Source organism: Streptomyces erythrochromogenes (assembly GCF_040684695.1).
Taxonomy (GTDB): Bacteria; Actinomycetota; Actinomycetes; order Streptomycetales; family Streptomycetaceae; genus Streptomyces; species Streptomyces erythrochromogenes_C.
The window spans coordinates 1-40,823 of record NZ_JBFBGM010000043.1; the positions used below are offsets into that span (position 1 = coordinate 1).

General features: G+C 72.6%; 36 protein-coding genes and 1 riboswitch. Of the genes, 12 read left to right on the forward strand and 24 right to left on the reverse strand.

The window, feature by feature from the left end; genetic code table 11:
• Positions 1–507 precede the first annotated feature (507 nt).
• The 16 genes from AB0O53_RS36645 to rsmH form a co-directional block, all read right to left on the reverse strand.
• Positions 508–1,704, reverse strand: coding sequence for a DivIVA domain-containing protein (locus AB0O53_RS36645; RefSeq protein ID WP_350996355.1), 1,197 nt, complete (start codon positions 1,702–1,704; stop codon positions 508–510).
• Positions 1,705–1,786: 82 nt separating this feature from the next.
• A complete protein-coding gene (locus AB0O53_RS36650) occupies positions 1,787–2,083 on the reverse strand; it encodes a YggT family protein (protein ID WP_030664053.1) in 297 nt (98 codons plus the stop codon).
• Between the two features lie 60 nt (positions 2,084–2,143).
• Complete coding sequence (locus tag AB0O53_RS36655; protein WP_350996358.1) at positions 2,144–2,761, reverse strand: cell division protein SepF; 618 nt, start codon at positions 2,759–2,761, stop codon at positions 2,144–2,146.
• A 149-nt stretch (positions 2,762–2,910) separates the two neighbouring features.
• Positions 2,911–3,630 carry a YggS family pyridoxal phosphate-dependent enzyme gene (locus AB0O53_RS36660; protein ID WP_350996361.1) on the reverse strand — a complete coding sequence of 240 codons (720 nt, stop codon included), beginning with the start codon at positions 3,628–3,630 and terminating at the stop codon, positions 2,911–2,913.
• Complete coding sequence (pgeF, locus tag AB0O53_RS36665; RefSeq protein ID WP_350996364.1) at positions 3,617–4,381, reverse strand: peptidoglycan editing factor PgeF; 765 nt, start codon at positions 4,379–4,381, stop codon at positions 3,617–3,619. Before pgeF ends, AB0O53_RS36660 begins: the two co-directional genes overlap by 14 nt.
• Before the next feature lie 17 nt (positions 4,382–4,398).
• Positions 4,399–5,604: a cell division protein FtsZ gene (gene ftsZ, locus AB0O53_RS36670; RefSeq protein ID WP_031149457.1), complete on the reverse strand. Its 1,206-nt coding sequence runs from the start codon at positions 5,602–5,604 to the stop codon at positions 4,399–4,401.
• A 279-nt stretch (positions 5,605–5,883) separates the two neighbouring features.
• Positions 5,884–6,738: a cell division protein FtsQ/DivIB gene (locus AB0O53_RS36675; RefSeq protein ID WP_403142609.1), complete on the reverse strand. Its 855-nt coding sequence runs from the start codon at positions 6,736–6,738 to the stop codon at positions 5,884–5,886.
• 30 nt (positions 6,739–6,768) lie between these two features.
• Positions 6,769–7,863 (reverse strand): undecaprenyldiphospho-muramoylpentapeptide beta-N-acetylglucosaminyltransferase, encoded by a 1,095-nt coding sequence (murG, locus tag AB0O53_RS36680; RefSeq protein ID WP_046775255.1) that lies wholly within the window; start codon positions 7,861–7,863, stop codon positions 6,769–6,771.
• 6 nt (positions 7,864–7,869) lie between these two features.
• Entirely contained in the window at positions 7,870–9,240 is a 1,371-nt protein-coding gene (gene ftsW / locus AB0O53_RS36685) for a putative lipid II flippase FtsW (RefSeq protein WP_350996369.1), read from the reverse strand.
• A 70-nt stretch (positions 9,241–9,310) separates the two neighbouring features.
• Positions 9,311–10,891, reverse strand: coding sequence for a UDP-N-acetylmuramoyl-L-alanine--D-glutamate ligase (gene murD / locus AB0O53_RS36690; protein WP_365201431.1), 1,581 nt, complete (start codon positions 10,889–10,891; stop codon positions 9,311–9,313).
• On the reverse strand, positions 10,873–11,943 hold the full coding sequence (mraY, locus tag AB0O53_RS36695; protein WP_350996374.1) for a phospho-N-acetylmuramoyl-pentapeptide-transferase: 1,071 nt from the start codon (positions 11,941–11,943) through the stop codon (positions 10,873–10,875). The genes murD and mraY overlap by 19 nt, the downstream gene beginning before the upstream one ends.
• Entirely contained in the window at positions 11,940–13,370 is a 1,431-nt protein-coding gene (locus tag AB0O53_RS36700) for a UDP-N-acetylmuramoyl-tripeptide--D-alanyl-D-alanine ligase (RefSeq protein WP_350996377.1), read from the reverse strand. Before AB0O53_RS36700 ends, mraY begins: the two co-directional genes overlap by 4 nt.
• Positions 13,367–15,076 carry a UDP-N-acetylmuramoyl-L-alanyl-D-glutamate--2,6-diaminopimelate ligase gene (locus AB0O53_RS36705; RefSeq protein WP_350996380.1) on the reverse strand — a complete coding sequence of 570 codons (1,710 nt, stop codon included), beginning with the start codon at positions 15,074–15,076 and terminating at the stop codon, positions 13,367–13,369. Before AB0O53_RS36705 ends, AB0O53_RS36700 begins: the two co-directional genes overlap by 4 nt.
• A gap of 45 nt (positions 15,077–15,121) precedes the next feature.
• Positions 15,122–17,143: a peptidoglycan D,D-transpeptidase FtsI family protein gene (locus tag AB0O53_RS36710; protein WP_365201434.1), complete on the reverse strand. Its 2,022-nt coding sequence runs from the start codon at positions 17,141–17,143 to the stop codon at positions 15,122–15,124.
• Between the two features lie 63 nt (positions 17,144–17,206).
• On the reverse strand, positions 17,207–17,740 hold the full coding sequence (ftsL, locus tag AB0O53_RS36715) for a cell division protein FtsL (protein WP_403142614.1): 534 nt from the start codon (positions 17,738–17,740) through the stop codon (positions 17,207–17,209).
• Entirely contained in the window at positions 17,737–18,696 is a 960-nt protein-coding gene (gene rsmH, locus AB0O53_RS36720) for a 16S rRNA (cytosine(1402)-N(4))-methyltransferase RsmH (protein WP_078959213.1), read from the reverse strand. Before rsmH ends, ftsL begins: the two co-directional genes overlap by 4 nt.
• Positions 18,697–19,057: 361 nt before the next feature.
• On the opposite strand from rsmH, the gene AB0O53_RS36725 reads away from it, so the two are divergent.
• The 4 genes from AB0O53_RS36725 (at position 19,058) to AB0O53_RS36740 (ending at position 24,526) form a co-directional block, all read left to right on the forward strand.
• Positions 19,058–19,609 carry a beta-class carbonic anhydrase gene (locus tag AB0O53_RS36725; RefSeq protein ID WP_350996384.1) on the forward strand — a complete coding sequence of 184 codons (552 nt, stop codon included), beginning with the start codon at positions 19,058–19,060 and terminating at the stop codon, positions 19,607–19,609.
• Positions 19,610–19,746: 137 nt separating this feature from the next.
• A complete protein-coding gene (locus AB0O53_RS36730) occupies positions 19,747–20,757 on the forward strand; it encodes an AAA family ATPase (RefSeq protein WP_350996385.1) in 1,011 nt (336 codons plus the stop codon).
• On the forward strand, positions 20,757–22,124 hold the full coding sequence (locus AB0O53_RS36735; RefSeq protein ID WP_365201438.1) for a DUF58 domain-containing protein: 1,368 nt from the start codon (positions 20,757–20,759) through the stop codon (positions 22,122–22,124). The genes AB0O53_RS36730 and AB0O53_RS36735 overlap by 1 nt, the downstream gene beginning before the upstream one ends.
• On the forward strand, positions 22,121–24,526 hold the full coding sequence (locus tag AB0O53_RS36740; RefSeq protein ID WP_350996388.1) for a transglutaminaseTgpA domain-containing protein: 2,406 nt from the start codon (positions 22,121–22,123) through the stop codon (positions 24,524–24,526). Before AB0O53_RS36735 ends, AB0O53_RS36740 begins: the two co-directional genes overlap by 4 nt.
• 430 nt (positions 24,527–24,956) lie before the next feature.
• On the opposite strand, the gene AB0O53_RS36745 is transcribed toward AB0O53_RS36740, so the two are convergent.
• Genes AB0O53_RS36745 through AB0O53_RS36755 form a run of 3 tightly spaced genes read right to left on the reverse strand, consistent with a single transcriptional unit; the run spans position 24,957 to position 28,694 of the window.
• Positions 24,957–25,589 carry a TetR/AcrR family transcriptional regulator gene (locus AB0O53_RS36745; RefSeq protein ID WP_031149491.1) on the reverse strand — a complete coding sequence of 211 codons (633 nt, stop codon included), beginning with the start codon at positions 25,587–25,589 and terminating at the stop codon, positions 24,957–24,959.
• Positions 25,590–25,618: 29 nt separating this feature from the next.
• Positions 25,619–27,712: a YhgE/Pip family protein gene (locus AB0O53_RS36750; RefSeq protein ID WP_350996390.1), complete on the reverse strand. Its 2,094-nt coding sequence runs from the start codon at positions 27,710–27,712 to the stop codon at positions 25,619–25,621.
• The gene (locus AB0O53_RS36755) at positions 27,684–28,694 is read right to left on the reverse strand and encodes an ATP-binding cassette domain-containing protein (protein ID WP_365201440.1); all 1,011 of its coding nucleotides are present in this window, start codon (positions 28,692–28,694) and stop codon (positions 27,684–27,686) included. Before AB0O53_RS36755 ends, AB0O53_RS36750 begins: the two co-directional genes overlap by 29 nt.
• Positions 28,695–28,872: 178 nt before the next feature.
• Between AB0O53_RS36755 and AB0O53_RS36760 the strand changes: the two genes are divergently transcribed.
• From AB0O53_RS36760 to AB0O53_RS36780, 5 genes are all read left to right on the forward strand, one after another.
• Positions 28,873–29,379 carry an SAV_6107 family HEPN domain-containing protein gene (locus AB0O53_RS36760; RefSeq protein ID WP_350996395.1) on the forward strand — a complete coding sequence of 169 codons (507 nt, stop codon included), beginning with the start codon at positions 28,873–28,875 and terminating at the stop codon, positions 29,377–29,379.
• A gap of 73 nt (positions 29,380–29,452) precedes the next feature.
• A complete protein-coding gene (locus AB0O53_RS36765) occupies positions 29,453–30,211 on the forward strand; it encodes a methyltransferase (protein WP_350996398.1) in 759 nt (252 codons plus the stop codon).
• A gap of 295 nt (positions 30,212–30,506) precedes the next feature.
• Entirely contained in the window at positions 30,507–30,908 is a 402-nt protein-coding gene (locus tag AB0O53_RS36770) for an SCO2097 family morphological protein (protein ID WP_030663992.1), read from the forward strand.
• A 124-nt stretch (positions 30,909–31,032) separates the two neighbouring features.
• Positions 31,033–31,659 carry a DUF4126 domain-containing protein gene (locus tag AB0O53_RS36775; protein WP_350996401.1) on the forward strand — a complete coding sequence of 209 codons (627 nt, stop codon included), beginning with the start codon at positions 31,033–31,035 and terminating at the stop codon, positions 31,657–31,659.
• Between the two features lie 36 nt (positions 31,660–31,695).
• The gene (locus AB0O53_RS36780; RefSeq protein WP_365201445.1) at positions 31,696–33,114 is read left to right on the forward strand and encodes a phytoene desaturase family protein; all 1,419 of its coding nucleotides are present in this window, start codon (positions 31,696–31,698) and stop codon (positions 33,112–33,114) included.
• A gap of 46 nt (positions 33,115–33,160) precedes the next feature.
• On the opposite strand, the gene AB0O53_RS36785 is transcribed toward AB0O53_RS36780, so the two are convergent.
• The 5 genes from AB0O53_RS36785 to AB0O53_RS36805 all read right to left on the reverse strand — a co-directional run bounded on the left by AB0O53_RS36785 (position 33,161) and on the right by AB0O53_RS36805 (position 37,542).
• Positions 33,161–34,021 carry a hypothetical protein gene (locus tag AB0O53_RS36785; RefSeq protein ID WP_350996407.1) on the reverse strand — a complete coding sequence of 287 codons (861 nt, stop codon included), beginning with the start codon at positions 34,019–34,021 and terminating at the stop codon, positions 33,161–33,163.
• Between the two features lie 42 nt (positions 34,022–34,063).
• The gene (metF, locus tag AB0O53_RS36790) at positions 34,064–34,978 is read right to left on the reverse strand and encodes a methylenetetrahydrofolate reductase [NAD(P)H] (protein ID WP_350996410.1); all 915 of its coding nucleotides are present in this window, start codon (positions 34,976–34,978) and stop codon (positions 34,064–34,066) included.
• 169 nt (positions 34,979–35,147) lie between these two features.
• Positions 35,148–35,783, reverse strand: coding sequence for a thiamine phosphate synthase (thiE, locus tag AB0O53_RS36795; protein ID WP_350996413.1), 636 nt, complete (start codon positions 35,781–35,783; stop codon positions 35,148–35,150).
• A 76-nt stretch (positions 35,784–35,859) separates the two neighbouring features.
• Positions 35,860–36,225: an Rv2175c family DNA-binding protein gene (locus tag AB0O53_RS36800; RefSeq protein WP_350996415.1), complete on the reverse strand. Its 366-nt coding sequence runs from the start codon at positions 36,223–36,225 to the stop codon at positions 35,860–35,862.
• Between the two features lie 96 nt (positions 36,226–36,321).
• Complete coding sequence (locus AB0O53_RS36805; RefSeq protein WP_365201450.1) at positions 36,322–37,542, reverse strand: NAD(P)/FAD-dependent oxidoreductase; 1,221 nt, start codon at positions 37,540–37,542, stop codon at positions 36,322–36,324.
• 81 nt (positions 37,543–37,623) lie between these two features.
• A riboswitch (TPP riboswitch) is annotated at positions 37,624–37,735 on the forward strand.
• Between AB0O53_RS36805 and thiO the strand changes: the two genes are divergently transcribed.
• The 3 genes from thiO (at position 37,733) to AB0O53_RS36820 (ending at position 39,923) form a co-directional block, all read left to right on the forward strand.
• Positions 37,733–38,926: a glycine oxidase ThiO gene (thiO, locus tag AB0O53_RS36810; protein ID WP_350996419.1), complete on the forward strand. Its 1,194-nt coding sequence runs from the start codon at positions 37,733–37,735 to the stop codon at positions 38,924–38,926. (Overlaps the previous riboswitch by 3 nt.)
• Positions 38,923–39,123, forward strand: coding sequence for a sulfur carrier protein ThiS (gene thiS, locus AB0O53_RS36815; RefSeq protein WP_053613156.1), 201 nt, complete (start codon positions 38,923–38,925; stop codon positions 39,121–39,123). The genes thiO and thiS overlap by 4 nt, the downstream gene beginning before the upstream one ends.
• A gap of 5 nt (positions 39,124–39,128) precedes the next feature.
• Positions 39,129–39,923 carry a thiazole synthase gene (locus tag AB0O53_RS36820; RefSeq protein WP_350996421.1) on the forward strand — a complete coding sequence of 265 codons (795 nt, stop codon included), beginning with the start codon at positions 39,129–39,131 and terminating at the stop codon, positions 39,921–39,923.
• Positions 39,924–40,823 lie beyond the last annotated feature (900 nt).

A 40,823-nucleotide genomic window follows, 5' to 3' on the forward strand; every position in this document is an offset into this window, starting at 1 on the left:
TCGCGGTGGTCGCCGACCATCTGGTGCCGGCCGAGGTGGAGGCCCTGGTCCGGCGCGGGGCCGCCGGGGGGTGTCTCCTCGGCTCGGCGCGTGCGGGCACATCACGGGCCAGACGGGCCGGTCGCGCGCTCGTCCTGCGGGGACACCCCCCACCGTCCCCACACCCCCACCCGGGCGGTGTCCACCCGCCTGGTTACCCCGGGGCCGTGGGGCGGGGACACTCCGGGGGCTCCCCGCAGGACGAGCGCGCGACCGGCCCGTCTGGCCCGTGACACGGCAGCACGCGCCGAGCCGAGGAGAGCCCCCGGAGGGGCACCGCCCCACCCGAAGCCAGACCCAGCCCCGCCAGGGGGCACCTCCCAGCGGTAACTGGGGGAGCTTGAGGCGCGGCCACCGGCCCGCAGCCGGAGAACAGGGGCGCCCGGGTACGGGAACGGGCCGGGCCCGGTGCCCCCGTGGGGGAACCGGGCCCGGCCCGAACTGCTGACGCGCCGCGAGGCGTACCGCTTAGTTGTCGTCCTCGTCGATCAGGAAGCCCCGCATCGGCGACGGCGCCTGCATCGGCTGCGGCGCAGCCGGCCGGACCGGAGCCATCGGCTGGGTCATCGCCGGGGACATCTGCTGCTGGCCGCCGTAGGACGGACCGGCACCCATCGGGGAGGGACCGCCCATGGAGGGGCCGCCCATGGAGTGGCCCATCGCACCGGCCGGAGCCATCGAGGGCGACGGCGACGGGGGCAGCGCGGGACCGGCCGGGTTGCGCGGCGGGGCCAGGGAGTCGTCCGCCTGGGTCTCCAGCTGGCGCAGCTGCGACTCCAGGTAGGACTTCAGACGCGTACGGTACTCACGCTCGAAGCCCCGCAGGTCCTCGACCTTGCGCTCCAGCGTGGCGCGGGCGGACTCCAGGGAGCCCATCGCGACGCGGTGCTTCTCCTGCGCGTCCCGCTCCAGGGCGTCGGCCTTGGCGCGGGCGTCCCGCTCCAGGCCCTCGGCGCGCGACCGGGCCTCGCCGACGATCTTGTTGGCCTCGGAACGGGCCTCCGCGATCGCCTGGTCGGCGGTCTGCTGCGCCAGGGACAGGACGCGGGCGGCGCTGTCGCCGCCGGGGCCCTGCTGCGGGAGCTGCGGCGGCTGCTGCATCTGCTGCATGGGCTGACCCATGGGCTGCATCTGCTGGCCCATCGGCTGCATCTGCTGGCCCATGGGCTGCATCTGCTGGCCGAGCGGGTTCTGGCCGCCCATCGACTGCTGCTGGCCCATGGGCTGCTGGCCCATGCCCTGCGGTCCGCCCATGGGGTGCTGCTGCATGGGGCCGCCCATGGGGCCGCCCATCGGGCCGGGGCCCTGCTGGCCCTGGCCGCCGGGGCCCGGCGGGAGCTGCGGGGCGCCACCCGGCAGCTGGGGCGGGCCCATCTGCGGGTTCTGCTGCTGCGGCGGGCCGGATATGGCCGCGGGCACGGGGGCGCCGGGGCCGCGCTGGTCCTGGGGCTCGGGCTTGCGCATGCCCTGCTGCTGCTGGTTCTGCGCGGCGGCGCGCGTGGCGGCGGCCAGCTTGGCGCGCAGGTCCTCGTTCTCGCGCAGCAGGCGCGTCAGTTCGGACTCGACCTCGTCGAGGAAGGCATCGACCTCGTCCTCGTCATAGCCTTCTCGGAGGCGGACGGTCGTGAACTGCTTGTTCCGCACGTCCTCGGGAGTCAGCGGCATGTCTTCTTCACCTCTACGTAGTCGTCGGCAGTCGGCAAGACCGTATCGGGACCGTCCCCGCGCGTGCGGGGAAGCTCATCGTTCACACGCTTCTCGCAGCGGTGCTCACGAAGCTGATGAGGATGTAAACGATGATCATCAGAACGAAGAAGGACAGGTCGAGTGCCACGCCGCCGAGACGCAACGGCGGGATGAACCGCCGAAGGAGCTTGAGCGGTGGATCGGTGACAGTGTAGGTGGCCTCCAGAACGACCACCATCGCCTTGCCGGGTGTCCATGAACGTGCGAACTGGAACACATAGTCCATGACCAGTCGGAAGATCAGCACGATCAGGAAGCACATCAGCACGACGTAGACCACCTGCAGCGCGATGCCCATCCCGTGCTTCCCTCTCCCCGTTTCCCGATCTGTTCCCGGTCCCGTATCTGACGGATCGGTCTAGCTTTGGTTGAAGAACCCGCCCTCCGCGATGCGGGCCTTGTCCTCCGCCGTGACATCGACGTTAGCAGGCGACAGCAGGAACACCTTCTGTGTCACGCGTTCAATGCTGCCGTGCAGACCGAACACGAGTCCGGCGGCGAAGTCCACGAGACGCTTCGCGTCCGTGTCGTCCATCTCCGTGAGATTCATGATCACCGGAGTGCCCTCACGGAAGTGTTCCCCGATGGTACGGGCCTCGTTGTAGGTCCGGGGGTGCAGTGTCGTGATGCGGTACGGCTCCCGCTCGGAGACGACCTTGGGCATGATCACGGGGGCGTTCTTCTCCAGGTTCGTGCGATCAGGTGTGATGGATGCCACGGGGGCAATTCGCGCAGGACGTCCGTTTTCCACCGGAATTGGGATGGGTTCCCGCTGCGCCGGAGGCTGTGCGACTCGTACCGGTTCGTCCGATACGGGCGACTGGTGCACGGGCTGCTGTCGGCGATCCCGCTCCCGAGCCCGCTCCATCTCCGGCTCGGGCTCGAACTCGTCGTCGGGGTCGTACCCCGGGTTGTCGTACCGGTCGTCCTCCACGAGGCCGAGGTAGACCGCCATCTTGCGCATCGCGCCGGCCATTCTCCGAGTCCTCCGCTCTGTGGTGGATCGCCCTGTCGCAGGTGCCGCCGTGTCACGAATGTCACCAACTGCCCGCGATCCACGTGGTCTGCCCGCTCATCGACGGGAATGACCATATTTTCTGCTGTGGTCCGACTTTCTTCGCGACGTTACCCGAGCCGGGGTCTCGCGCCGAGTACCGCAGTGCCGACGCGTACATGTGTCGCACCGGCCGCCACGGCCTGTTCCAGGTCTGCGCTCATCCCGGCCGACACCATCGTGGCAGTCGGATGGTCCGCGCGCAGGCGGGATGACAATTCCACCAACCGCTCGAAGGCGGCCTGTTCGCGTCCCGCGTAGTGGCCGGACAGCGGTGCGACGGTCATCAGTCCGTCGATCCTCAGTCCGGGCGCCCCGGCGACGAGGTCCGCCAACTCCGCGAGCTGCTCCGGTGCGGCACCGCCCCGGGTCCCCCGCTCGCCCGACTCGGCGTCGAGGGCGATCTGGACGAGGCAGCCGATCTCGCGGCCGGCGCCGGTGGCGGCCGCCGAGAGTGCGGTCACCAGCCGGGGCCGGTCGACCGACTGCACCACGTGCGCGTATCCCGCCACGGAACGGACTTTGTTGGTCTGCAACTGACCGACGAAGTGCCAGCTGAGCGGCAGGTCCGCGCAGGCCGCGGCCTTGGGGGCGGCGTCCTGGTCGCGATTCTCGGCAACATGACGGACGCCCAGCTCCGCCAGGAGTCGTACGTCGCTCGCGGGGTAGGTCTTGGTGACCACGATGAGGGTCACCTCCTCCCGCCCGCGGCCCGCCGCCGCGCACGCGGTCGAGATGCGTTCCTCCACCCGCGCCAGGTTCTCGGCGAGCTCCGACTTACGATCCGTCATTCTTCTTTTCCCCCGGGGATCCGGGGCTCTCCCCCCGGGAAAGCTCCGTCAACCAGACATATCCGGCAAGCCGTCCGGTCACCCGGTCGCGGCGGTACGAGAAATGGTCCCGCGACTCCAGTGTGCAGACCGGGGAGCGGCGGGTGTCCACCACCCCCGCCTCCGCGAGCTGGGCGTGCACCCCCGCGACCACGTCGACCGCCGGTGTCCCCCAGCTGGTCTCGGCCCGGGCGGCGGGCACCGTTTCGGCCACCGCCTCCCGCATCTGCGCCGGCACCTCGTAGCAGTGCCCGCAGACCGCGGGTCCGGTACGGGCGACGATCCGCCCCGGCTCGGCGCCGAGGGAGACCATCGCCTCCACCGCCGCCGGCACCACCCCGGCGACCAGCCCGGGCCGTCCGGCGTGGGCGGCCCCGACGACCCCGGCGACGGGGTCCGCCAGCAGGACCGGGGTGCAGTCGGCGGTGAGCACGGCGAGGGCGAGACCCCGACGGGCGGTCACCACCGCGTCCACGGCCGGGATCTCCGCGTCCCCCCAGGGGGCGTCGACCACGGCCACGTCCCGGCCGTGCACCTGGTTCATCCAGACCACCAGGTCCGGGTCGAGTCCCAGGGACCGCGCGGCCAGGGCCCGGTTCGCGAGAACGGCGGCCGGGTCGTCTCCGACCGCGCCGCCGAGGTTGAGCTCTTCGTACGGAACGGCGCTCACTCCGCCCCACCGGTCGGTGAAGGCGAAGTGGGCGCCGCCCACGTGATGCTGCTCCGGTGTCACTTCAAGAAGTCCGGGACATCCAGTTCCTCGGCCGGGCTGTCCTGGTACGGCCGGGCCGTGGGGACCTGCGGCGCGGGGGCCTGGACCTCGACCGGGGCCGCCTCGACGGGGGCCGGGGGCTCCTCGCGCGGGGGGACCGTGCCGAGTCCGCCGAAGGCCGGGCGGACCGGCTCGGCGGCGCGGACCGGAGCCGGGGCGGGCTCCTCGCGCTTCGTGGACGCGGCGCCGATGACGTTGTCCCGGCGGGCCGGGGGCTGTCCGCCGTCGAACCCGGCCGCGATGACGGTGACCCGTACCTCGTCGCCGAGCGCGTCGTCGATGACGGCGCCGAAGATGATGTTCGCCTCGGGGTGCGCCGCCTCGCTCACCAGCTGCGCGGCCTCGTTGATCTCGAAGAGACCGAGGTCGGAGCCGCCGGAGATGGAGAGCAGCACGCCGCGGGCGCCGTCGATGGACGCCTCCAGCAGCGGCGAGGAGATCGCCATCTCCGCCGCGGCCACGGCGCGGTCGTCGCCGCGGGCCGAGCCGATGCCCATCAGGGCCGAGCCCGCCTCGGACATCACGGACTTGACGTCGGCGAAGTCGAGGTTGATCAGACCCGGGGTGGTGATGAGGTCGGTGATGCCCTGGACGCCCGAGAGCAGGACCTGGTCCGCCGACTTGAAGGCGTCCAGGACGCTGACCTGGCGGTCCGAGATGGACAGCAGGCGGTCGTTGGGGATGACGATGAGGGTGTCGACCTCTTCGCGGAGCTCGGCGATGCCGTCCTCCGCCTGGTTCGCGCGACGCCGGCCCTCGAAGGTGAACGGCCGGGTGACCACACCGATCGTCAGGGCGCCCAGCGAGCGCGCGATGTTGGCGACGACGGGTGCGCCGCCGGTGCCGGTGCCGCCGCCCTCACCGGCGGTGACGAAGACCATGTCGGCCCCCTTGAGGACCTCCTCGATCTCCTCGCGGTGGTCCTCTGCCGCCTTGCGACCGACGGCCGGGTTGGCGCCGGCGCCGAGGCCACGGGTGAGTTCCCGGCCGACGTCGAGCTTGACGTCGGCGTCGCTCATCAACAGCGCCTGGGCGTCCGTGTTGATGGCGATGAACTCGACGCCCTTGAGACCGACCTCGATCATTCGGTTGATGGCATTGACACCACCGCCGCCGACACCGATGACCTTGATGACTGCGAGGTAGTTCTGCGGTGCTGCCACGTCGAAGGCCTCTCGCCTCGAGTTACGTGTCGCCGCCTCGCGGGCCTGCGTTGCGACGACTGATGCCGAAATAGGGACGGTCCGAACGCGCCGACCCGAACCCTCACCCTGAAGTTTAGGGTTAGGGGTGTGTCTGTTCCTTGGACTCTTCCGAACAGGACACTAAGTCGACAAGTAGCGCGTGTTCAACGAACACGCCGAACCTCCCGTTTTTCTTTTCACCCTATGTGATCACCCGTATCGCTGGCCAACCAGGGTGCGCCGCTGTTCGACCTGACGTCAACTCCCGGCCGCCGCAGGGGCGGTGGGAACGCTCACGTCGAAGTGACCGGCCTTCGGAGCGGCTTTCAGCAAAGCGGTCAGCGCACGCCCCTTCGCCTCACTCTGTTCGCCACTGCCCCACCGCACGGACCGGCCTCCGGTCAGCTCCAGCACGATCGAATCGTAGGAACCCACCTTGACCTGCACGGTCTCCTTGGCCACCGGCGCCGGGAGGGACCCGGCGACGAGCACGGCCTCGTGCAGCAGCCGCTCTTCGTCGAAGCGGCGGGCGCTAGGGGAGCCCCCCGCGTTCAATTCGAGGACCGGAACACCGGCAGGTGCTTTCGGAACCGTGTCGAATCGCACACCCGATGCGTCCACTTCCACGAAGTTGGCGTCCTTTTTGATGAGCAGGACGGGTTTGCGTTCGGTCACCTTGAGTCCGATTCCGTGCGGCCAGGCCCGCACCGCATCGACCGAATCGATGCGGGGCAGGCGGCCGCGGACGCGGCTCTCGATCTCGTCCGTGTCGATGCTCACGAGGGGTGAGCCGACCGGTACGGCCGCGGCGGCGAGCACCTGTTCGGGGGTGAGCACCTGCGTGCCGGTGGCGGTGACCTTCTCGACGCGGAGCCAGGAGGACCCGTAGAGGACCCAGGTGCCCCCGGAGGCCAGGAGTACCGCGGCGGCCAGGGACGCCAGCACAGGGCCCCGGCGCAGGTGCCTGCCGGGGCCCCGTGGGGCGGTCCTCTTCGGGTCCTTCGCGGGCTTCGGGCCCTTGGGCGGCTTGGGAGAGCCGGCGCCCTTGCGGGGCGACCGGCCGGGCCGATCAGAAGACGGGGTTCCGCGCTGTGCGGTCGTCGCTCCGGCCACTCCTGTGCCTCCTGCGTCCGTGCTCCCGCGTCAGCGGGCTCGGTGGGCTGCGATCGCCTCGTACACCATGCCGACCAGCAGCTCGTCGGCGTCCCGGCGGCCGAACTCACCGGCGGCGCGGGACATCTCGTACAGGCGGTGCGGGTCGGACAGCACCGGGAGGACCTGGCCGAGCACCCAGTCGGGCGTCAGTTCCGCGTCGTCCACGAGCAGGCCGCCGCCGGCCTTGACCACCGGCTGGGCGTTGAGCCGCTGTTCGCCGTTGCCGATCGGCAGCGGGACGTAGGCGGCGGGCAGCCCGACGGCGGACAGTTCGGCGACGGTCATCGCTCCCGCGCGGCACAGCATCATGTCGGCGGCGGCGTACGCGAGATCCATCCGGTCCACGTACGGTACCGGCACATAGGGCGGCATCCCGGGCATGTTGTCGACACGCGGCAGTTCGTTCTTCGGCCCGACCGCGTGCAGGATCTGCACGCCGGAGCGCTGGAGGGTCGGAGCGACCTGCTGGATCGTCTCGTTGAGGCGCCGGGCGCCCTGCGAGCCGCCGGAGACCAGCAGCGTGGGCAGGTTGGGGTCCAGGCCGAACGCGGCGCGCGCCTCGGGGCGTACGGCGGCCCGGTCGAGGGTGGAGATGGAGCGGCGCAGCGGGATGCCCACGTAGCGGGCGCCGCGCAGCTTGCTGTCGGGCGTGGAGACCGCGACGGCGTGCGCGTACCGGGAGCCGATCTTGTTGGCCAGTCCGGGCCGGGCGTTGGCCTCGTGGACGATGATCGGCACCCCGAGCCGCTTGGCCGCGAGGTAGCCGGGCAGGGCCACGTAGCCGCCGAAGCCGACGACGCAGTCGGCCTTGGTGCGCAGGAGGATCTCCTCCGCGGCCTTGATGGTGCCGCGCAGCCGTCCGGGGACGGTGATCAGCTCGGGCGTGGGCTTGCGGGGCAGCGGCACGGCGGGGATCAGCCCCAGTTCGTAGCCGCGCTCCGGCACCAGGCGGGTTTCGAGTCCGCGCTCGGTGCCCAGGGCGGTGATGCCCACTGAAGGGTCCTGCCTGCGCAGGGCGTCCGCGAGGGCGAGCGCCGGCTCGATGTGGCCGGCGGTCCCCCCACCGGCGAGTACGACATGCACCGAAATTCACCGCTCTCCGGACGGACGCTTCTTGACGCGCCGTCTCATCGACTTCCATCTCACCCCGGTCCGCCTCCAGCCGGTCTTCGGCTGTCGCATCGCGAGGGCCGCGCGCGCGGCGGGCTCCTCCCGCGCGAAGGCGATGAGCAGTCCGACCGCGAACATGGTCGGCAGCAGGGCGGACCCCCCGTAGGAGAACAGCGGGAGCGGGACACCGGCGATCGGCAGCAGGCCGAGCACCGCACCGATGTTGATCACGGCCTGGGCCGTGATCCAGGTGGTCACGCCTCCCGCGGCAAACCGTACGAAGGAGTCCTCCGTGCGTCCGGCCACGCGGATACCCGCATAGCCTAGAGCCGCGAAGAGGGCGAGCACCGACAGCGTCCCCGCCAGGCCCAGTTCCTCCCCCGTGATGGCGAAGATGAAGTCGGTGTGGGCTTCGGGTAGTTGACCCCATTTTTCCACACTTGCACCCAGGCCGGAACCGAACCAGCCGCCCGATGCGAGGGCGTAGATCCCGTGTACGGCCTGCCAGCAAAGGTCGTTCTTGCCCGGTTCTGTCGCCCCGATGCACTCCAGCCGGTCCATGCGGTGCGGGCTGGTCTTGATGAGCAGTGCGACGATCGCACCCGCGAAGGCGAGCACGCCGACGAACATCCGCGTGGGGGCGCCCGCGAGCCAGAGCAGGCCGAACAGGATGGCGCCGAGGATCATCGCGGTGCCCATGTCCCCGCCCAGCATGATGAGCCCGAGCAGCAGGAAGGCCACGGGGACCAGCGGCACCAGCAGGTGCTTCCACTGGCTGAGCAGTTCCTTGTCGCCCTTGCGGGCCAGCAGGTCGGCGCCCCAGAGGATCAGTGCGAGCTTGCCGAACTCACTGGGCTGCAGCATGAACGGGCCGCCGAGGGAGATCCAGTTCTGGTTGCCGTTGATCGAGACCCCTATCCCGGGGACCTGGACCAGGACCATCAGGAAGAGCGTCCCGGCGAGCACCGGGTACGAGAGCGCGCGGTGCAGCTTGACGGGCATCCGGGAGGCGACCAGCAGGAGGACGCCGCCGATGACGGCGGCCAGGAACTGCTTCTTGAAGAAGTACGCGTCCCCCAGGCCCAGCTGGAGCGCCTTGATCATGGAGGCGGAGTACACCATCACCAGGCCGAGCACGGTGATGAGCAGGGAACTGCCGAAAATCAGGTAATAGGCCGTGAGTGGGCGGTCCCACGCCCTGCGCAACTGCTGCTGCGTGCGCCGGAGACCGGCCAGCGGCCCGCGCCCGGGGGGCCGCCCCGGGCGCTTCACACTCACCCCGGGGCGCTTGCGTCCCTGCGCCTTCACGGCGGACGGCCGCCGCCCCGGCAGCATCTGCTTGGCCGGCATCTGTGATCTTCCCCTCCACTCGTACGAGGCGAGCATCCGGCCGGAGGGAACCAGTCCCGGCGCCTCCGGCCTAGGCCGTGTCCGCGGCGTTCACGGCGGCCAGTTCGCGCACCGCTTCGGCGAACGCGTCCCCGCGCTTGTTGTAGTTCGCGAACATGTCCATCGAGGCGCAGGCCGGTGCCAGCAGGACCGTGTCGCCGGGCTCGGCGAGCGCGGCCGCCTCCCGGACCGCTGCGAGCATCGCCCCAGTGTCGGTCCGGTCGAGGTCGACGACCGGGACCTCGGGGGCGTGTCGCGCCAGCGCCTCGGCGATCAACGCCCGGTCGGCGCCGATCAGGACCGCGCCGCGCATCCGCGCGGCCGACTTCTGCACGAGCTCGTCGAAGGTCGCGCCCTTGGCGAGACCGCCGGCGATCCACACGACCTTGTCGAAGGAGGCGAGGGAGGCCTCCGCCGCATGGGTGTTGGTGGCCTTGGAGTCGTCGACGTAGACGACGGAGCCGACCTCGTCCACCCGGGCGACCCGGTGGGCGTCCGGACGGAAGTCGCGCAGCCCGTCGCGGACCGCGCGCGGCTCCACGCCGAAGGCGCGGGCCAGGGCCGCGGCGGCGAGCGCGTTGGCGATGTTGTGCGGGGCCGGCGGGTTGACGTCCTTGACCTCGGCGAGCTCCTGGGCGTTCTTCTGCCGGTTCTCCACGAAGGCCCGGTCGACGAGGATGCCGTCGACGACGCCGAGCATGGAGGGGCCGGGGGCGCCGAGGGTGAAGCCGATCGCGCGGCAGCCCTCCTCGACGTCGGCCTCGACGACCAGGTCCTCGGTGGCCTTGTCGGCCACGTTGTAGACGCAGGCCACCGTGTTGCCCTCGTAGATGCGGCCCTTGTCGGCGGCGTACGCCTCCATCGAGCCGTGCCAGTCGAGGTGGTCGGGGGCCAGGTTCAGGACGGCCGCCGAGTGGACGCGCAGCGAGGGCGCCCAGTGCAGCTGGTAGCTGGAGAGTTCCACGGCGAGGACGTCGTACGGCTGCTCGCCGAGCACCACGTCGATGATCGGGGTCCCGATGTTGCCGACGGCGGCGGTGCGCAGCCCCGCGGCCTTCAGGATCGACGCCAGCATCTGCGTGGTGGTGGTCTTGCCGTTGGTCCCGGTGATCGCCAGCCATTCGGCGGGCCCGGCCGGGGCCGCGTCGGCCCCTTCGCCGGCGCCTTCGGCGGTCGCGGCCCCGCGGGCGGCGCGGAGTTCCGCGCCGGCCCCGCGCAGCCGCCAGGCGACCTCGACGTCGCCGACGACGTCGACGCCCGCCTCGGCGGCGGCCAGGAAGAGCGGGCTCTGCGGCGGCCAGCCGGGCGAGGTGACGACGAGTTCGGTGCCCTCGGGCAGGGTCTCGCCCGCCCGGGCGCCGTCCGGCAGGTGGCCGAGGCGGACCTCGATGCCGAGTTCCGCGAGTTCCGCCGCCCTGGCCCGGTGTGCGTCGCCGTCGCCGTTGTCGACGACGGTCACGCGGGCGCCCAGCCCGGCCAGGGCCCGGGCGGCGCTGATGCCGCTGATGCCGAGGCCGGCCACGGTGATCCGGCCCGGCAGGCCGAACCGGCCCAGGGCGTCGGGGCCGAGCAGGCCGGCCAGGTCGGAGGCGGTCACTTGTCGGCTGCCCATCCCGCGTAGAAGATACCGAGACCCACGATGACGCACATGCCCTGGATGATCCAGAAGCGGACCACGACGAGGACCTCGGACCAGCCCTTGAGTTCGAAGTGGTGCTGGAGCGGTGCCATCCGGAAGACGCGCTTGCCGGTCAGCTTGAAGGAGCCGACCTGGATGACGACCGACATCGTGATGAGCACGAAGAGGCCGCCGAGGAGTGCCACCAGGAGCTCCGTGCGGGAGCAGATGGCGAGGCCCGAGAGCGCGCCGCCGAGGGCCAGCGAGCCGGTGTCGCCCATGAAGATCTTGGCGGGCGAGGTGTTCCACCACAGGAAGCCGAAGCAGGCGCCCATGAGGGCGGAGGCGACGACCGCGAGGTCGAGTGGGTCGCGCACTTCGAAACAGGCGTTCGGGTTCGTGAGGTCGGCGGCCATCGCGCACGACTCCTGGAACTGCCAGACGCCGATGAAGGTGTAGGCGCCGAAGACCATCACGGCGGCGCCGGTGGCCAGGCCGTCCAGACCGTCGGTCAGGTTCACGCCGTTGGACAGGGCCAGGATCATGAACAGCGCCCAGACCACGAAGAGCACCGGGCCGATCGACCAGCCGAAGTCCGTGACGAACGACAGCTTGGTGGAGGCCGGGGTGAGGTCGCGCGAGTCCTTGAACTGCAGTGCGAGCACCGCGAAGGTGATGCCGACGATCAGCTGGCCGGCCATCTTGGCCTTGGCCCGCAGACCCAGCGAACGCCGCTTGACGATCTTGATGTAGTCGTCGAGGTACCCGACCAGGCCCATGCCCGCCATCAGGAACAGCACGAGCAGGCCCGAGAAGCTCGGCTCCGAGCCGGTGAGGATCTTCGTCAGCGCGTACGCGACGAGCGTCGCCAGGATGAAGGAGATACCGCCCATGGTGGGCGTGCCCTTCTTCCCGGCGTGGCCGCGCGGGCCGTCGTCGCGGATGAACTGGCCGTAGCCCTTGCGGGCCAGCAGCTTGATCAGCAACGGCGTGCCGACGACGGTCAGGAACATGCCGATGACACCGGCGAACAGGATCTGCCTCATCGGCCGGTGACCTCGCCCTCGACAGTGCCCTCGAGCAGGGCCTGCGCCACCCGCTCCAGACCGGCCGACCTGGAAGCCTTCACCAGCACGACGTCACCCGGGCGCAGTTCACTGCGCAACAGGTCGACCGCCGCCTGCGCGTCGGACACGACCACCGACTCCTCACCCCACGAACCCTCGTTATATGCGCCCAGTTGCAGCCAGGAGGCTTCCCTGCCCCCGACCGCGACGAGCTTGCTCACGTTGAGCCGGACGACAAGTCGTCCGACCGCGTCGTGCTCGGCGAGAGCGTCGTCTCCGAGCTCGGCCATCGGGCCGAGCACCGCCCACGTGCGCCCCCCGTCCGCCCTGCTGCCACCGCCCATCGCGGCGAGCGCGCGCAGTGCGGCCCGCATGGACTCCGGGTTCGCGTTGTAGGCGTCGTTGACGATCGTCACACCGTCCGCCCGCTCGGTGACCTCCATGCGCCACCGCGACAGCGTGCCCGCCCCGGAGAGCGCGGTGGCGATCTCCTCGACGGACATGCCCAGGACGTGGGCGACGGCGGCCGCGGCGAGCGCGTTCGACACGTGGTGCTCACCGTACAGCCGCAAGGTCACGTCGCTGCACCCGGTCGGTGTGTGCAGTGTGAAGGAAGGCCGCCCCTTGTCCGTCATGCGGACTTCCGTGGCCCGGATTTCGGCGTCCTCGGCCTCGCCGAAGAGCACCGTACGGGCCTTCGTGCGGGCGGCCATGGCGCGAACGAGCAGGTCATCGGCGTTGAGCACGGCGACGCCGCCCTCCGCCTCGGCCGGCAGGGCCTCGACCAACTCCCCCTTGGCCTGCGCGATCTGCTCGCGGCCGCCGAACTCGCCGATGTGCGCGGTGCCGACGTTGAGCACCAGACCGATGCGAGGGGGCGTCAGTCCGGTGAGGTAGCGGATGTGGCCGATGCCGCGGGCGCCCATCTCCAGGACGAGGTGCTGGGTGTCCTCGGTGACGCGCAGCGTCGTGATCGGCAGGCCGATCTCGTTGTTGAGGTTTCCGGGCGTCCACACGGTGGGCGCGTGGTGCTGGAGCACCTGCGCGATGAGGTCCTTGGTGGAGGTCTTGCCGGCGGACCCGGTGAGGGCCACGACGTCGGTGCCCAGGCGGGCGACGACGGCGCGGGCGAGCGCGCCGAGGGCGGCCACCACGTCGGGGACGACGATGGCCGGGACGCCGACGGGCCGGGTCGCGAGGACGCCCACGGCGCCGGCGGCGAGTGCGCGTTCGGCGTAGTCGTGGCCGTCGACCCGCTCGCCGACGAAGGCGGCGAACAGGCTGCCCGGCCGGACCTCGCGGGAGTCGTAGACCACGGGGCCGGTGACCTGTACGGACGGATCCGGTATGTCGTGGGGCCGCCCGCCGGTGATGTCGGCGATCTCGGCGAGGGAAAGGGCGATCACTGGTTCACCTCGGCCTGTCGGACCTGGTTCGTTCGATCGAGCACGCGTTGGTGTTCGATCGCGGCGCGGAGCACCGTGCGGTCGTCGAAGGGCCGGACGACCCCTGCGGTGTCCTGGCCCTGCTCGTGGCCCTTGCCGGCCACGAGCACGGTGTCGCCGGACTCGGCGCGCGCGACGGCGGCGGCGATGGCCGCCGCCCGGTCGGCGTCGACGAGGACGGTGCCGCGCTCGGCGGGCGGTACGGACACGGCGCCGGCGAACATCGCGGCGAGGATCGCGAGCGGGTCCTCGGAACGCGGGTTGTCGGAGGTCAGCACGGCCACGTCGGCGAACCGGGCGGCCGCGGCCCCCATCGGCGCGCGCTTGGTGGTGTCGCGGTCGCCGCCGCAGCCGAGGACGATGTGCAGCTTGCCGGCGGTGACTTCGCGCAGGGCGCGCAGGACCGACTCCACGGCGTCCGTCTTGTGCGCGTAGTCGACCACGGCGAGGTACGGCTGTCCCGCGTCCACCCGCTCCAGCCGGCCGGGGACCCCGGGGACCGCGGCGACGCCGTCGGCGGCGGTCTGCGGGTCGAGGCCGGCGGCGGCGAGCGTGACGATCGCGGCGACGGTGTTGGCGACGTTGAACGGACCGGGCAGCGGGGCCTTGGCGCGCACGCGCTGTCCCTCGGGGCCGACCAGCGTGAGCGTGGAGTCCATGTGGCCGGTGACGACGTCCTCGGCGCGCCAGTCGGCGGCCGGGTCGCCCGCGACCGAGAAGGTGACGACCGGGACGGTCGCCTCCTTGGCCAGGCGGCGGCCGTACTCGTCGTCGAGGTTGACCACGCCCAGGCGGGACCGGCGGGGGGTGAAGAGCCCCGCCTTCGCCTGGAAGTAGTCCTCCATGTCGGTGTGGAACTCCATGTGCTCGGGGCTCAGGTTGTTGAAGACGGCGACGTCGAAGACGCAGCCGTCGACCCGGCCGAGCACCAGGGCGTGGCTGGAGACCTCCATGGCCACGGCCTCGACGCCGCGTTCGCGCATGACGGCGAAGAGGGCCTGGAGGTCGGTGGCCTCGGGGGTGGTCCGCTCGGACTTGATGCGCTCGTCGCCGATGCGCATCTCGACGGTGCCGACCAGTCCGGTGCTGCGGTCCGCCGCGCGCAGGCCGCCTTCGACGAGGTACGCCGTGGTGGTCTTGCCGGAGGTTCCGGTGATGCCGATCTGGAGGAGGTCCTCGCCGGGGTGGCCGTAGATCGCGGCGGCGAGTTCGCCCATCCGGCCGCGCGGGTCGGCGACGACCAGGACCGGCAGGCCGGTCGCGGCGGCGCGCTGGGCGCCGGCCGGGTCGGTCAGCACGGCGGCGGCGCCGAGGCCGGCGGCCTGGGCGGCGAAGTCGGCGCCGTGGGTCCTGGCTCCCTGCAGGGCCGCGTACAGGTCTCCGGGGCGGACCGCACGGGAGTCGTGCGTGATCCCGGTGATCTGCGCGGCGCCTGGCGACGGGACGCCCAGCAGCTCGGCCAGCTCGCCCAGGGGGCTCGGAGTGGCGGACGCGGGCCTGGGGGCTCCCGGCGGCGCTGCCGGGGCGTCTTGCTGGGTGGTTCTGGGCTGATCAGCGTGGGGCACGGCGGTGAGCGTACCGGGCGCGGCGGCCGGGCCGCGAAGTGAGGGCCCGGGCTCGGCTGCGGCGGCCGGTCGGTTCCCGGGTTTCGGGGTGATCGTTGTCACTGATGGTGCCTCACGCTTTTCTGGCGGGCAGTCCGCGGCCGTGGGTCACTGGCCGGGCTGCGGAGTGGGCTGCGGGGCGGGCTGCTGGACGGCCGGCGGGCCGGGCTCGTAGGTGACCGGAAGCCCGGCGGGGGCGGTGCCGGTGGGGGCGACCTGGAGGGTCTTGAGGGCGAACTCCATGACCTTCTTGTAGATGGGGCCGCAGATCTGGCCGCCGAAGTAGCTGCCCTTCGTGGGGTTCTGGATGGCGCAGTAGACGGTGATGCGCGGGTTGTCCGCCGGGGCGAACCCGGCGAAGGAGGCGGTGTAGCCCTTGTAGCGGCCGGTGGCCGGATCCACCCGGTTGGAGGTGCCGGTCTTGCCGCCGACCCGGTAGCCGGGGATCTTCGCCTTGGTTCCGGTGCCCTCCTGGTCGTCGACGACGGATTCGAGCATCTCCGCCAGGGTCTTGGCGGTCTCCTGGCTGATCACGCGGCTCTGCTCGGGCGCCGGGGCCGGGGTGAAGCGGCCGTCGGGGCCCTTGGTGCCGCGGATCAGCGTCGGCTCGATGCGGACCCCGCCGTTGGCGATGGTCGAGTACACGGAGGCCGCCTGCATGGCGTTGACGGAGAGTCCCTGGCCGAAGGGGATCGTGTACTGCTGGGAGGTGGACCAGTCCTGGGGCTCGGCGAGGATGCCGCGGGACTCGCCCGGGTAGTTCAGGCCGGTGGGGCGGCCGATGCCGAACTTGGTCAGGTAGGAGTGCAGGACCCGGTTGGCCTCGGGCTGGTTCCGGCCGAGCTGGCCGGTGGCCAGGATGGTGCCGATGTTGGAGGACTTGGCGAGGACCCCGTTGAGGGTCAGGTACCAGGTCGGGTGGTCGATGTCGTCCTTGAACAGCCGGTCGCCGCGGTGGAGCCGGTTGGGGACCTCGACGCGGGTGTCGGGGGTCGCCTTCTTCTCCTCCAGGACGGCCGCCATCGACATCACCTTGGCGGTGGAGCCGGGCTCGTACACGTCCTGGAGCGCGGCGTTGCCCATGGCGGCGGAGCTGGCCCGGGTCAGGTCGTTGGGGTCGAAGCCGGGGGCGTTGGCCATGGCCAGCACCTCGCCGGTGCGGGTGTCCTGGACGATGACGTAGCCGCGGTCGGCCTCGGACTTCTGCACCTGCTCGGCGATGGCGCTCTGCGCCGCCCACTGGATGTCCCGGTCGATGGTCAGCTCGATGTCGTCGCCGGGGACGGCGGGCTTCTCGCTGGATCCGGCGGTGGGCACCTTGCGGCCGCCGGACTGGGCGTAGGTGATCTCCCCGTCCTTGCCGGCCAGTTTCTTGTCGAGGGCGGACTCCAGCCCGCCGCCGCCCTTGCCCTCGGCGTTGACGTAGCCCAGTATCCCGGCGGCGAGGTCCCCGCCGGGGTACACGCGCTTGCTGCTGTCCTCCTTGAACACGCCGGCCAGGACGTTGGCGCCGGGGGCGTTGTTCTTCTTGTCGGCGCTGGCCTTCTCCGAGAAGACCCGCTTGAGGTCCTTGATCTGGTTCCAGACCTGCGGGGTCTGGCGCTGGGCGAGGACCACGTACCGGCTGTTCTTCGTGCCGAGCTTCGCCGCGAGCTCCTTGGCGTCCTTGCCGAGGATGGGTGCGAGGAGGGCCGCGGCCTGCTCGGGGGCGTCCGGGGCCTTGCTGTCCTGCGGGGTGAACATCTTCGGGTCGGCGGTGATGTCGTACGCGTCGACGCTGGTGGCCAGGGCCACGCCCCTGCGGTCGGTGATTTCGCCCCGCTCGGCGGCCAGTTTGACGTTGGTGTAGCGGTTCTTGGAGGCCGCGGCGGAGAAGGACGAGGCGTCGACGGCCTGCACCTGGAGCAGCCGTACGACGAAGGCGAGCATCACCAGGGTCAGGCCCACGCCGACCAGGCGCAGCCGGGGCCGGGGACTGCCGAGCCGGATCGTGTGCGGCTTGCGGGGGCCGGAGGGGCGGCGGGTCGCCGGACGCGAGGCCGGGCGGGCGGTGGCCCGGGGCCGGTCGCCGGGCCGCGACGGCCTGGCCGGACCGGGCACCCGTCGCCGCGGCGGCTCCTGCGGGCTCACCCGGCCACCGTCCGCGCCTCGCACACCGGCGGGGCCGGTTCAGACGGGATCCGCGTCACGACGTCACCTTCCAGGGGTCTGGCTGGGCTGCGGGCTACCGGAGGGAGCGGGCTGGGCCGGGGCCGGGGAGGCCGCCGGTGCCGGGGGCTGGCCCGGTCCGGCCTGCGGCGGGGCCGGGAGGGTCGGGGTCGGTGACGGCGGTGCCTCGGCCACCGAGACGCTGCCGGAGACGGTGCCGTCGGGGCCGATGAAGACGGGGCTGCCGCCCGGGACCAGGCCCAGTTCCCGGGCGCGGCGCTGGAGGGCGTCGGGGGCCGAGTAGGCGTCCACGTCGCGCTGGAGGGCCTGCTCCTCGTCGGTGAGGGCGGTGGTCTCCTTCTTCAGCCGGGTCAGCTGGAAGGAGCCCTCGTTGAGGGCCGAGTTCAGCAGCAGCAGGCTGATCAGGCCGCCTGCGAGCAGGGCCACGACCAGCAGGACGAACGGCATCCGCGCCGCCTGCCCGCCGGGCCGCGGCCGGGCCGGGCGGGCGCCGAGGGCCCGCCCGATGCGGGCCGCCTGCCCGCGGGTCAGCGTGGCGACCTTCCCGGCCTTGGTCACAGTTGCGCCTCCCGGATGCGTTCGACCCCCCGGAACCTCGCCGGGGCGGCCCGCCGGTTCTCGGCGATCTCCTCCTCGGTCGGCAGCTCCGCGCCGCGCGTGAGCAGTTTGAGCTTCGGCTGGTACTTCTCCGGCACCACCGGCAGCCCGGGCGGGGCGGTGGAGGTCGCGCCCGCCGAGAAGACCTGCTTGACCAGGCGGTCCTCCAGCGAGTGGTACGAGAGCACCGCGATCCGGCCGCCGACCGCGATCCGGTCCACGGCCGCCGGGATGGCCCGCTCCAGGCCGGAGAGCTCGCCGTTGACCTCGATCCGCAGCGCCTGGAAGGTGCGCTTCGCCGGGTTGCCGCCGGTCCGCTTGGCGGCCTGGGGCAGGGCGTCGCGGATGAGTTCGACCAGCCGGGCGCTGTTGCTGAAGGGGGCCTTCTCGCGCTCGCGGACGATCGCGGACACGATCCTCTTGGCCTGCTTCTCCTCGCCGTACTGGCGCAGGATCCGCACGAGCTCGCCCGGCGCGTAGGTGTTGAGGACCTCGGCGGCGCTGATGCCCGTGGTCTGGTCCATGCGCATGTCCAGCGGCGCGTCCTGCGCGTACGCGAACCCGCGGTCGGCCTCGTCCAGTTGCATGGAGGAGACGCCCAGGTCGAAGAGGATGCCCTGGACGGCCGGCAGGCCCAGCCCGTCGAGCACCTCGGCGAGGTCGGCGTAGATCGCGTGGACCAGGGTGGCCCGGTCGCCGAAGGGGGCGAGCCGTTCGCCGGAGAGCCGCAGGGCCTCCTTGTCGCGGTCGAGGCCGATCAGGCGCGCCTCGGGGAACCGGGTCAGCAGGGCCTCGCTGTGGCCGCCGAGGCCGAGGGTGCAGTCGACGACGACGGCCCCGGGCCTCTCCAGCGCCGGGGCCAACAGGTCCAGGCACCGCTGGAGCATCACCGGGACATGTCGGGACTCGCTAGTCAAAGCGCCCTCTCAGATAACGGCGCGGCAGGCGTACGCACCGCCCGCTCCCCCGGCCGGTGAGCGGAAGAGGGCCGGGCCGTACGTACGCGCCGCGCACGCGGAGTCTTCATCGGTGGCCGGGCGGCCGGTCAGGGCCGGGCTCCGGCCGGTTCGCGTCACTTTAGTGCAACGGTCGCCGCGGTCAACGAACCGGCCCGCGCGCCGTACGCGCCTCTCGGACCGAAGCCGCAAATGATGCCGAACCACCCGGACGGCCGCTCCCCGCCCACCCCTGTGGGTTAGCTCACAACAAGCCGCGTTGACGTTCTTTGTCCAACCTCACGCCCGGACGGCCCCGCCCGTGACCACTACCGTCGTACCCATGACGACTTCCGCATCCCTGCCTGCAGACTCCGCACCCGAGGCATCCGTCGGCGGATCCGTCACCGACCGGCTGGTCGAGGCGAACCGGCACTACGCCGCCGGGTTCACCGACCCCGGCATGGACGCCCGCCCCGTCCTCCACGTGGCCGTCGTGGCCTGCATGGACGCCCGCCTCGACCTGCACGCCGCGCTCGGCCTGGAGCTCGGCGACTGCCACACCATCCGCAACGCGGGCGGCGTGGTCACCGACGACACCATCCGCTCCCTCACCATCAGCCAGCGGGCCCTCGGCACCCGCACGGTGATACTGATCCACCACACCGGCTGCGGCCTGGAACGTCTGACCGAGGACTTCCGCCACGAGCTGGAGGACGAGGTCGGCCAGCGCCCCGCCTGGGCCGTCGAGGCCTTCCGCGACGTCGACCAGGACGTCCGCCAGTCCATGCAGCGCGTGCGCACCAACCCGTTCCTGCCCCACAAGGACGATGTGCGAGGCTTCGTCTTCGACGTGCACACCGGGCTCCTCCGGGAGATCGATCCCAGCTCCTGAGTGACACAAGGCCGTGGAGCCGTCAAGAATGCGGGAAGACACCACCCGGGAAACCCCGGGTCCGGTGTCCGTGTTTCGGGGTGGGCCGGTCATGCGCCAAGAGCGTCGGCCCTGAGAAATGGGCCGAGGAGAACCAGGTGACGACGTATGACGACCGAGCGAGCCTCGCGGATCTGACCAGCACGGCGGAGCGGGTCCGCCAGTCGGTCGAGAGCGTGATCGAGGGCAAGCCCGAGGTCGTCCGCCTCGCGCTGACCGTGCTCCTCGCCGAGGGACACCTGCTGATCGAGGACGTTCCCGGCGTCGGCAAGACGATGCTCGCCAAGACGCTGGCGAAGTCCATCGACTGCTCGGTGCAGCGCATCCAGTTCACGCCGGACCTGCTGCCCTCCGACATCACGGGCGTCAGCATCTACGACCAGCAGCGCCGCGAGTTCGAGTTCAAGCCGGGCGCGATCTTCGCGCAGATCGTCATCGGCGACGAGATCAACCGCGCCTCGCCGAAGACCCAGTCGGCGCTGCTGGAGTCGATGGAGGAACGCCAGGTCACCATCGACGGCACCACCTACACGCTGCCGAGCCCCTTCATGGTCGTCGCCACCCAGAACCCGGTGGAGATGGAGGGCACCTACCCGCTGCCCGAGGCCCAGCGCGACCGCTTCATGGCCCGCGTCTCCGTCGGCTACCCGAGCCCCGACGCCGAGCTGCAGATGCTCGACGTGCACGGCGCCGTCAACCCGCTCGACGACCTCCAGTCCGTCGCGCACGCCCACGACATCGTCAAGCTGATAGAGGCCGTGCGCGAGGTCTACGTCGCCGAGCCCGTCCGGCGCTACGTCGTCGACCTGGTCTCCGCCACCCGCAGCCACCCGGACCTGCGGCTCGGCGCCTCGCCCCGGGCCACCCTGCACCTCCTGCGCGCCGTGAAGGCCTCCGCCGCGCTCGCCGGCCGGGACTACGTCCTGCCCGACGACGTCCAGTCGCTGGCCGCGCCGGTCCTCGCGCACCGGCTGCTGCCCACCGCGCAGGCCCAGCTGAACCGCCGCACCTCCGAGCAGGTCGTCGGCGAGATCCTCCAGCGCACCCCCGTACCGGCCGCGCACGCCCGCGGCGAGATGCCGCCCGGCGCCGGCGCCCGGAGCTTCTGATGGGTGCCGGTGCCCCACGCGGCGCCGGCGGCCCGGGAGACGGCGGCGGACTGCGCGCCTCACTGTCCGGGCTGACCACCCGCGGCCGCTCGTTCGTGGCCGCCGGGATCGCCGCGTCCGTCTGCGCCTACGTCCTGGGCCAGGGCGCACTGCTGCGCGTCGGCCTGCTCCTCGCCCTCCTGCCGCTGATCTGCGTCTACGCCCTGCACCGCACCCGCTACCGGGTCTCCGGCAGCCGCCGGCTGACCCCCGGGCGGGTGCCCGCGGGCGCCGAGGCGCGGGTGCAGCTGCGCATGGACAACGTCTCCCGGCTGCCCACCGGCCTGCTGATGCTCCAGGACCGGGTGCCCTACGTACTGGGCCCGCGCCCGCGGTTCGTCCTGGACCGGGTCGAGCCCGGCGGGCGCCGCGAGGTGTCCTACCGGGTCCGCTCCGACCTGCGCGGCCGCTACCCGCTGGGCCCGCTGCAGCTGCGGCTGACCGACCCCTTCGGGCTGGTCGAACTGACCCGCTCCTTCAGCACCTACGACACCCTCACCGTCATACCGCGCACCGAACCCCTGCCCCCGGTCCGGCTGGCCGGCGAGTCCAACGGCTACGGCGACGGCAGCCGCCGCTCCCTGGCCCTGGCCGGCGACGACGACGTGATCCCGCGCGGCTACCGGCGCGGCGACGACCTGCGCCGCGTGCACTGGCGCTCCACCGCCCGCTACGGCGAGCTGATGGTCCGCCGCGAGGAGCAGCCGCAGCGCAGCCGGGCCACGGTCCTGCTCGACACCCGCCGTCTCGCCTTCGACGGCGCCGGCCCCGACTCGGCCTTCGAATGGGCCGTCTCCGCGGCCGCCTCCAGCCTCGTGCACGTCCTGGAGCAGGGCTTCTCGGCACGACTGCTCACCGACACCGGTGACGCGGTGCCCGGCGAGGGCGGCGGCGGGTTCTCCGCGGGCGGCCAGGAGTCCGCCGAGGCCGCGGGCCTGATGATGGACACCCTCGCCGTGGTCGGGCACTCCGACGGCGCCGGTCTCTCCCGCGCCTACGACGCGGTGCGCGGCGGCGGCTACGGCGAGGGCGGCGGCGACGGGCTCCTCATCGCCTTCTTCGGCGACCTGGACGACGTACAGACCGAGCTGGCGGCCAGGATGCGCCCGCGCGCCTCGGGCGCGGTGGCCTTCGTACTGGACACCGGCGCCTGGGGCGGACGGCCCGTGCCGGGGCACGACGTGGTTCCGCTGGAGGAGCGGCTGCGCAGGCTGCGCGACGCGGGCTGGACGGCGCTGGCCGCCACCCCCGGCACGGCCTTCGGCGAGCTGTGGCGACAGGCCGGGACCGCGCGCGTCGGTACGGGAACGAGCGGAGGCCGGGAATGAGCGGACGGGCGAAACTGACGGTGTTCGCGGCACTCGCGACGCTGCTCACCTCGTGGTCGCTGAGCCCGCTGGTGGAATCGCAGGCCTGGCTGCTCCAGGCCGCGCTCCTGCTGGCCGTGCAGAGCGCGGTGGGCGCGGGGGCCCGGCGGGTGCCGCTGGCGCGGTCGCTGACCGTGGCCGCGCAGCTGCTGGTGTCGCTGCTGCTCCTCGCGCTGCTCTTCGCCGGCAAGGTCCGGTCCACCGGCAGCGGCCCCCTCTCCTACTTCGTGACGGACTTCGGCTCGCTGTTCGCACAGGGCGTCCACGACGTGGGCGAGTACGCGATACCGGCCCCGCTGACGGACGGCATCCAGCTGCTGCTGGTGTCCGGGGTCCTGCTGATCGGCCTGCTGGTGGACCTGCTCGCGGTGACCGCGCGCACGGCAGCCGCGGCCGGACTGCCCCTGCTCGCGCTGTACTCGGTCGCCGCGGGCCTGTCGGGCGGCGGGGACGCCTCCTGGTTCTCCTTCCTGCTGGCGGGCGCCGGATACCTGGTGCTGCTGCTCTCCGAGGGCCGCGACCGGCTCGCCCAGTGGGGGCGGGTCTTCGGCTCGGCTCCGCGCGGACGCGGGGCGGCCGACTCCGGCATCAGCAGTGGCGCCGTACGGGCCACGGCCCCGGTGCGGTTCGGCCGGCGGATCGGCGCCCTGGCCCTCGGCCTGGCCCTGGTGGTTCCGGCGGCGCTGCCCGCCCTCGGCGACGGCCTGCTGGGCGGTCCGCAGGACGGCGAGGGCGCGGGCGGCTCGGGCGGCACGATCTCGGCGGTCAACCCGCTGGTCTCCCTGCAGAGCAATCTGAACGCGCAGGACAACCGTGTGGTGCTGAGGTACCGGACGGACAGTCCGCAGCAGGGCGATCAGTACCTGCGCATCCTGGCCCTGGACGACTTCAACGGCTCGAAGTGGGAGGCGTCCGGCCGGTCCCTGACCGACGTGCCTGAGCAGATGCCGGTCCCGCCCGGTCTCGGTGAGCAGGTCCGCCTCGGCTCGACCGAGGTGACCACGAACATCACGGCGTCGGACGGCTACACCCAGCGCTACCTCCCCATGCCGTACCCGGCGACCTCGGTGGAGATCGGCGGCAAGTGGCGGTTCGAGCCGGTCGGCCGGACCCTGGTCGGCGACCAGCTGGGCCGGGACAAGTACCAGACCGTGCAGGGCGCCGAGTACAAGGTGCGCAGCCTGCTGCTGAAGCCGACCGCGCAGCAGCTCCAGAAGGCCCCGGCGCCGGACCCGGCGATCCGGGAGGAGTACACGAAGGTCCCGGACAACCTGCCGCCGGTGGTCGCGGAGACCGCCCGCCAGGTGACGGAGGGGACGAAGGACGACTACTCGCGCGCGGTGAAGCTGCAGGACTTCTTCGCCGTGAGCGGCGGGTTCCGCTACGACACGCAGACCGCCTCCGGAACGGGATCGCAGGCCGTCGCCCGGTTCCTCGCGGACAAGGAGGGCTTCTGCATCCACTTCGCGTTCTCGATGGCGGCGATGTCGCGCACGCTGGGCATCCCGGCGCGGGTCGCGGTGGGCTTCACCCCGGGCGAGAAGCAGCAGGACGGCGTCGTGAACGTCTCGATGCGGGACGCGCACGCCTGGCCCGAGCTGTACTTCCAGGGTGTGGGCTGGACCCGGTTCGAGCCGACCCCCCGGTCGGGCCTGAACGTGCCGGACTACTCCCGCCCGCAGGCTCCGGCGCCCTCGGTGTCCGCGCCCGCGCCGCTGCCCTCGCAGGGTGCGGTCCAGCCGGCGCCGGCGCCCTCGGCGTCCGCCGAGTGCCCGCCGGCGCTGAAGAAGCTCGGCGAGTGCGGGACGACCGCCCCGCAGCAGAGCGCGGCCGGCGACGGCGGGCCGGCGGTGACGACGGTCCTCGGCTGGGCGGCGGTCGTGGCCGCGGTGCTGGGCCTGCCCCTGCTCCCGCTGCTGTGGCGCAGCCGGCTGCGGGCCCGCCGGCTGGGCACCGGGGAGGTCCTGGCGGCCTGGCGCGAACTGGGCGACGCCGCCTGGGACGTGGGCGTGACCCCGGACGAGGCGCTGTCGCCGCGCCGGGCGGCGAGCCGGACGGTGGACCTGGGCGGCCTGGAGCCGGACGCCGCCGCGGCGGTGCACCGGGTGGCGGGTGCCGTGGAGCGGGCCCTGTACGCGCCGCCGGGCGCGGAGGTCTCGTACGCGGGGCTGGCGGACGACGTGCTGGCGGCCCGTGCGGGCCTGCTGGCCTCGGCGGGCCGTGCGACCCGGCTGCGCGCCCTGCTGCTGCCGCGCTCGGCGGCCCGGATCTCCTGGGCGGTCGCAGCCCGCTGGTCGGCACTGGCCTCGGCAACCTCGGCCCGCTGGTCGGCCCTCCGCCTCCCCCTCCGGAGCCGCGGCTAGTTCCAGCCCCGCCAGGGGGCACCTCCCGGCGGTAGCCGGGGGAGTTTGAGGCGCGGGGGCCCGGGGGCAGGGCCCCCGCAACGGCGCCGCACCCGGCACCGGAAAGCCGCCGAACCCGCGGACGCGAGAACGCGGCGAGGCCCGATCCCCCCGGGCCCCGCCGCGTCCGCGCTTTTCCCACCGGGCCCCCGTGCCTCCCCGGTTCCGGATGGAGGTACCCGGTCCGCTCCGCAGCCCCGTGTCGGCGGTGCGGACCGGGTCTCCTGTCCGTGGCTCCCAGTCTGGCGTCCGCGCAGGTGGGAGCACCTCCGCGTGCGTACTCATTTCCGCGCCTAGGTACGGATACTCAGCGGCCGCGGCGGGCGGGCCCCACCAGTTGTACGGGCTGCCGCGCCCGCGCGGCACCGCCGACTGGGGGGTGCCGCGCGGGTCAGCGGTTTCCGCTGACCCGGCCGCGCAGCAGCAGCGACAGCGCCGAGTGCACGTCGTCGAGGGACCGCTCCCGCTGGAAGGACTGCCAGTCCAGGGCCGCCACCAGCACCATGCCCACCAGCGCGGCCGCGGTGAGCTGCACGTCGATCTCGGAGCTGAGCTCCCCGCGCTCGACGCCCTCGCGCAGCACCTTCTCCACGACGGCCACCGCCTCCTGGCGGACCACCATGAGGGTGGACTGCCAGGTGCGGTTGGTCCGCCACAGCTCGGCGACGTACAGCTGGGTGAAGGCCGGGTAGCGGTCGATGAAGACCAGGCCCGCCCGGATCATCGCGTCGAGCGCCTCGACGCGGCTGCCGCCGCGCGCCTCGGTCTCCTCCGCCGAGGTGCGCAGCGATGCCGTCAGCAGTCCGACGCCGTGCCGCAGCAGCTCCTCGAACAGTTCGTTCTTGCTCGCGAAGTTGTAGTAGACCGTGCCCTTCGCGACGCCCGCCCGCTCGGCGATCTCATCGACCGTGGTCGCGGAGAAGCCCTTCTCGGCGATGAGGGTGACGGCCGCTTCGTAGAGCTTCTGCCGGGTGGCCGCACGACGGCCCCCGCCGGTACCCGTACCGGTGCTGCTGCTGTCCATGGCGCTGATTGTCACAGGTCAACACATCCCTACAGGCTCAGTTCCGGGTGCAGTCTGTCCATGGTCCACACCTGCTTGCCCCGGGCGGCGAGCGCGGTCAGGGCGAGGGCTCCGGCCGTGAAGGCCACCAGGACCAGGCTGCCCTGCCAGACCGGGGTGAGGTCGCCGCCGGTGATGAGGCGGCGCAGGCTCTCCACGACGTACGACATCGGCAGGTACGGGTGGACGGCGTTGAAGAAGTCCGGACTGGTCTGGACGGGGTAGGTGCCGCCGGCCGAGGTCAGCTGGAGCATCAGGACGGCGAGGACCAGGATCCGCCCGGCCGCGCCGAACTTGGCGTTGAGCCACTGGATGATGGCCGCGAAGCAGCCGGTGACCAGCAGCAGGAAGCCGACGGTGAGGGCCGGGTTGGCCATCTTGAGGCCGAGGCCCGGGGCCCAGTGCAGGACGGACATCAGCAGGGTGACCTGCGCGGCGCCGATGCCCATGACCGGCAGCCAGCCGGCGAGGGCGATCCGCCAGGGCGAGGCGCCCGCGGACAGGGCCCGCTTGTTCATCGGGGTGATCAGCATGTAGGCGACCATCGCGCCGACCCAGAGGGACAGCGGGATGAAGTAGGGCGCGAAGCCGGTGCCGTAGTTGGGCGCCTTGTGCAGGGACTGGTTGGCGAGCTTGATCGGGTCGGCCATGACCTCGGTGCGGGCGTCCCGCTGCTGCTGGTCGTAGTCGGGGATCTTGCCGACGCCCTCGTGCAGGCCGCCGGCGAGTTCGCCGGTGCCGTCGACGAGCTTGTACATGCCGCCGTCGAGGCGGTGCGCGCCGTCGCCGAGCTTGCCGACGCCGTCGGTGAGGGCGCCGGAGCCGGTGGTGGCGGTGCCGAGGCCGGTGTGCAGCTGGGACATGCCGGTGGCGACCTTGTGGGCGCCGGTGTTGAGGGCGTTGACCTTGGCGACGGCCGCGTCGAGGTCGCTCGCGAGGTGGGGTGCCTTGTCGGCGAGCTCGCGGGCCTTGTTCTCCAGGTCGGTCAGCTGGGTGCGGAGCGTGGCCACGTCCCCGCCGGCGTTCTTGGCCAGGGTGGCGACGTCGCCGCTGAGTTCGGCGGCCTGGGCGGTGTCGTCCCGGACCTTCTTCAGGTCGGGGCAGGAGGCGAGGTGCGGTTCGCCGCCGGGGGTCACGCAGTGCTTGGTGTAGTAGGCGTCGGCGCCGGTGGAGGCCCGCTTGGCGACGGCCGCGGCGGCCGGGGCCTTCTCCACGAACTTGTCGAGGTGGCTGTTGACCGTCTTCGCGCTGTCGGCGACCAGCTCGGCGGTGGCCGCGAGGCTCTTGGGGTCCTTGACGAACGGCCGGGCCTTGTCGGCGGCGCCGTTGACCTTGTCGGCGACGACCTGGGTGCCGTTGGCGACATCGCGCGTGCCGGTCTCCAGCTTGGCCGCGGCCGCGTTGAGCTTCTTCAGTCCGCTGTTGAGCTCGCCGCTCTTCTCCCCGGCGGTGTCGAGGCCGTCGGCGAGCTCCTTGGCGCCCTCCTGGGCCTTGCCCGCCCCGTCCTTGAGCTTGTCGGCGCCGTCGGCGGCCTCGGCGGTCTTGTCGTGCAGGTCGGAGAAGCTGACGAAGATCTTGTCGAGGAATCCGCGGGAGGCGTTGGCGGACGCCGCCGAGCGGACCTCGGAGAAGACGGAGCGCGAGATCGAGCCGACGACGTAGTTGTTGGCGTCGTTGGTGCGGACCTGGAGGGCTCCGGTGGCGGGGTCGTCGCCCGAGCTGGAGGCGATCTTCTCGCTGAAGTCGGCCGGCATGGTGAGGGTCAGGTAGTACGTACCGTCCTCCAGGCCCTTGGCCGCCTTCTCGGCGCTCACCTCCCGCCAGTCGAAGGTCTTGCTGTCGCGGAGCTTCTTGGTGATCTCACCGCCCGCGTCCAGGTGCTTGCCGTCGACGGTCGCGCCCCGGTCGGAGTTGACGAGGGCGACGGGCACCCGGTCGAGGCGGCTGTACGGGTCCCAGAAGGACCAGAGGTACAGGGCTCCGTAGAGCAGCGGCAGCAGGAGCAGCGCGACGAGTGCGGCCCGGGGCAGCTTCCCCCGCCCGAACCGCTTCAGCTCAAGCGCGGCCAGCTTCGGCGAGCGCATCGTCCGCCCCCTTCGTGTCGTCGTCGTTGTCGTCGTTGCCGTCGTTGCCGGTGTCGTCGGCGTCGTCGGCGTCGTTCTCGGTGGCGATGGCGGGTGCGGTCTCCGCGGCCTTCTTCTTCGCCCCGGAGTCCTTCTTCGCTTCCGGTTCCGCTTCGTCCTTCGGGGCCGGTTCCGCTTCCGTCTTCGCGTCGGCGCCGGCGTCCTCCTTCGCCCGGGTGCCCCACGTGATCTTCGGGGTGCCGGCGGCGCCGGTCGACGGCTTCGTCCCCGGTGCGGCGCCGTGGTCCTGCGGGCCGGTCCGCAGGACCACGGCGTCGGCGGGTGCTTCGCTGCACACCGCGAGGACGGTGGTCCCGCGGGCGGCGATCGAGCGGAGCAGGGCCCATACCTCGGTGCGTTCGGTGTCCGAGAGCTTGATGTCGAGGTCGTCGAGGGCCAGCAGCTGCGGCGAGCCGAGCAGGGCGATGGCGACCGACAGCCGTACGGACTCCAGGCGTTCCAGGTCCCGGACGGTGGTGCGCTCGCCCTTGGGCAGCGTGGCCAGGTCCAGTCCGGCGGCGTCCAGCGCGGCCTCGATCCGGGCGGCGGCGGTGGCACGGCGCTCGGACCGGGACCGGAGCAGGGAGCGGATCGGGGCGCCGTAGTGGCGCTGGAGCAGGGCACCCTCGCGCAGCTGCTCGGCGACGGTGAGGGACTGGTCGAGGTCGTTGACCCCGGGGACCGGGCCGAGGGCGGCGATCCGGCGGACCGCGGCCATCTTCTTCGGGAGCCGGTGGCGGCCGATCTCGGCGTGGCCCTCGGTGGGCTTCATCCGCCCGGTGAGGGCCAGGAGCAGGCAGGTCCGGCCGCTGCCGGAGGGGCCTTCGACCGCGATGAGCGAGCCGGGCGCGGCGTCGAGGCCGATCCCCCGGAAGGCCCAGCCGCGCGGTCCCTTGAGTCCGAAGTGCTCGGCCTTGACGGCCGCGCCGTGCGGGCTGTCCACGCCGTCCCCCTTCTTTTGAACTGACCGGTCAGTTCAAAAACTATCACCTCATGGCGCACCAGGTGCGCAGGAGGGGGCAGTTGCTGTGCATATGACGGAAAACACGCAGGTCAGGCTGATTGTCAGTGGGGCCCGTCACGATGGGGGCAACGCACCACGCATCGACAGGAGGTTCGTCATGGCCACACCGTCCCCGTCCCCTGTCCACCCCGTCCTGCGGAAGTCGGCCGCCCCGCCGGCTGCCCTCGACCTCCTCGCCAAGGCCCACAGCGGCCTGGCCGAGGCCGCCCGGCTGACCCGGCCCAACGAGCGCTACGCCACGGCCCACCTCGCCGCGCTGCGCACCGCCGCGGCGGTGCTCGCGGCCCGTGCGCGCCCCGAGCCGGCGCACCCGCGGCGGCGGCCCCGGATCCGCAGCGCGTGGGAGGTGCTGCCGGAGCTGGCGCCGGAGCTGTCCGAGTGGAGCGCGCTCTTCGCCTCCGGCGCCGCCCGCCGGGCACGGGCCGAGGCGGGGATAGCGGACGCGGCCAGTCCCCGGGACGCGGACGACCTGCTGCGCGCGGCCTCGATGTTCCTGCGCCTGGTGGAGCGGATGCTCGCCGTCCGGGCGCCCGCCCCGACACCGCCCCAGAGCCCGGCGCAGCCCCTGCCGCAACCACGGCCGGAGCGTCCGGACGCGGGATGACCTGCCCGGCTGCGGAAGGCAATAGGGTGGGGCACGGACCGCTCACCCTTCCCTCGCCGAGGAGCCATCAGCCGTGTCGGACACTTCCCGCCCCCGTGCCTCCCTCCGCACCGCCGTGGTGTGGGAGGTCCTCAAGGAGGCGCTCGACCGCCGGGTGAAGGCGACCGGCCGGGACGTGCTGGACGTGCTCGACACGGGTGGCGGCACCGGCAAGTTCGCCGTGCCTGTGGCCCACCTGGGCCACCGGGTCACCGTGGTCGACCCCAGCCCGAACGCGCTGTTCGGGCTGGAGCGCCGGGTGTCCGAGGCCGGAGTCGCCGACCTGGTCCGCGGCGTCCAGGGCGACGCCCAGGGCCTGTTGGACGTGGTCGAGCAGGGCGCGTACGACGTGGTGCTCTGCCACGGCGTCCTGGAGTACGTGGACGACCCGGCCGAGGGCATCGCCAACGTGGCGGCGGCCCTGCGTCCCGGCGGCACGCTCAGCCTGCTGGCCGCCGGCCTCGGCGGGGCCGTGCTCGCCCGCGCCCTGGCCGGACACTTCACCGAGGCCCGTACCGCCCTCACCGACCCGGCCGGCCGCTGGGGCTCCGGCGACCCGGTGCCGCGCCGCTTCACCGCCGAGCAGCTCTCCGAGCTGGTGGGCGAGACCGGCCTGGCGGTCGGCGCGGTGCACGGCGTGCGGATCTTCGCCGACCTCGTTCCGGGCGTCCTGGTGGACACCGAGCCGGGCGCGGTGGAGGCGCTGCTGCGTCTGGAGGAGGCCGCGGCGGAGCTGCCCGCCTTCCACGCGGTGGCCACGCAGCTGCACATCCTGGGCGAGAAGCAGGCCTGAACTGCTGGTCCTGCGTCCACCGAGTCTCCCGCTCACCCGCCGTTCCGCCGGTCCGCACCGTATGATCGGGAGCAGTGACCGGCATGGCGATCGGGCCATTGGGGAATAACGGCCTCAGTGACCGCTCCCGCGGCGGTACGGTTTTCTCGCAGTGGCTTTACCGGCTCTGTCTTTCTGTGCTTTGTCATTTTGGAACGTGTGCGTTGAGGGCGGGTGTCACGGGGGCGATTCCCCGCCTATCCTGAAGGGGACCCCTGGTCGCTACCCCCGCGACCGACGGATGAGGAGGACTCCCGTGCCGCTCTCGGAGCACGAGCAGCGAATGCTCGAGCAGATGGAGCGAGCGCTGTACGCCGAAGACCCCAAGTTCGCGACAGCGCTTGAGGGAAGCGGTCTGCGTACGTACACCCGGCGACGGGTCTACCAGGCAGTCGCAGGCATTGTGGTGGGTATCGCGCTCCTCATGACCGGTGTGATCATTCCGAACGTGCTGTGGATCAGCGTGGTGGGCTTCCTCGTCATGCTGGGATGCACGGTCCTGGTGGTCACCGGTTGGCGCAAGGCACCCAAGCCCGGCGAGCAGCCCGTCTCCGGAAGTACCGGCGGTTCGGCCCGCGGCCACAACCGGCAGCGTCGGTCGATGATGAACCGCATCGAGGACCGGTGGCAGCGCCGCCGTGACGAGCAGGGGCAGTAGCCCCGGGAACACGTGAAGGAGGGGACGGCCGCCGCAGTGCGGCCGTCCCCTCTCTGTTCTGCTCCGGCCTCTGTTCTGCTCCGGCCTCCGGCTCGCAGTCACCCCCGTACGGCATGATGATCCGATGAGTGTGCTCCCCCTGGTCTTCACCAGCGGCTGGGCCAGTGGGATCAACGCCTACGCCGTGGTCCTCCTGCTCGGCATCTTCGGCCGTACCGGCCTGACCGACGAGGTCCCGGCGTCACTGCAGCGCACGGACGTGCTGATCGTCGCCGCCGTGCTCTTCCTCTGCGAGGCGGTCGCCGACAAGATCCCCTACGTCGACTCGATATGGGACGGCGTCCACACCGTGATCCGCCCGCTGGCGGGTGCGGTGATCGGCGCCCTGCTGGCCGGGCAGAGCGGCTCGCTCTCCGACATCACGGCCGGGGCGGTCGGCGGCAGCACGGCGCTGGCCAGCCATTTCGTCAAGGCCGGCACCCGAATGGCGATCAACACCTCACCCGAGCCGTTCACCAACGTGGCGATGAGCATCGCCGAGGACCTCGGCGTGGCGGGCCTCGTCACCTTCGCGATCTTCCACCCGGTCCCCGCCGCGATCATCGCGGCCTCCCTGCTGGTCACCGGAGTGGCCATAGTGATCTACCTCTGGAGCCGGATCCGCCGCTTCCTGCGCCGCCGCGCCCAGCGCCGCGAGGAGAAGCGGCTGGCCGCCGAGGCCCGCGAGGTCACCGGGGCGCCACCCCGCTGAGCGCGGGGGCCCGCACGGGGTCATAGGCTCGGCCGCATGGCACGAATTGCGGTGATCGGCGCCGGCATGGGCGCGATGGCGACGGCGGCCCGGCTGGCCGTGGCGGGGCACCTGGTGACGGTGTACGAGCGCGGCGCGACCTACGGCGGGGCCGTGGGCCGCTACGAGCGCGACGGCTTCGCCTTCGACACCGGGCCCGGGCTGCTGCACCTGCCCGCCGTCTACCGCGACCTCTTCGTGAAGACCGGCAAGCGGTCGCTGGAGGACTGCGTCGACATGGCGCAGGTGAATCCGGCCGTCCGGCACGTCCTGCCCGGCCACGGCATCGACGTCACCCTCCCGGGCGCCTCGCACGGCGGTGTCGCCGCCGCCCTCGACGGCGCCTTCGGCCAGGGCGCAGGCGAGCGCTGGAACGGCGTGCTGGGCCGGGCCCGGGACGCCTGGGACGCCACCCGCCGCCCGCTGCTGGAGGAGCCCCTGCGAAGCGGCGCCCGGCAGACGCTGGGCGGCGACCCGTACCCGGCCCTGCGGCGCAGCGGCCTGCTCCGCCGCCGCAGCCCGAGCCTCGCCGAGGTGGCCGGACGGGAGCTGGGCGGCCCGCTGGCGGAGGTGCTGACGGGCGTGGTCCGCGGCTACGGCCTCGACCCCGCCGGTGCGCCCGGCTCGGCCGCCGTGCTCCCGTACATGGAGCAGACCTTCGGCAGCTGGTACGTGCGCGGCGGGATGCGGGCGCTGGCCACCGCGGTGTACGAGCGCTGCCTGGAGCGGAAGGTCGCCTTCGTCTTCGGGGCGGAGGTACGGGAGGTGCTGGTCCGGGACGGCCGGGCGGCCGGACTGCTGCTGGCCGACGGCACGCAGGCGGCGGCCGACTCCGTCGTCTGCGGGATCGACCCGCGGCGGCTGCCGGCCGGTTCGCTGCCGTGGCCCGCCGGGGCGGTGCCGGCCCGCGGCGACGGCGTGCCCGGCCGGATCACCCTGCTGCTCGCGCTGCGCGGCTCCCGCCCCGCGGGGACCGTCCACCGCACCCTCGTGCACTCCGCCGGGGCGCAGGTCACCGTCATGCGGCCGGACGATCCCGCCACGCGGCCCGACGCGGAGCACGAGGCGGTCACCGTGAGCGCCGTTCCGGGGCCGGGGACCTCGGAGCCCGGGGAGCTGCTGAACCTCGCGGAGAAGGCCGTACAGGGGCTGCGGGAGCGGCTGTTGTGGCAGGAGGTGCGCACCCCGGCCGACATCGAGGCGGCGACCGGTGCGCTGGGCGGCGCGGTGCCCGCGCCCGCTCTCGCGGGTGCGGGGGGCAGGCTGCTGTATCCGGCGAACACCACCGCCGTGCCCGGGCTGTACCTGGCGGGCGGCTGGGCGCATCCCGGCGGCGGGCTCGCGCACGCCGGGATGACCGGGGCCCTGGTGGCCGGACTGATCGTGGAGGGCGCGGACTTCCGCGGCTCCCAGTGACCCGGCCCCCGCCGCGGCCCGTGCACCGGCCGCGGCACCGTCCGGGTCAGTAGCGGTACTGCTCGTACTCGCCCTGCTGCGGGTACGGGTACTGCTGCGGCGGCTCGCCCTGCCCGTCCGCCGGGTAGGACTGGCCCGCCCCGTCGGTGGACCGCTGCTGCGGGACCCAGACGCCGCCGGGCGGGGTGTCCGTGGAGTACTGCTGCTGGCCGTAGTCGGCGTACGGGGTGTAGTCGTACGGCTGGGGCGGGACGACGGCCCCGCCGGTGCCGATGTACGGGTCCGAGTAGGCGGCGTAGACCTGCTGCTGGTCGCCCGTCGGGTAGCCGGCGGAGTAGTCGTAGCCGCCCTGGTTGTGCTGGTCGTAGTACGCCGCGTACTGGTGGGCGTCCTGCTCGGCGGTGGTGAACGGCGAGGCGAAGGCCGCCGTCTGGTCGACCTCGGGGGCCGGGGTGCCGAAACTCTGTATGCCGTAGGAACCGGTCTCCTCGGGCACGGGCTCCGGGCTGTAGACCTCCTCGGCCGGGGCCCGGAAGGGCCGCTCGTCCGATGCCGCGTCCGCGTCGCCGTACTCGAGGGCGGTGACCTGGAGCGCCGGTTCCGGCGTGGTGGCCCCTCCCCTGCGGCGTCTGGCCTGCCGTACGGGCTCCCCGCCGCGGCGCAGCGCCCAGCCGGCGACGAAGCCCTTGCGGAAGGAGAGCGTGACCAGGGTCTGGCCCACGGCGAACGCGGCCGCGCCGGCGCCGATGACCGGCACCGAGGGCAGTATCACGCCGGCGACCACGCCGAGGAAGCCGGCGAAGGCGAGCAGGCGCCAGCGAAGCCGGGCCTTGTACTGCATCAGTACCTCGGCAAGCAGCCACAACGCGACGATTCCGAACGCGATGTAGAGGACCGTCATACCCATGCAAGGCCCCTCTCGGTACGGCCGTCACACGGGTACGGCCGGTCAAGCCCGCTGGTGCAGGCCCAGGTTCTCGTAGATCTCGAGGGTCGCCGTGGAATTGTTCAGCGTGATGAAGTGCAGTCCCGGTACACCTTCGGACAGCAGCCGCGCGCAGAACTCCGTGGCGAACTCGATGCCAATGGAGCGTACAGCGGCCGGGTCGTCCTTGACGGCGAGCATGCGCTCTTTCACGTCCGCGGGGAAGACCGCGGTGCTCAGCTGGGGCAGTCGGTCGAGCTGCTTGATGCCCACAACAGGCATGACCTCGGGGATGATCGGGGTGTCGCAGCCCGCCTTCTCGACGCTGTCGCGCAGCCGCAGATAATTCTCGGGATCGAAGAACATCTGGGTGATCGCATAGTCGGCGCCTGCGCGGCACTTGTCCACGAAGTGCTGGATGTCCGTATCCCAGTCCGTCGAGCGCGGGTGCATCTCGGGGAAGGCGGCGACGCCGACGCAGAAGTCCCCGGACTCCTTCAGCAGCCGCACCAGGTCGGCCGCGTAGTGCACGCCCTCGGGGTGGGGCACCCACTCGGCCATCGGGTCGCCCGGCGGGTCGCCGCGCAGGGCGAGCATGTTGCGGATCCCGGCGTCGGCGAACTGGCCGATGACGTGGCGCAGCTCGGCGATGGAGTGGTCCACGGCGGTCAGGTGCGCGACCGGGGTCAGGGTGGTGTCCGCGGCGATCTCCTGGGTGGCCTTGACGGTGCCGCCGCGGGTGGAGCCGCCCGCTCCGTAGGTCACGGAGACGAAGCTCGGGGATACCGCCTCGACCCGGCGGAGGGCGTTCCAGAGGTTGCGTTCGCCCTTCTCGGTCTTCGGGGCCCAGAACTCGAAGGAGTACGAGCGCCCGGACGCGAGGAGGTCGCGGACCGTGTGTGCGCGGTCCGACCAGGTGGAAGCGGTACCAGAGGCCATGTGGGCAGGTTAGACGCGCCCCGGCGCTCCCCGAAGCGGCGTCCGCCTTTTGGACACGTTTTTGGACACCTGTGGCCGCGTCTCTGGCCGGGAGGGGCTTCGACGCGTTATGGCGGCGCGGAATGCCACCGGCTGTCCGGGCGGACGGGACCGTCGGTACGGCCGGGGCTCAGCCGAGGCGGGACCGGACCCGCTTGGCGAGGTCCGCGGCGGCGGCACCGGGGTCGGAGGCCTCGGTGATCGCCCGGACGACCACCACGCGGGTGGCGCCGGCGTCCAGGACCTCGTCCAGGTTCGTGGCGTCGATGCCGCCGATGGCGAACCAGGGGCGGTCCTGCTCCAGGGAGGCCGCGTAGCGGACCAGGTCCAGGCCGGGGGCGTGGCGGCCGGGCTTGGTGGGGGTGGGCCAGCAGGGCCCGGTGCAGAAGTAGTCCACGCCCGGTTCGGCGGCGGCCGCGGCGACCTCGTCCTCCGCGTGGCAGGAGCGGCCGATCAGCACCTGCCCGCCGAGGATGGCGCGGGCGGCGGGGACGGGGATGTCACCCTGGCCGAGGTGCAGGACGTCGGAGCCGATGGCGTGGGCGACGTCGGCGCGGTCGTTGACGGCGAGCAGCCTGCCGTGGCGGCGCGCGGCCTCGGCGAACACCTGGAGGTGTTCGAGCTCCTCGCCCGCCTCCATGCCCTTGTCGCGGAGCTGGACGATGTCCACGCCCCCGGCCAGGACGGCGTCGAGGAACTCGGGGAGGTCACCCTGGCGCTTGCGGGCGTCCGTGCACAGGTAGAGCCGGGCGTCGGTCAGCTGCATGGGTGTACCCCCCGTGGTGGAGGCGGTGTACGGGCGCGGGGGCCCGTACACCGCGGTGGAGCTGCTGCGGATCAGGTCAGAGGGCGAGCGCCTGAGCGCGGCGCTTCACCTCCGTGCCGCGATTCTCACTCAGAGCCTGGGCGGGGGTGCCGGGCAGGGTCGGGTCGGCGGTGAACAGCCACTCCAGGATCTCCTCGTCGGAGAAGCCGTCGTCGCGCAGGACGGTCAGCAGGCCGACGAGGCCCTTGACCACCTTGTCGCCGTCGATGAAGGGGGCCGGAACCTGCAGGGCCCGGTTCTCGCCCCGGCGCACGGCGATGAGCTGCCCTTCCTTGACCATCTGGCGGACCCGCGTCACCTCGACGTTGAGCATCTCCGCGATGTCGGGGAGGTAGAGCCAGTCGGGGACGAGGGAATCGATCTTTGCGTCAATCTCGGTCACAGGCCAAGCCTGCCACCTCCCACCGACAGCCGGTACCCGGGCGGACCGTCCGTGGCGCGCCGCCGCCCGGAGCCCGCCGACCGCCCGGGCCGCGGGCTACGCGGTGGCCGACTTCAGCGGGGTGCCCGGGTCCGCGACCTTGGCCGGGTCCACCGGGGCGCCCGTCTCGATCAGCTTGCGGCCCTGCGCCAGGTCGCGGGGGCGGCCGACGGCGAGGACCGCGGCCAGGGCGCCGTCGCGCAGCCAGCACACCGACCAGGTCTCCCCGGCCGGGTCGCCGCGCCACACCAGGGCGTCGGCCCCGCCGTGGTGGCCGGCGTACTGCACGAAGCGCCCGAACTGCTCGGACCAGAAGTACGGCACCGGGTCGTAGACCGCGGTGGGCTCCCCCGCCAGGACGTTCGCCGCGACCGCCCGCGGTCCCTGGAGGGCGTTGTCCCAGTGGTGCACGAGCAGCCGCGCCCCGTACCGCCCGGACGGGAAGGAGGCGCAGTCGCCGACGGCGTACACCCCCGGCAGGGAGGTCACCAGGTGTGCGTCGGCGGTGACCGAGCCGTCGGGGCCGCGCTCCACCCCGGACCCGGCCAGCCATCCGGTGGCGGGCCGTGCGCCGATCCCCACGACCACCGCGTCGGCGGGCAGGACGCGCCCGTCGTCGAGGAGGACCCGGCCCTCCTCGACCCCGGCCACCTTGGCGCCGGTGATCAGCTCGGCGCCGGCCTGCCCGTACCAGCGCGCCATCGGCCCGGCGACCTCGGCGGGCAGGGCGCCGGCCAGCACCCGGTCCGCCGCCTCGACCACGGTCACCGCGCAGCCGGCCTCCCGGGCGGCGGTGGCGAACTCCGCCCCGATCCAGCCCGCGCCGACGACCACGACCCGGGAGGCGGCCGCCAGGACCGGGCGCAGCCGCGCCGCGTCGTCCAGGGTGCGCAGCAGGTGGACGCCCGGGACGCCCTCGGCGCCGGGCAGGGTCAGCGGCTGCGCGCCGGTCGCCAGGACGAGGACCTCGTACGGGACCGGTCCCGCCGCGGTGTCCAGTTCGCGGTCGGCGGCCCGCAGCCCGGTGACCTCCGTCCCGAGGCGGAGTTCGATGCCGAGGCCTTCGAAGTCCACGTCGAAGGCGGAGTCCTCGGCCTTGCCGAGCAGCACCGCCTTGGACAGCGGGGGCCGGTCGTAGGGCTGGTGGGGTTCGGCTCCCAACAGGGTCACGGGGCCCGTGAAGCCCTGTTCGCGCAGGGCGACCGCGGTCTGCACCCCGGCCATTCCGGCGCCGACGATCACGACGCCGCGCTGATTCTGTTCCGTCTGCTCGCTCACGCGGCCACCCTAATCATCTGACGCTCCGTCAGGAATAGGTGCCGCCTTACCCGCCGTCCACCGCCGGGATAGTCTGGCCACCGTACCTATCGCGGGAGTCCGGCGCACCGGGCTGAGAGGGAGGCTGGCCGGCCTCCGACCGTACGAACCTGATCCGGGTCATGCCGGCGAAGGGAGGGGCTGGACGCCCATGCACTCATCTCGGAAGGGAACCGACCGGGGAGCCGGCCGGGGAGCCGACGTCCTCGTCGTCGGAGGCGGGATCATCGGACTCGTCACCGCCTGGCGGGCCGCGGAGCGCGGACTGCGCACCCTGCTCGCCGACCCGGCACCCGGCGGCGGCGCCGCCCAGGTCGCGGCCGGCATGCTCGCCCCCGTCACCGAACTCCACTACGGCGAGGAAGCCCTCCTCGGTCTCGGCCTCGCCTCCGCCGAACGCTATCCGCGGTTCGCCGCCGAACTCGCCGAGGCGAGCGGCGGCACGGACATCGGCTACCGCGCCTGCGGCACCCTCGCCGTCGCCCTCGACGCCGACGACCGCCTCCACCTGCGCGAACTGCACGCCCTCCAGCGCCGCTGCGGCCTGGAACCCGAATGGCTCACCGGCCGCGAGTGCCGCCGCCTGGAGCCCATGCTCGCCCCCGGCGTACGCGGCGGCCTGCGCGTCGACGGCGACCACCAGGTCGACCCGCGCCGGCTCGCGGCCGCCCTGCTGGCCGCCTGCGAGGGCGCCGGAGTGACCATCCACCGGGCGGCCGCCGAGCAACTGCTCACCACCGCCGACCGGGCGACGGGCGTCCTCCTCGACGACGGCACGGAGCTGCGCGCCGACCAGGTGGTCCTGGCCGCGGGCTCGCTCAGCGGCAGGCTGGCGGGCGTACCCGCCGACGTGCTGCCCCCCGTACGGCCCGTCAAGGGGCAGGTGCTGCGGCTCTCCGTACCGCCCGCCTACGCGCCGTTCCTCTCCCGCACCGTACGGGCGGTCGTGCGCGGCAGCCACGTCTACCTCGTACCCCGCGAGAACGGCGAACTCGTCATCGGCGCCACCAGCGAGGAACTCGGCTGGGACACCACCGTCACCGCGGGCGGGGTCTACGAACTCCTGCGCGACGCCCACGAACTGGTCCCCGGCATCACCGAACTCCCTCTGACCGAGACCCGGGCGGGACTGCGCCCCGGATCACCCGACAACGCCCCGCTGCTGGGCCCCACCGACCTGCCCGGCCTGCACCTGGCCACCGGGCACTACCGCAACGGGGTGCTGCTGACCCCGCTCACCGGCGAGGTGATGGCCGAGCTGCTGGCCACCGGCGAACTGCCCGAGATCGCGCGCCCCTTCACCCCCCGCCGCTTCTCCGCCGCACGTCAGGAGTCGTACGCATGACCATCTCCGTCAACGGCGAGCCGCGCGAGGTCGCGGCCGGCACCACGCTCGACACCGTCGTCGCCACCCTGACCGCGGCCCCCTCCGGGGTGGCCGCCGCACTCAACGAGACCGTCGTCCCCCGCGGACAGTGGCCGGCCACCCCGGTGGGCGATGGCGACCGCGTGGAGATCCTCACCGCGGTCCAGGGAGGCTGACCGGCATGGCCGACGACCTCTTCACCCTGGGCGACCGGACCTTCTCCTCCCGCCTGATCATGGGCACGGGCGGCGCCCCGAGCCTGGACGTGCTGGAACGCGCCCTGGTCGCGTCCGGCACCGAACTCACCACGGTCGCGATGCGGCGGCTGGACCCCACGGTCCAGGGCTCCGTCCTGTCCGTACTGACCAAGCTCGGCATCTCCGTCCTGCCGAACACGGCCGGCTGCTTCACCGCGGGCGAGGCCGTGCTCACGGCCCGGCTCGCACGGGAGGCCCTCGGCACCGACTGGATCAAGCTGGAGGTGGTCGCGGACGAGCGGACCCTCCTACCCGACGGGGTCGAGCTGCTGGACGCCGCCGAGATCCTGGTGGACGAGGGCTTCACCGTCCTGCCGTACACCAACGACGACCCGGTGCTCGCGCGCAAGCTGGAGGACGTGGGCTGCGCGGCGATCATGCCGCTCGGCTCCCCCATCGGGTCCGGCATGGGCATCCGCAACCCCCACAACTTCGAGCTCATCACGGAGCGGGCCTCCGTCCCGGTCATCCTCGACGCGGGCGCGGGCACCGCCTCGGACGCCGCCCTGGCGATGGAACTGGGCTGCGCGGCCGTCATGCTGGCCTCGGCCGTGACCCGGGCCCAGGAGCCGGTCCTGATGGCGTCCGCCATGCGGGACGCCGTCTCGGCGGGCCGCCTCGCCCACCGGGCGGGCCGCATCCCCCAGCGCCGCTTCGCCGAAGCCTCTTCCCCCACGGAGGGCCGCGCCCACCTGGATCCGGAGCGCCCGGCGTTCTGAGGGGCGGGGGGGTGCTGCGGGGCGGGGGCTTCGGCGGGGCGGGGGTCGGGAGGCGCGGCAGTGGTGTGTTGGGGGCGGGATGCACTCGGGCGGGAGTCAGAGTTGTTCTGGGGGTTTTTCCGTCTGTCCGATGGTTTTCCGGGTCGTGCCGGTCCCTCAAGGGCGCTCCTGCGTCGCGTCGCTGCGCGATGGCCTTCGGCCACCCTTGACCGCCCGTCCCGCCCCGGAACTGCAAGGACCGGCGGAAAACCCCAAAAGAACGAGCCGGGCGACGAGAGACCATCGGGGAAATCAGCGATGCGCGGGCGGGAGCCCGGCACGCCCCAAATCGCTACGCGCTCCTGCGAGACGGCGTCCGCAGGCCCCGTGGGCTGGACATAGGCCGCCATCGATCGCTACGCGCTTCGCCCTGACCGCGTCCGGCGGTCGTTCGGGGCTGGGAGGGGCGGATTCGAGGGGCGGGAGGGCGATCCATCGGCTCAGCCGATGCCAACCCCCGACAAGGGGAGGGTGACATCCCAACCGCCCGCCCAAACGAGGGCAATTAGGGCAAACCGAGGGCCTTCTGGGCCTCGCACTCGCGCAGACACGGATGGGGTTCGCCTCAGCCGTCATCCGGCGCTTTTCCTCCCCCGGTCCGCTCGCAGACGCCGTCCATGAGCAGGCCATCGGGCCTCTGCGGCCTATGAACAACCCCAGGCGGTCTGCGGACGCGTGATCGAGGAGCGCGTAGCGATCGATGGCGGCTTATGTCCAGCCCACGGGGCCTGCGGACGCCGTCTCGCAGGAGCGCGTAGCGATGTGAGGCGCGCCGGGCTCCCGCCCGGCGTCGCTGATGTGGCCGTCCCTGAAACGAAGGTCCCGGCTCGTTCTTTTGGGGTTTTCCGCCGGTCCTTGCAG

Bases quoted from the DNA above. Each gene is read 5' to 3' on its own strand.
- AB0O53_RS36645 (WP_350996355.1), bottom strand. From the start codon at position 1,704: ATGCCGCTGACTCCCGAGGACGTGCGGAACAAGCAGTTCACGACCGTC.
- AB0O53_RS36650 (WP_030664053.1), bottom strand. From the start codon at position 2,083: ATGGGCATCGCGCTGCAGGTGGTCTACGTCGTGCTGATGTGCTTCCTG.
- AB0O53_RS36655 (WP_350996358.1), bottom strand. From the start codon at position 2,761: ATGGCCGGCGCGATGCGCAAGATGGCGGTCTACCTCGGCCTCGTGGAG.
- AB0O53_RS36660 (WP_350996361.1), bottom strand. From the start codon at position 3,630: ATGACGGATCGTAAGTCGGAGCTCGCCGAGAACCTGGCGCGGGTGGAG.
- ftsW (WP_350996369.1), bottom strand. From the start codon at position 9,240: ATGCCGGCCAAGCAGATGCTGCCGGGGCGGCGGCCGTCCGCCGTGAAG.
- murD (WP_365201431.1), bottom strand. From the start codon at position 10,891: ATGGGCAGCCGACAAGTGACCGCCTCCGACCTGGCCGGCCTGCTCGGC.
- mraY (WP_350996374.1), bottom strand. From the start codon at position 11,943: ATGAGGCAGATCCTGTTCGCCGGTGTCATCGGCATGTTCCTGACCGTC.
- AB0O53_RS36725 (WP_350996384.1), top strand. From the start codon at position 19,058: ATGACGACTTCCGCATCCCTGCCTGCAGACTCCGCACCCGAGGCATCC.
- AB0O53_RS36735 (WP_365201438.1), top strand. From the start codon at position 20,757: ATGGGTGCCGGTGCCCCACGCGGCGCCGGCGGCCCGGGAGACGGCGGC.
- AB0O53_RS36740 (WP_350996388.1), top strand. From the start codon at position 22,121: ATGAGCGGACGGGCGAAACTGACGGTGTTCGCGGCACTCGCGACGCTG.
- AB0O53_RS36745 (WP_031149491.1), bottom strand. From the start codon at position 25,589: ATGGACAGCAGCAGCACCGGTACGGGTACCGGCGGGGGCCGTCGTGCG.
- AB0O53_RS36750 (WP_350996390.1), bottom strand. From the start codon at position 27,712: ATGCGCTCGCCGAAGCTGGCCGCGCTTGAGCTGAAGCGGTTCGGGCGG.
- AB0O53_RS36760 (WP_350996395.1), top strand. From the start codon at position 28,873: ATGGCCACACCGTCCCCGTCCCCTGTCCACCCCGTCCTGCGGAAGTCG.
- AB0O53_RS36775 (WP_350996401.1), top strand. From the start codon at position 31,033: ATGAGTGTGCTCCCCCTGGTCTTCACCAGCGGCTGGGCCAGTGGGATC.
- AB0O53_RS36780 (WP_365201445.1), top strand. From the start codon at position 31,696: ATGGCACGAATTGCGGTGATCGGCGCCGGCATGGGCGCGATGGCGACG.
- AB0O53_RS36785 (WP_350996407.1), bottom strand. From the start codon at position 34,021: ATGGGTATGACGGTCCTCTACATCGCGTTCGGAATCGTCGCGTTGTGG.
- metF (WP_350996410.1), bottom strand. From the start codon at position 34,978: ATGGCCTCTGGTACCGCTTCCACCTGGTCGGACCGCGCACACACGGTC.
- thiE (WP_350996413.1), bottom strand. From the start codon at position 35,783: ATGCAGCTGACCGACGCCCGGCTCTACCTGTGCACGGACGCCCGCAAG.
- thiO (WP_350996419.1), top strand. From the start codon at position 37,733: ATGCACTCATCTCGGAAGGGAACCGACCGGGGAGCCGGCCGGGGAGCC.
- thiS (WP_053613156.1), top strand. From the start codon at position 38,923: ATGACCATCTCCGTCAACGGCGAGCCGCGCGAGGTCGCGGCCGGCACC.
- AB0O53_RS36820 (WP_350996421.1), top strand. From the start codon at position 39,129: ATGGCCGACGACCTCTTCACCCTGGGCGACCGGACCTTCTCCTCCCGC.